The organism is Micromonospora sp. NPDC004704 (assembly GCF_053601675.1).
In genome coordinates this window covers 342,446-399,190 of sequence record NZ_JBSGCD010000004.1, presented here as the reverse complement: position 1 = coordinate 399,190, position 56,745 = coordinate 342,446, and the positions used below count along the sequence as shown (strand labels likewise).

General features: G+C 70.6%; 52 protein-coding genes (2 of these 52 only partly in view). 28 read left to right on the top strand and 24 right to left on the bottom strand.

The annotated features are described in order from the left end of the window. The 5 genes from ACWEFB_RS08130 to ACWEFB_RS08110 all read left to right on the top strand — a co-directional run. Positions 1 to 252, top strand: partial view of an ABC transporter permease gene (locus ACWEFB_RS08130; RefSeq protein ID WP_452283433.1) — the end only. 717 nt of this gene lie to the left of the window's left edge; only the last 252 of its 969 coding nucleotides appear in the window; its start codon lies beyond the left edge, outside the window; its stop codon occupies positions 250 to 252. Between the two features lie 64 nt (positions 253 to 316). Beyond that, positions 317 to 1,321 (top strand): ABC transporter substrate-binding protein, encoded by a 1,005-nt coding sequence (locus ACWEFB_RS08125; RefSeq protein ID WP_452283431.1) that lies wholly within the window; start codon positions 317 to 319, stop codon positions 1,319 to 1,321. A 7-nt stretch (positions 1,322 to 1,328) separates the two neighbouring features. Continuing rightward, positions 1,329 to 2,126, top strand: coding sequence for an ABC transporter ATP-binding protein (locus tag ACWEFB_RS08120; RefSeq protein WP_452283429.1), 798 nt, complete (start codon positions 1,329 to 1,331; stop codon positions 2,124 to 2,126). A gap of 116 nt (positions 2,127 to 2,242) precedes the next feature. Continuing rightward, positions 2,243 to 3,328 (top strand): hypothetical protein, encoded by a 1,086-nt coding sequence (locus ACWEFB_RS08115; RefSeq protein ID WP_452283427.1) that lies wholly within the window; start codon positions 2,243 to 2,245, stop codon positions 3,326 to 3,328. A 176-nt stretch (positions 3,329 to 3,504) separates the two neighbouring features. Continuing rightward, the gene (locus tag ACWEFB_RS08110) at positions 3,505 to 6,954 is read left to right on the top strand and encodes a ThuA domain-containing protein (protein ID WP_452283425.1); all 3,450 of its coding nucleotides are present in this window, start codon (positions 3,505 to 3,507) and stop codon (positions 6,952 to 6,954) included. A gap of 73 nt (positions 6,955 to 7,027) precedes the next feature. Here ACWEFB_RS08110 and ACWEFB_RS08105 read toward each other — a convergent pair whose 3' ends face one another. Next, complete coding sequence (locus tag ACWEFB_RS08105) at positions 7,028 to 7,414, bottom strand: hypothetical protein (RefSeq protein WP_452283423.1); 387 nt, start codon at positions 7,412 to 7,414, stop codon at positions 7,028 to 7,030. Then, the gene (locus ACWEFB_RS08100) at positions 7,411 to 7,671 is read right to left on the bottom strand and encodes a ribbon-helix-helix domain-containing protein (protein ID WP_326559680.1); all 261 of its coding nucleotides are present in this window, start codon (positions 7,669 to 7,671) and stop codon (positions 7,411 to 7,413) included. The genes ACWEFB_RS08105 and ACWEFB_RS08100 overlap by 4 nt, the downstream gene beginning before the upstream one ends. Before the next feature lie 270 nt (positions 7,672 to 7,941). Here ACWEFB_RS08100 and ACWEFB_RS08095 point away from each other — a divergent pair, with 270 nt between their 5' ends. Beyond that, a complete protein-coding gene (locus ACWEFB_RS08095) occupies positions 7,942 to 8,892 on the top strand; it encodes an NAD-dependent epimerase/dehydratase family protein (protein WP_452283421.1) in 951 nt (316 codons plus the stop codon). A 22-nt stretch (positions 8,893 to 8,914) separates the two neighbouring features. On the opposite strand, the gene ACWEFB_RS08090 is transcribed toward ACWEFB_RS08095, so the two are convergent. Together ACWEFB_RS08090 and ACWEFB_RS08085 are read right to left on the bottom strand one after the other, a co-directional pair. Then, complete coding sequence (locus ACWEFB_RS08090; protein ID WP_452283419.1) at positions 8,915 to 9,871, bottom strand: GNAT family N-acetyltransferase; 957 nt, start codon at positions 9,869 to 9,871, stop codon at positions 8,915 to 8,917. Continuing rightward, positions 9,868 to 10,479 (bottom strand): dihydrofolate reductase family protein, encoded by a 612-nt coding sequence (locus tag ACWEFB_RS08085; RefSeq protein WP_452283417.1) that lies wholly within the window; start codon positions 10,477 to 10,479, stop codon positions 9,868 to 9,870. Before ACWEFB_RS08085 ends, ACWEFB_RS08090 begins: the two co-directional genes overlap by 4 nt. A 131-nt stretch (positions 10,480 to 10,610) precedes the next feature. Here ACWEFB_RS08085 and ACWEFB_RS08080 point away from each other — a divergent pair, with 131 nt between their 5' ends. Genes ACWEFB_RS08080 through ACWEFB_RS08070 form a run of 3 tightly spaced genes read left to right on the top strand, consistent with a single transcriptional unit; the run spans position 10,611 to position 13,696 of the window. Beyond that, a complete protein-coding gene (locus tag ACWEFB_RS08080; protein WP_452283415.1) occupies positions 10,611 to 11,519 on the top strand; it encodes a LysR family transcriptional regulator in 909 nt (302 codons plus the stop codon). Between the two features lie 10 nt (positions 11,520 to 11,529). Next, complete coding sequence (locus ACWEFB_RS08075; protein WP_452283413.1) at positions 11,530 to 12,813, top strand: lipopolysaccharide biosynthesis protein; 1,284 nt, start codon at positions 11,530 to 11,532, stop codon at positions 12,811 to 12,813. Then, positions 12,803 to 13,696, top strand: coding sequence for a phosphotransferase family protein (locus tag ACWEFB_RS08070; protein WP_452283411.1), 894 nt, complete (start codon positions 12,803 to 12,805; stop codon positions 13,694 to 13,696). Before ACWEFB_RS08075 ends, ACWEFB_RS08070 begins: the two co-directional genes overlap by 11 nt. 17 nt (positions 13,697 to 13,713) lie before the next feature. On the opposite strand, the gene ACWEFB_RS08065 is transcribed toward ACWEFB_RS08070, so the two are convergent. Both ACWEFB_RS08065 and ACWEFB_RS08060 read right to left on the bottom strand, forming a co-directional pair. Further along, positions 13,714 to 14,094 (bottom strand): integrase, encoded by a 381-nt coding sequence (locus ACWEFB_RS08065; protein ID WP_452283409.1) that lies wholly within the window; start codon positions 14,092 to 14,094, stop codon positions 13,714 to 13,716. Between the two features lie 121 nt (positions 14,095 to 14,215). Then, a complete protein-coding gene (locus ACWEFB_RS08060) occupies positions 14,216 to 14,410 on the bottom strand; it encodes a hypothetical protein (RefSeq protein WP_452283407.1) in 195 nt (64 codons plus the stop codon). A 128-nt stretch (positions 14,411 to 14,538) separates the two neighbouring features. On the opposite strand from ACWEFB_RS08060, the gene ACWEFB_RS08055 reads away from it, so the two are divergent. Beyond that, complete coding sequence (locus ACWEFB_RS08055; RefSeq protein WP_452283405.1) at positions 14,539 to 14,949, top strand: Imm1 family immunity protein; 411 nt, start codon at positions 14,539 to 14,541, stop codon at positions 14,947 to 14,949. A gap of 2 nt (positions 14,950 to 14,951) precedes the next feature. On the opposite strand, the gene ACWEFB_RS08050 is transcribed toward ACWEFB_RS08055, so the two are convergent. From ACWEFB_RS08050 to ACWEFB_RS08035, 4 genes are all read right to left on the bottom strand, one after another. Then, complete coding sequence (locus tag ACWEFB_RS08050) at positions 14,952 to 15,137, bottom strand: hypothetical protein (RefSeq protein WP_452283403.1); 186 nt, start codon at positions 15,135 to 15,137, stop codon at positions 14,952 to 14,954. Between the two features lie 14 nt (positions 15,138 to 15,151). Next, positions 15,152 to 15,355 (bottom strand): hypothetical protein, encoded by a 204-nt coding sequence (locus tag ACWEFB_RS08045; RefSeq protein WP_326559691.1) that lies wholly within the window; start codon positions 15,353 to 15,355, stop codon positions 15,152 to 15,154. Beyond that, positions 15,352 to 15,636 (bottom strand): hypothetical protein, encoded by a 285-nt coding sequence (locus ACWEFB_RS08040; RefSeq protein WP_452283401.1) that lies wholly within the window; start codon positions 15,634 to 15,636, stop codon positions 15,352 to 15,354. The genes ACWEFB_RS08045 and ACWEFB_RS08040 overlap by 4 nt, the downstream gene beginning before the upstream one ends. A 901-nt stretch (positions 15,637 to 16,537) precedes the next feature. Next, complete coding sequence (locus ACWEFB_RS08035; RefSeq protein WP_452283399.1) at positions 16,538 to 17,722, bottom strand: helix-turn-helix domain-containing protein; 1,185 nt, start codon at positions 17,720 to 17,722, stop codon at positions 16,538 to 16,540. A gap of 956 nt (positions 17,723 to 18,678) precedes the next feature. Here ACWEFB_RS08035 and ACWEFB_RS08030 point away from each other — a divergent pair. Together ACWEFB_RS08030 and ACWEFB_RS08025 are read left to right on the top strand one after the other, a co-directional pair. Then, a complete protein-coding gene (locus ACWEFB_RS08030) occupies positions 18,679 to 18,918 on the top strand; it encodes a hypothetical protein (RefSeq protein WP_452283397.1) in 240 nt (79 codons plus the stop codon). Between the two features lie 220 nt (positions 18,919 to 19,138). After that, entirely contained in the window at positions 19,139 to 19,690 is a 552-nt protein-coding gene (locus ACWEFB_RS08025; protein ID WP_452283395.1) for a hypothetical protein, read from the top strand. Positions 19,691 to 19,806: 116 nt separating this feature from the next. On the opposite strand, the gene ACWEFB_RS08020 is transcribed toward ACWEFB_RS08025, so the two are convergent. Then, a complete protein-coding gene (locus tag ACWEFB_RS08020) occupies positions 19,807 to 20,742 on the bottom strand; it encodes a LysR family transcriptional regulator (protein WP_452283393.1) in 936 nt (311 codons plus the stop codon). A 72-nt stretch (positions 20,743 to 20,814) separates the two neighbouring features. Between ACWEFB_RS08020 and ACWEFB_RS08015 the strand changes: the two genes are divergently transcribed. From ACWEFB_RS08015 to ACWEFB_RS08000, 4 genes are all read left to right on the top strand, one after another. Beyond that, positions 20,815 to 21,501 (top strand): succinate dehydrogenase cytochrome b subunit, encoded by a 687-nt coding sequence (locus ACWEFB_RS08015; protein WP_452283391.1) that lies wholly within the window; start codon positions 20,815 to 20,817, stop codon positions 21,499 to 21,501. Between the two features lie 2 nt (positions 21,502 to 21,503). After that, entirely contained in the window at positions 21,504 to 23,441 is a 1,938-nt protein-coding gene (locus tag ACWEFB_RS08010) for a fumarate reductase/succinate dehydrogenase flavoprotein subunit (RefSeq protein WP_452283466.1), read from the top strand. Beyond that, positions 23,438 to 24,202, top strand: coding sequence for a succinate dehydrogenase/fumarate reductase iron-sulfur subunit (locus ACWEFB_RS08005; RefSeq protein ID WP_452283389.1), 765 nt, complete (start codon positions 23,438 to 23,440; stop codon positions 24,200 to 24,202). Before ACWEFB_RS08010 ends, ACWEFB_RS08005 begins: the two co-directional genes overlap by 4 nt. A gap of 155 nt (positions 24,203 to 24,357) precedes the next feature. Then, positions 24,358 to 24,909, top strand: coding sequence for a hypothetical protein (locus ACWEFB_RS08000; protein WP_452283387.1), 552 nt, complete (start codon positions 24,358 to 24,360; stop codon positions 24,907 to 24,909). Here ACWEFB_RS08000 and ACWEFB_RS07995 read toward each other — a convergent pair. Next, positions 24,876 to 27,410: a putative bifunctional diguanylate cyclase/phosphodiesterase gene (locus ACWEFB_RS07995; protein ID WP_452283385.1), complete on the bottom strand. Its 2,535-nt coding sequence runs from the start codon at positions 27,408 to 27,410 to the stop codon at positions 24,876 to 24,878. The genes ACWEFB_RS08000 and ACWEFB_RS07995 overlap by 34 nt on opposite strands. A gap of 272 nt (positions 27,411 to 27,682) precedes the next feature. On the opposite strand from ACWEFB_RS07995, the gene ACWEFB_RS07990 reads away from it, so the two are divergent. Both ACWEFB_RS07990 and ACWEFB_RS07985 read left to right on the top strand, forming a co-directional pair. Then, a complete protein-coding gene (locus ACWEFB_RS07990; RefSeq protein ID WP_452283383.1) occupies positions 27,683 to 28,690 on the top strand; it encodes a serine hydrolase in 1,008 nt (335 codons plus the stop codon). A gap of 81 nt (positions 28,691 to 28,771) precedes the next feature. Further along, positions 28,772 to 29,932: an MBL fold metallo-hydrolase gene (locus ACWEFB_RS07985; protein ID WP_452283464.1), complete on the top strand. Its 1,161-nt coding sequence runs from the start codon at positions 28,772 to 28,774 to the stop codon at positions 29,930 to 29,932. Between the two features lie 32 nt (positions 29,933 to 29,964). Here the strand turns inward: ACWEFB_RS07985 and ACWEFB_RS07980 are convergent, their stop codons facing one another. Continuing rightward, on the bottom strand, positions 29,965 to 31,506 hold the full coding sequence (locus tag ACWEFB_RS07980) for a deoxyguanosinetriphosphate triphosphohydrolase family protein (RefSeq protein ID WP_452283381.1): 1,542 nt from the start codon (positions 31,504 to 31,506) through the stop codon (positions 29,965 to 29,967). 51 nt (positions 31,507 to 31,557) lie between these two features. Beyond that, positions 31,558 to 33,060: an APC family permease gene (locus tag ACWEFB_RS07975; protein ID WP_452283379.1), complete on the bottom strand. Its 1,503-nt coding sequence runs from the start codon at positions 33,058 to 33,060 to the stop codon at positions 31,558 to 31,560. A 235-nt stretch (positions 33,061 to 33,295) separates the two neighbouring features. On the opposite strand from ACWEFB_RS07975, the gene ACWEFB_RS07970 reads away from it, so the two are divergent. The 3 genes from ACWEFB_RS07970 (at position 33,296) to ACWEFB_RS07960 (ending at position 36,956) form a co-directional block, all read left to right on the top strand. Beyond that, a complete protein-coding gene (locus ACWEFB_RS07970) occupies positions 33,296 to 33,949 on the top strand; it encodes a GOLPH3/VPS74 family protein (protein ID WP_326559705.1) in 654 nt (217 codons plus the stop codon). Between the two features lie 99 nt (positions 33,950 to 34,048). Next, the gene (locus tag ACWEFB_RS07965; RefSeq protein ID WP_452283376.1) at positions 34,049 to 36,463 is read left to right on the top strand and encodes a Tex family protein; all 2,415 of its coding nucleotides are present in this window, start codon (positions 34,049 to 34,051) and stop codon (positions 36,461 to 36,463) included. A gap of 73 nt (positions 36,464 to 36,536) precedes the next feature. Further along, positions 36,537 to 36,956 carry a hypothetical protein gene (locus tag ACWEFB_RS07960; protein ID WP_452283374.1) on the top strand — a complete coding sequence of 140 codons (420 nt, stop codon included), beginning with the start codon at positions 36,537 to 36,539 and terminating at the stop codon, positions 36,954 to 36,956. Between the two features lie 86 nt (positions 36,957 to 37,042). On the opposite strand, the gene ACWEFB_RS07955 is transcribed toward ACWEFB_RS07960, so the two are convergent. Continuing rightward, positions 37,043 to 37,246, bottom strand: a complete 204-nt coding sequence (locus ACWEFB_RS07955; protein WP_452283372.1) for a hypothetical protein — start codon at positions 37,244 to 37,246, stop codon at positions 37,043 to 37,045. Positions 37,247 to 37,795: 549 nt separating this feature from the next. Between ACWEFB_RS07955 and ACWEFB_RS07950 the strand changes: the two genes are divergently transcribed. From ACWEFB_RS07950 to wzy, 5 genes are all read left to right on the top strand, one after another. Beyond that, positions 37,796 to 38,506, top strand: a complete 711-nt coding sequence (locus tag ACWEFB_RS07950; RefSeq protein ID WP_326559709.1) for a response regulator transcription factor — start codon at positions 37,796 to 37,798, stop codon at positions 38,504 to 38,506. Continuing rightward, positions 38,503 to 40,284 carry a sensor histidine kinase gene (locus ACWEFB_RS07945; RefSeq protein WP_452283370.1) on the top strand — a complete coding sequence of 594 codons (1,782 nt, stop codon included), beginning with the start codon at positions 38,503 to 38,505 and terminating at the stop codon, positions 40,282 to 40,284. Before ACWEFB_RS07950 ends, ACWEFB_RS07945 begins: the two co-directional genes overlap by 4 nt. A gap of 108 nt (positions 40,285 to 40,392) precedes the next feature. After that, positions 40,393 to 41,166, top strand: a complete 774-nt coding sequence (locus tag ACWEFB_RS07940; RefSeq protein ID WP_452283368.1) for a class I SAM-dependent methyltransferase — start codon at positions 40,393 to 40,395, stop codon at positions 41,164 to 41,166. Then, entirely contained in the window at positions 41,163 to 42,536 is a 1,374-nt protein-coding gene (locus tag ACWEFB_RS07935; protein WP_452283366.1) for a lipopolysaccharide biosynthesis protein, read from the top strand. The genes ACWEFB_RS07940 and ACWEFB_RS07935 overlap by 4 nt, the downstream gene beginning before the upstream one ends. Continuing rightward, positions 42,527 to 43,861, top strand: a complete 1,335-nt coding sequence (gene wzy / locus ACWEFB_RS07930; protein WP_452283364.1) for an O-antigen polysaccharide polymerase Wzy — start codon at positions 42,527 to 42,529, stop codon at positions 43,859 to 43,861. The genes ACWEFB_RS07935 and wzy overlap by 10 nt, the downstream gene beginning before the upstream one ends. Here the strand turns inward: wzy and ACWEFB_RS07925 are convergent. The 8 genes from ACWEFB_RS07925 to ACWEFB_RS07890 all read right to left on the bottom strand — a co-directional run bounded on the left by ACWEFB_RS07925 (position 43,858) and on the right by ACWEFB_RS07890 (position 53,269). Then, on the bottom strand, positions 43,858 to 45,549 hold the full coding sequence (locus tag ACWEFB_RS07925) for a hypothetical protein (protein ID WP_452283362.1): 1,692 nt from the start codon (positions 45,547 to 45,549) through the stop codon (positions 43,858 to 43,860). The genes wzy and ACWEFB_RS07925 overlap by 4 nt on opposite strands. Beyond that, the gene (locus tag ACWEFB_RS07920; RefSeq protein WP_452283360.1) at positions 45,546 to 46,736 is read right to left on the bottom strand and encodes a glycosyltransferase family 4 protein; all 1,191 of its coding nucleotides are present in this window, start codon (positions 46,734 to 46,736) and stop codon (positions 45,546 to 45,548) included. The genes ACWEFB_RS07925 and ACWEFB_RS07920 overlap by 4 nt, the downstream gene beginning before the upstream one ends. Continuing rightward, complete coding sequence (locus tag ACWEFB_RS07915) at positions 46,733 to 47,935, bottom strand: glycosyltransferase (RefSeq protein WP_452283358.1); 1,203 nt, start codon at positions 47,933 to 47,935, stop codon at positions 46,733 to 46,735. Before ACWEFB_RS07915 ends, ACWEFB_RS07920 begins: the two co-directional genes overlap by 4 nt. Next, entirely contained in the window at positions 47,932 to 49,134 is a 1,203-nt protein-coding gene (locus ACWEFB_RS07910; RefSeq protein WP_452283356.1) for a glycosyltransferase family 4 protein, read from the bottom strand. The genes ACWEFB_RS07915 and ACWEFB_RS07910 overlap by 4 nt, the downstream gene beginning before the upstream one ends. Positions 49,135 to 49,209: 75 nt before the next feature. Continuing rightward, a complete protein-coding gene (locus ACWEFB_RS07905) occupies positions 49,210 to 49,848 on the bottom strand; it encodes a GNAT family N-acetyltransferase (RefSeq protein WP_326559718.1) in 639 nt (212 codons plus the stop codon). Further along, on the bottom strand, positions 49,842 to 51,017 hold the full coding sequence (locus tag ACWEFB_RS07900) for a hypothetical protein (protein WP_452283353.1): 1,176 nt from the start codon (positions 51,015 to 51,017) through the stop codon (positions 49,842 to 49,844). The genes ACWEFB_RS07905 and ACWEFB_RS07900 overlap by 7 nt, the downstream gene beginning before the upstream one ends. 3 nt (positions 51,018 to 51,020) lie before the next feature. Next, a complete protein-coding gene (locus ACWEFB_RS07895) occupies positions 51,021 to 52,076 on the bottom strand; it encodes a GNAT family N-acetyltransferase (RefSeq protein ID WP_452283351.1) in 1,056 nt (351 codons plus the stop codon). Then, positions 52,073 to 53,269: an aminotransferase class I/II-fold pyridoxal phosphate-dependent enzyme gene (locus ACWEFB_RS07890; protein ID WP_452283348.1), complete on the bottom strand. Its 1,197-nt coding sequence runs from the start codon at positions 53,267 to 53,269 to the stop codon at positions 52,073 to 52,075. Before ACWEFB_RS07890 ends, ACWEFB_RS07895 begins: the two co-directional genes overlap by 4 nt. Before the next feature lie 191 nt (positions 53,270 to 53,460). On the opposite strand from ACWEFB_RS07890, the gene ACWEFB_RS07885 reads away from it, so the two are divergent. Continuing rightward, positions 53,461 to 54,777, top strand: coding sequence for a lipopolysaccharide biosynthesis protein (locus ACWEFB_RS07885; RefSeq protein WP_452283346.1), 1,317 nt, complete (start codon positions 53,461 to 53,463; stop codon positions 54,775 to 54,777). A 199-nt stretch (positions 54,778 to 54,976) separates the two neighbouring features. After that, positions 54,977 to 56,146, top strand: a complete 1,170-nt coding sequence (locus tag ACWEFB_RS07880; protein ID WP_452283344.1) for a phosphotransferase — start codon at positions 54,977 to 54,979, stop codon at positions 56,144 to 56,146. Positions 56,147 to 56,162: 16 nt separating this feature from the next. Here ACWEFB_RS07880 and ACWEFB_RS07875 read toward each other — a convergent pair whose 3' ends face one another. After that, a protein-coding gene (locus tag ACWEFB_RS07875) for an FkbM family methyltransferase (protein WP_452283342.1) crosses the window boundary here: on the bottom strand, positions 56,163 to 56,745 show its 3' portion. The gene runs 260 nt beyond the window's last position; the window shows 583 of its 843 coding nt (coding positions 261-843); the start codon falls outside the window, past its right edge — the gene reads right to left on this strand; the stop codon is at positions 56,163 to 56,165.

Genomic DNA, 56,745 nt, shown 5'->3' with positions numbered 1-56,745 from the left:
TCCGGTCTCAAGGTGGCGGTGACGCTGGCCGTGGTCGGCGCCGTGGTCGGTGAGTTCGTCGGCGCCGACGAGGGCCTCGGGTACGTGCTGCTGCTGGCCAACGGGAACCTCGACTCGGCCCTGCTCTTCGCCGACCTGTTCCTGATGTCGCTGATCGGCATCGTGCTCTTCCTCGTTGTCGAGGTGGCCGAGGCACTGCTCATCCCCTGGCACGCCAGCCGCCGGTCCGCCGTACCGCTCACCACGTCCTGATCCCGGCCCACGGACACCACCCACCACCGCACCGTCCCGCGACCCACACAGGAGGCGCACCACCATGAGACGTCTCGCGTTCACCGCCGCCGCGTTCCTGCTGCTCGGATCGGTAGCCGCCTGCGGCGGTGCCGACGACGACCAGCCCACCACCGCCGACGGCCGAAAGCAGGTCACGCTCACCCTGAACTGGGTCCCGTACGGCGAGCACGCGCCGTTCTACTACGGGCTGAAGAACGGCTTCTACGAGGCCGAGGGGATCGAGCTGGAGATCAAGCCCGGCGGCGGGTCGGGCAAGACCATCCAGGCGGTGGCCCAGCAGCAGACCGACTTCGGCTGGGCCGACACCCCGCCGATGCTCAAGGCGATCGCCACCGGCATGAAGGTGAAGAGCGTCGGGGTGTTCCTCCAGAAGGGACCAACCTCGATCGAGTTCCTTGCTGACAAGGGGATCAGCAAGCCGGCCGACCTCAAGGGCAAGACCGTCGGCGGCACGCCGGGCGACGCCATCTACGCCACCTTCCCGGCCTGGCTCAAGGCGAACGGGCTGGCCGAGAACGACGTCAAGGTGGTCAACCTGGACGCCGCCGGCAAGGTCGCGGCGCTGGCCGAGGGTCGGGTCGACGCGATCCAGGGCTTCTTCCACGACCAGGCCCCGACGATCGAGGCGAAGACCGGCAAGAAGGTCGACTACCTGCTCTACGCCGACTGGGGCATGAACATGCTCGGCACCGGTGTGGTGGTCAACGAGGCCACCCTGAGCAAGGACCCGGAGCTGGTCAAGGCGTTCGTCCGGGCCACCCAGAAGTCCTGGGCCGAGGCGGCGAAGGACGTCCCGGCGGCCACCGACGCGATGGTGGAGGTGGCGGAGAACGAGCCGGCCAAGGACGTACTGGTCAAGCAGCTCACGCTGGCCGTACCGCTGCTGGAGCTGACCGGGGGCGCGCCCGGGGTGAACCCGCCGGCGAAGTGGACCGAGACGATCGACCTGATGACCCGGTACGCCGAACTCAAGGACGTCGGTGGGCCGGAGAAGTACTGGGACAGCAGCTACACCAGCCAGGGATGAGCCGAGGATGACCAGCGCACCGAGCACCACCGCCACCGGCACCGCGGTCGAGCTGACCGGGCTGACCGTACGGTTCCGGTCCAAGCGGTCGCAGACCACGGCGGTCGAGGACGTGACCCTGCGGGCGGAGCCCGGTGAGTTCGTCACCATCGTCGGCCCCTCCGGCTGCGGCAAGTCCACCCTGCTCAAGATCGTGGCCGGGTTGGTCCGGCCGACCAGCGGGTCGGTCTCGCTGCTCGGGCGGCCGGTCACCAAGCCGCAGCGGGACATCGGGTTCGTGTTCCAACGTGCGGCCCTGCTGGAGTGGCGCGGCGCCCGCCGCAACATCCTGCTGCAGGCCGAGATGCGCGGGCTGGACCGCAGGCAGGCCGCCCGCCGGGCCGACGAGCTGATCGAGCTGACCGGGCTCACCGGGTTCGAGGACGCCCTGCCGCACGAACTCTCCGGCGGCATGCAGCAACGGGTGGCGCTGTGCCGGGCGTTGCTGCACCAGCCCAGGGTGCTGTTGATGGACGAGCCGTTCGGTGCGCTCGACGCCCTGACCCGCGAGCAGCTCAACACCGAGCTGAACCGGATCTGGCGGGAGACCGGGACCACGATCCTGCTGGTCACCCACTCCATCGCCGAGGCGGTCTTCCTCGGCACCCGGGTCGAGGTGATGAGCCCCAGACCCGGCCGGATCGTCCGTACGCTGCCGGTCGACCTACCGGCCGAACGCAACTACGCGGCGGTGATGTCCGACCCACGGTTCGACCGGCTGTCGACCGAGATCCGGGAACTGCTGGGGGCGGGAGCCAACCACTGATCGCGCCGCTGGGCGGGCAGTCCGCCCAACTCGACCCGCCCCGGCGGTGGACCGCCGCCGCCGGGGCCTGGCTGGGGCTGGGTGCCGCCCCGGCCGCCCTCATCCTGGGCGCGGGCATGGCCGACCGGCACCACGGGGCGGTGCCCGTACTGGCGTTCGTGGGTGGGGCGGCGCTGATGGCGTTGCTGCTGTTCGGGCAGGGCGCCCTCGGGGTCCGGCCGCCCTACGGGGAGGGCGGGACGCTGACCGAGGTGGCGCCGCGTTACCTGCCGCCGGCCGGGCGGACCGTACTGAGCGTGGTGCTCGGGGTCGCCATGATCGGCTGGTTCGGCTTCAACGTCGGGTTGGGCGGGGCGTCGCTGTCCACGGTGCTCCGGCTGCCCGGACCGGTCGGTGCGCTGCTGCTCGCGGGGGCGGTGATGGCGGTGTCGTACGCCTCGCCCCGGCTGGGCAACCGGATCGCGGTGGCCACCACGCTGGCCGCCCTCGGCCTGGTCGCGGTCTGCGTGGCCCAACTGCGCCCGGCGTCCGCGCCGGTCACCCTGGCGGCCGGCGGCTGGTCCACCGCCGCCGACGTCGCCGCCATGACCGGGTACGTCTCCGTGTTCGCGCTGCGCGCCCCGGACTTCAGCCGGGGGCTGGCCAGCCGGCGTGATCTGGGCTGGTGTGTCCTGCTGCTGGTGTTGCCGGCGGTGGCGGTCGGGGTGGCCGGGGCGGGCGTGTGGCTGCGTACCGGCTCGACCGACGTGGTGGCGGTGCTGGCCGGCACCTCCGGCGTGGCCGCGTACGGCAATCTTTTTGTCACCGCCGCGGTCTTCGCACCGGCGCTGACCACGACGTACTCCGGTGCCCTGGCGTTGCGCGGCGGTTGGCCGGCGCTGTCGTCGACGGCCGGGATGCTCATCGTCGCGGTGCCCGGCGCGGTGCTCGCCGCCGCCCGGTTCGACCGGCTGCTGCTGCCCTGGCTGGCGGTGCTCGCCGCGACGCTGCCACCGCTGATCGTGCCGATGGCCACCGAGGCGTGGCGGCGGCGACGGGGGCGCCCGCCGAGGACGGTGCCGGTCTGGACCTGGCTACCGGCGGGCCTGGTCGCGACCGGGCTGACCGCCGCCGGGCTGACGATCGCGGCGGTCACCGGGTTGGCGATCGCGGCCCTGGCCACCGCCGTGCACGTGGGCGCCGGCCGACCCCGAAGGCCATGATCGATTACCGCAATGCCAGAAAGGGCTTTCCCGTTTCTTTGCCGGTCCGTGAAAACGTCCGGACCCAACGCCCGACCTTCACACATTGACCATTTCGGATTGGTTACGTACGCTTGATCCGTCGGCGGCAGGAAAGCGCTTTCCATTTATCCGTCCCTATTACCGGGAGCGCCTGCATGAGACGCTTACGATCCATCCCGATCGCCCTGCTCGCGATCACGGCCCTCGTCCTGACCATTGCCCCGGCTCCCGCATCGGCAGCGGCCCGGTTCCGGGTACTGGTCTTCTCGAAGACCACGAACTTCTACCACGACTCGATCCCGGCCGGTGTCGCCGCGATCCAGCAACTCGGTCTCACCCACGACTTCGAGGTCGAGGCGACCACCGACGCGGCCGCGTTCACCGACGCCAACCTGGCCCGGTTCGACGCCCTGGTCTTCAACAACACCAACTCCACCCCGGAGGCCGGTAACCTGCTCAACGCCGCCCAGCGGACCGCCTTCCAGAACTTCGTCCGGCAGGGCGGCGGCTGGGTCGGGCTGCACGCGGCGACCGCGAGCGAGCGCGACTGGACCTGGTACGAGGGCCTGGTCGGCACCATCTTCGACTACCACCCGGACTTCAGCTCCACCGGTGGCGTCTTCCCCGGTCGGATCAAGGTGCTGGACAAGGCGCACCCCTCCACCGCGTCCCTACCGGAACTCTGGGAACGCAGCGAGGAATGGTACAACTGGCGGACCAACCCGACCGGCAAGGTGCACACCCTCGCCCAGATCAAGGTCCGCGACGGGATCAACGGGTTGGACGAAGGCGTCGACCACGCCTATTCCTGGTGCCAGAACTATGACGGCGGTCGATCCTGGTACACCGCCGGCGGGCACACCTCGTCGTCGTTCAGCGAGCCGCACTTCCTCAATCACCTGCGCGGCGGCATCGAATGGGCGGCCGGTGCGGTGCCCGGCGACTGTGGCGCCACCAAGGCCAGCAACTTCCAGCGGGTGCCCCTGGTCAGCGCCGATCTGGCCGACCCGTTCGAACTGGCCGTGGCTGCGGACCGGCGGGTGTTCTACATCCAGCGCACCGGCGCGGTGAAGGTGATCAACCAGAGCACGCTCGGCGTCACCACCCTGGTCGACTTCGCCTACACCCCGGCGCAGACCAGCCAGTCCGACGGGTTGATCGGGATGACCCTGGACAACAACTTCGCCACCAACAACTGGATCTACCTGCTCTGGTCGGACAAGACGCTCAACCAGCTCAACCTGTCCAGGTTCACGGTCACCGGCAACTCGATCGCCCTGACCAGCGAGAAACGGCTGCTCGTCATCCCCACGTACCGGGGTGAGGGGCGGGCGAACTCGCACATGGGCGGCTCGCTGACCATGGACCGCCAGGGCAACCTGTACGCGGCCACCGGCGACAACACCGACCCGTTCGACTCCAGCGGCTTCACCCCGATCGACGAGCGCAGCGGGCGCCGGGCCTGGGACGCGCAGGCCACCGCCGGTAACACCAACGACCTGCGGGGCAAGATCCTGCGGATCAAGCCGCAGGCCGACGGTACGTACACCGTGCCGGCCGGCAACCTGTTCGCGCCCGGGACCGCCCGTACCCGGTCCGAGATCTACGCGATGGGCATGCGCAACCCGTTCCGGATCACCGTCGATCCGATCACGAACGCGGTGCTGGTCGCCGACTACGGCCCGGACGCGACGGCGGCGAACCCGAACCGGGGCCCCGAGGGCACGGTCGAGTTCAATCGGATCACCTCCGCCGGCAACTACGGCTGGCCGTACTGCGTCGGCAACAACATCCCGTTCAACGACTACAACTTCGCCACCTCGACCTCGGGGGCGAAGTTCAACTGCTCCGCGTTGGTCAACAACTCGCCGAACAACACCGGCCTGACCAACCTGCCGGCCGCCCGCTCGGCGCTGGTCTGGTACGCGTACTCGGCGTCGGCGCAGTTCCCGGAGGTCGGCACCGGTGGCGGTGGACCGATGGGCGGCCCGTCGTACGACTTCGACCCGGCCAACACCCGCACCACCAAGTTCCCGCAGTACTACGAGGGCAAGTGGATCGTCTACGAGCTGACCCGCAAGTGGTTCAAGACGCTCTCCACGCACACCACCGCGCAGACGTTCAGCAACTCCCGGTTCGGTCCGACCGCCGTCGGCGACCTCCAGTCGATCAACGGCGTACTCGGTGACTTCTCCTGGATCCAGCCCTTCGACGCCGAGTTCGGGCCGGACGGTTCGCTCTATGTGATCGACTTCGGGGCCGGTACCGGCAGCGGCCGGGGCGGCACCAACGAGGGCGCCGGCATCTACCGGATCGACTACGTGGCCAGCGGCCGACCGCCGGTGGCGAAGGCGAGCGTCAACCGGGACAGCGGCCCGGCCCCGCTGACCGTCAACTTCTCCAGCTCGGGTTCGGCGTCGGGCGACGGAAACCCGATCAGCTACGCCTGGGACTTCGACGGCAACGGCAGCACCGACTCCACCGCCGCCAACCCGACGTACACGTACACCAACCGGGGCAAGTTCACGGCCAGGCTGACGGTCACCGGCACGGCCGGCACCACCGCGGTGGCCACCACCGAGGTCACGGTCGGCAACACCCGACCGGTGGTCACCCTGAGCGTGCCGAACGGCGGCTTCTTCGAGTTCGGGGACCGGGTGCCGTACACCGTGACGGTCACCGACCCGGAGGAGGGCACGATCGACTGCTCGCGGGTGATCGTGCAGACCCAGCTCGGGCACGACTCGCACGCCCACCCGCTGGACAACTACACCGGTTGCTCCGGGGTGGCGGTCACCGACAGCAGCGCCGGTGACGGGCACGGTCCGGGCCAGAACCTGTTCACCCTGCTCACCGCCCAGTACACCGACGGCGGCGCGACCGGCGGGGTGCCGGCACTGGTCGGCTCGACCCTGGTCGAGTTGCAGGTGAAGCCCAAGGAGGCCGAGCACTTCGACGGCGCCCACGCCGGCATCCAGGTGCTCGACCGGGCGACCGCAAGGGCCGGCAAGCGCCTCGGCGACATCGACCACAACGAGTGGGTCAGCTACGGTCCGGTGAACCTCCAGGGAATCAGCTCGGTGACCGTCGGGGCCAGCTCCGGCAGCACCGGCGGAAACATCGAGTTCCGGTCCGGTTCACCGACCGGGCAGCTGCTCGGCACGGCCACCATCCCCAGCACCGGCGGTTGGGACAACGTCATCTCCCCCACCGTCAACCTGACCAACCCCGGCGGGACCATCAACCTCTACGCCGTCTTCGTCAACCCGGCCCAGGTCGGCGGCACGCCGGACCTGATGTCCGTGGACTGGTTGCGGTTCAACGGGGCCGGCGTCAAACAGGAGAGCGGTACGACGGTGAGCGTCGCCGCCACCCCCACCTCGGGGACGGCACCTCGGACGGTCGCGTTCACCGGTAACGTCGTTGTCGCCCCCGGTCGGACCATCACCGACTATGCCTGGGACTTCGGCAACAACGCCGCGGTGGTCCACACCGCCAACGCCAGTCACACCTTCACCCGCAAGGGCAGCTACACCGCCCGGTTCACCGTGACCGACAGCAGCGGCGCCACCACATCGGCGCAGGTTGTCATCACCGTCACCTGACGCACTCCGGTCGTGACGCCGGATCGGCACGGGGCAACCCGTCGAGATCCGGCGTCACGACCGCTGACGGTGATCAGATGGGGATGACGGGGAGCTGATCGACGTCGTCCCCGTACGCCTTCGGTTCCGCCGTGAGGACGTAGGCGGTGTGTGCGGCGGCGTCGGCCATGGCGGCGGCGAGGTCGACGCGTCCGAGGATGCGGGTCCATTCGACGAGGACGCGCCACTCGTCGTCAGGGGTGGTGGTGACAACCGCACAGACATGTTGGCTGAGCAGCAGCAGTCGCGGTGTCTGGTCGTCATCGGCGAGCCGGCTGGCCTCGGCCAGGCACACGGCGGGGATGGCGAACCGTCCGCGTTCGTCGACCACCTCGGCGATCGTTTCGCCGACCGCGATCGAGGTACGGGCGTAGGCGAGGATGGCCGAGGTGTCCAACACCAGTCGGATTGCCCGGGTCACGACGTTGTCCGGCCTACCTTGCGCACCTTGTCCCATCCAGCGGCGGTCATCCTGCCTCGGGCGCTCTCAAGTCGCTCCCGGGCCTCACGGCGGCCCTCCTCGGTGAGGTGGAAGCCGTGTGTTGCCAGCAGGCTGGTCGTCTGCTCACGATCCATCCGCTCCCGGACAGCCTCGGCCACGAAGGCGGAGGCGTTCTGCTCTGCTTCGAGGCGCGCTGCGACATCGTCCGGAAGGCTTACCGTCACACGCTGGGTCATACTCGAAGCGTACCTTGTTCATACCCTGGCTGAACAGGGAAAACGGTCCCCGATGCGCCGCGAGCCGTCGGCCTCCCTTGATCGTCAGACGCCCAGTGGCCCGACACGGGGAAGCCGCGCTGCCGTGCATCTGATCATCGTGGCGGGGTCGACGAGTAGCAGCCCATCGACCCTCCTGCCGGGTGCGCGGGGTGGAGGGAGCCGTGATTTTCGCTCGCTTCGCGTGACCGAGGCTTGACAAACAGTCGGGTTGAGAGTGGACGATCAAGCGTGAGAATTCTTGTGGTGGGTGGAAGTGGCCTGATCGGTGCCCATGTCGTGGACGTGCTGCGCGAGCGGGGCCACGCTGTGACAACGGTGGCGCGTACCGCCCGTCCGGGTGTTGACCACCTACTCGATCTTGAGTCCGCCTCGATCGACGACCTGCGACCGCTGCTCGCCGGACACGACGGTGTCGTGTACGCCACCCGCTCGGACGAGCAGCGGCCGTTGCCCAAGCCGATTCATCCGGCATTCCGTCGGGACATCGTCGAGCCCGTGGTACGCCTGTTCACCGCGGCCCGCCTCGAAGGTCTCAGCCGTGGCGTGATCATGGGCTCGTACTACACCTACTTCGATCGGCTGCACCCGCAGTGGCGCCTCGCGGACCGCCACACGTACGTCCGATGCCGCCTGGAGCAGGCCCTGGAGGGACGAGCCGCCGCCGGACCGGACCTGCCGGTTGCCGTACTCGAACTGCCCTTCATCTTCGGTCGGGCCGGCGACCGGCTGCCGAACTGGGCCGGTCCGCTCGACCGTTGGGCAAAGTCCCGTTCGCCGCTGGTCGCTCCCGTCGGCGGGAGTGCGGCGGCGTCGGCGCGCAGCGTGGCCGAGATCGCGGTCGACGCCCTGGAGCAGGCCAGCGGTGCGGACATTCCGGTCGCCGACGAGAACCTCACCTGGAACGACATGATCGCGCGGATCGCCGAAGCGGTCGGTCGACCCCGCCGGGTCGGTCGCCTGCCCGCCGGAGCCGTACGGGCGTTCCTGCGATTCGGCGGCCGGTTGCAGGCCCTCGGCGGCAAGGAATCGGGCATCAACCCCAGCTACTTCGGCGACCTGCTGACCACCGAGCTGTTCATCGAGCCGACGACCGGCCGGTCGCTGGATCCGGCGCTGCGCGAGACCTTCACCGATCCGGCATCGACCACGCAGCATGTTCAGGTGCCGCCGCCGGCGTGATGGCGTACTTGACGTGGCCGACTCAGCGCCAGGCCAAGTTGATGGCGCGCTCGAAGTTGACGTAGCCCGCGCGGGCGAAGGCGTTTGCCATGGGGGTGTTGCCCAGGTCGGTGGCGGCGCGGATGCGCGGAACGTTCTCGCCCGCCAGGATGCGGGTGCCTTCGGCGAGGACGCCGTGGACATAGCCGTGGCCGCGGTGTTCCGGAACCACCCCGAGATAGGCGATCACCGGGTGGTAGGCGTTGCGGGCCGGGATGACGAACCCAACCGGCTCGCCGTCCTCACCCAGCGTGGCGATGCGCCACCACCCTCGGGGGCTGGAGTAGGTCGCGAGTTCCTGCTCGTAGTGCTTGACAGCGGTCTCGTGGGCGGACATCCGCGCCAGGTCCGTGCGGCTGTGCGCATCCAGGGTGCCGTCCAGAGCGCGGGTCATCAGCGCGATGAGCTGGCCGGGCTCGCCGACCGGGCGGAAGGCCAGGCGTTGGTCGGGCGCGGGCAGCGCCGTGCCGGGGCGCCATTCGAGGCGCAGTCGTTCGACTGTCAGGCTGGCGCCGTGGTTCTCCAAGGCGGCCATCCGGGATCGCACCGCCCGGTACGCGGCCGGGTCCTCGCGCCAGTCCGCCGGGATGTAGCGGCCATATTCGGGCGGGACAGCGCCGGGCGGTACGACCTGGGCCGCCGCCGTCGCGTAGAGCGCGCTCGCCACCCCGGTCAGGTCCTCGCCGTCGTCGTCGATGTCGAGGATGTCCAGCAGCAGCGGGGTAGGGTCGCCGGCGCGCCCCCACCAGGCGACCCTGGCCAGCAGGCGTTCACCGCGCAGGGCCATCCACATCCACTCGGGTCGGCGGCGGTGTTCGGCGAGGTCGTCGGCGAGCTCGTGGTTGATGGTGTACGGCAGACGGTTGAACAAAGCGATCTCGTCCGGCCCGTGGATGGGGCGGATCGTCACGTCGCCGATGGTTGCGCCGCCGATGGTCATGCTTGCTCCGGTCCGGCCTGCTTGCGGGCGTAGGTGAGGAAGAGCGCGCCGCTGTCCAGCACGGTGTGGTCGGTCAGCTGCCATGTGCGCGGCACGAAGACGGCCTCGCGGCCGAACAGTGGGACGCCGGCACCGACGGTCAACGGGGCGAGCTTCACGATCAGCTGATCGATCTCGGAATACAGGGCGCCGGCCAGGGCACCGCCGCCGATCACCCAGATGTCCTTGCCCTTGTGCCGCTTCAGCTCCCGTACGGTCGCGATCGGATCCCCGGAGATGATCTCGACGGCCGGGTCCGGACTCGGGGCAAGCGTGCGTGAGAACACCAGGTGGCGCAGGTGAGGGTAGGCGTCGGTCACACCTGCCTTCAGTCCCACCTCGTAGGAGTGACGCCCCTCCAGGACGGTGTCGAAGCGGGCGCCCTCGGCGACGATGCCGAACGCCTCCCGGGCCGGGCCGGGCAGCGTCTCCGGGTACTCGGCGAGGAGGTGGTGCAGGTAGTCGTCCGGGATCGGCCAGAATCCGCCGGGGCCGGTGGGGTCCGCGCCGTCGGGACCGGCGATGAAGCCGTCCACGGTGGCAGCGATGTAGTACACGAGCTTACGCACGAACTTCTCCTCGCCTGGGTGCCGGGCGGTGTTCCCCGACGCCCACCAGCCTGGGCGCACGTGTCCCGGTCTACAAGGTCACCATTGGTACCGTGCCATAACAAATCGCTAATCCACGGAACGGGGCGGCAGTGGAACTTCGGGACATCGAGATCTTCCTGACGCTGGCCGAGGAGCTGCACTTCACCCGAACCGCCGAACGGCTCCACGTAACTCAGGCTCGGGTCAGTCAGGCGATCAAGAAGCAGGAACGCCGCGTCGGTGCCGCCCTGTTCGAGCGCAACAACCGCCACGTGACGCTGACACCGATCGGTCGACAGCTCTTCGACGACCTCCGGCCCATGTACCGGGGCCTGCACCAGGGCATGGAACGGGCCAGACTCGCCGCCCGCGGCAAGACCGGCGTGCTGGGGGTGGGCTCCATCGCCGTCAACCTTCATGACTTCCGCTCACTGTTCGACGCGTTCGCGCAGGAGCACCCCGCATGCGAGGTACAGCTACGACATGTCGACTTCGGCGACCCCTTCGGCCGGCTGCGAGCCGGGGAGATCGACATGCAGATCGTCTGGCTCCCCGTCAAGGAACCCGATCTCACCGTGGGGCCGGTGATCTACACCGAACCCATCATGCTGGCCGTCGCGGCGACCCACGCCCTGGCCGGCCGCGAATCGATCTCGTACGACGATTTGGCAGACCAGACTGTCATGGCAGGGGCCCGACCCGACTACTGGCGGGAGGTCCTGGTACCACTCAGAACCCCCAGCGGGCATCTGATCAGGATCGGCCCGTCCGTCTCCAACTTCCAGGAGATGATCCCGATCCTCGTCACCGGGGAAGCCGTCTCACCCGTGCACGCCCACGCCGCCCGCTACTACTCCCGGCCAGACATCGCCTATGTGCCCATCCGCGATGCCCCGCCGGCCCGATGGGCACTCATCTGGCGCGCCGGCGCCGAGACCGAGCTCATCCGAGCGTTCGCCCGCACCGCACACCACCTCAACCTCGTCGACCGGTCATCCCCCGGGATCGGCGCTGCGTAGAGTACGGATCGTGCGAACCACGGCCGGCGTGGCGGTACACGACGCCGACGCCAACACCATTCGCCCCACGGAACCGGAGCGCGGCTACCGGGCACTGGCCCGGAACTCGGCGATCGCGGCCGGGGCCGTCATCGCCAACGGACTGCTGAGTGCGGCGATCCTGGCGCTGTGCGCGGCGTTCGGGCAGACGGACGAGATCGCCGCCTACACGGTGATGACGTCGGCCCTGTCGTTCGTACTCATCGTCGCCAGTGGCGGATCGGCCCTGCTGTACCTCAACGGGACCGAGGAGCAGCGAACCCTCGTACGCAGCCAGTGGACGCTGGTGGTCGTACCCGGCATGCTGCTCGGCGCGGTGGTGATCGCCGAGTTCTACGCCCGCCGGGGCTACAGCACGACCGCGCTGGCGGCCGCGGGCGTGGTGACGCTCGGCAACGGCCTCGCCCAGCTCCAGATCGCCGACTTCAGTCGACGGATGCGGTTCCTGGCCACCGCCGTGCTGATGTCCGGCAGCAAGGCGGCGTCGCTGGTCATGGTGCTGTTCGGAGCACCGCTCACCATCGCGCTCGCCACCGCCGGGCTGGCGCAGCTCGTCGTCGGGGAGCTGATCCTCGGCAGAAACGGTTCGCTGCGGCTCGCGCGGTTCCGGGAAATCTCGCTGCGACGTGCCTTCGCGGGATACCGCTCCAGCCGGCATCTCTTCGGCTTCTCCCTCGGCGACCTGTACGTGACACGGCTCGCCACGCTCGTACTGTCGCTGGTCGCGACGCCCGCGGTGATGGGCAGCTACGGGGCGCTCGTCACCGCCTATCAGGCCATCGGTGGCGTCGTACAGTCGGCGTTGCAGGTGCCGATGGTGGCGCGGACCCGCAGCCGGCTGGGTCTCGACGACTCGACGCATCCGGCGCATTTCTCGGTGATGGTCGCACTGGTCTGCGCGATCCCGATGGCGGTGGGCGTCGCGGTGCTCGCGCCCTGGCTCACCGGCACGGTGCTCTCCCTGCCGCATTCGGAGGCTGCCGGCTGGCTGGCCCTGTTCATGCTGGCGCTGCCGTTCATGGCTGTCAGCCGGGCACTGATGTTCGACTGGATCGGGGACGGCGACTACGGCCGGGCGACGATGGCCATGGGCGTACTCGTGGTGCTGTTGACCGTCGCCGTCGCGCTCGGCGTACCCCGGTTCGGCCCGCTCGGCGCGGCCGCCGCCACGGCGGCGGCGGAGGTGTCCGCCCTCGTCGTGATTCTGCTGCTCGCCCGCCGCTTCAGGGGCCTGGGACCGCGCGATGTCGGCTGATTTCACGGCGATGGTGCTCGACAGGTTCGGTGTCGTCGGCCAGGCGTCTGCGGCGCGGATCGAGTCCCGGTCCGGCGCAGGGGTCGGTGCCGTACGCACGCCCGACGGGCAGAACGCCTACCTAAAGGTCACTCCCGCTTCCCTGGGGCGGCGGGCACTGGCAGCAGCTCGGCGGGAACTTGCCTTCTACCGGTACGTGGCACCGGTCGCGCCGTTGCGCACGCCGAGGCTTCTCGATTCGATAGATATCGAGGCCGGCGTGGCTGTGCTCCTTGAGGCGGCCGGCGAGACCCGGGCGGTTGCGTCATGGACTGACGGCATGTGGGCGAATCTTGGTCGGGAGCTTGCCGCCCTGCACAGCATGCCGCTACCGGAGGGCGCGAGTTGGAACCGCCCTGACGCGTTGCACGAGGCCCTGACCGATCCGGATCTGGACGGGATCCACGCGTTCTGGGCCGACGTGCTTCCGCAGCTTGCCGACCTCGTCGCCCGACGCGTCGAACTCGAAGAGCACATGGAAGCACTGCCGCCGGTCTTCGTCCACGGCGACTGCCACACCGACAACATCGTGCACTCCGCCGACTCGCGGGTGTTCTGCGACTGGCAGGCGGCCGGCATCGGACGGGCCGTATCCGACCTGGCCTTCCTCAACGTCCGTGCCACACCCGCCGGGGTGACCGTCCCCCGCGCCCTGATCGACACCTACTTGGACCATCGGCCGTACGAGCGCCACACGTTGCAGCGTGCACTGTTGGCCGAGGAACTCGCGATCCTCGTCTTCCTGTGGCCGCCCTTCGCCGCATTCAACAGCCCGGCGGGAATCAATCGGATCCGCCGGAGAGCGCGCGAGCTAGCCGAGCAGTGGTTCGAAACACTGGCCTGAGAAACCGACGCTGCCCGTCAGGCTCGTTGACGAGCCTCGTAGGCGCGGATCACCTGGGCAGTGGGGTCGGCACTTTCCGGCGTACGCAAACGGTCTGTCAGCAGGAAGCCAGGCAAGGAGAAACCGGCGGCATGCTCGCGCTCGGAGAGTAGGAACGTCCCGCCCCGCAGCTCTGGCTGCCAGCCGTGTTCCAGCCCGTAGCTGATGATCGTCCGTAGGTCGGCGGATGTGGGATAGGAGCCGTCTGTCGCACACATGCTCCACGGTGAGGGCCAGGCGTCCGACAGCAGATCCGCGTCGAGTGCCCGGCTGGTCTTGCCGGCGCCCCAGACTCGAACGCGGATGCACCGGTGGCAGTCACCTGCACCCCGCACGTGATGGATCTTCGCGCGCCACACAAAATTCCGCGCCCCGACTCGTATCCTCCGCAGCCGATTCCGCATGTGAGTCACCCCTCGACGGATCTTGCCCGCTTCCCCGCGCCCCCGCCAACGTATTTGCTGGCGGCGCCGCGACGGATCACTGCGCGGGTGCGACCCAGTACGTCTGCTTGTGGCCACGCCGCTCCATCAGCTCGGCCAGCGCGTCGGCATCCGCACGGGACTCCCGTCGCGCAACCTCGAAGCGGTTCCCGTTGTCGTCCTGGCGCCAGACCACCCACGGCCCTTCCGAAAGCGTCGCCGCAACGTCGTCCTGCTCCTGATCTCCTGACACCACACCTCAATCTTTCACCGGAGCTTCAACCACCGCAGGCCGGCGGGCGAAGCCCCACCGCCAGCGGGACATGATGACGGACAGGTACGGCACTGGCGGACCTACGTCGGCAACGGAAAGGCAATCGCATGAACCTCACGTGGGCCTACGACCGAGGCGACTACCGCGACAGCCACGAGACCGCCGTGACCGACCCCCGCGAGTTGGAGAAGGTCCTCCACGACATTCAGGAGCAACGGGAGCCCGTCGTCGTCACCATCTATGCGGACGCGCCGGTCGACCCGGACGACCTACCGCCCGGCCTACAGATCGGCCTCGGGCACGCCGAGCACGCCTTCGCCGTGCACATCACCGAAGACGGCGGCTACCTCGCCGACCCCCAGGTCAGCCCACCTCCCCGCCCAATCTCCTTCGACGTGGCAGGCGTACCGACGGAGGTCCCGCCGGAGCACCTGACGCTACGGCCCGACAGCGCCGTGTCCGCCGCCCTGAACTTTCTCGCGAGCAACGGCCAGAGCGCCGGGTTCCGTGCCGTCTGACGCTACGGGGGAACCGAGTCCCTGGCTCGAACCGCGATCGCCCAGGACAGTTGGGGGCAGCCTGTTGGGGTGCACTGGCGGCAGGTGCCGGGCTGCCAGGTGTTGCCGCCGGGTTGGTGTTGCTGCCAGGTCAGGTCGGCAGACGTACGGATGACTTCGGGGTTGATCGGCTCCAGGTTCCGAGTCATCGCGGCGGCTCCGGCTAGATCGGGTGTACGCGGTCGTGGGAGCCGTCCGGCTGGACGATCGTGAAGCGCCCCTCGGGTGCCAGGTCGGTCATGAGCGCGGCCAGCCGCAGCGCGAAGTTGATCGCATCGGTGCGGTTGGTGTGAATCGCAGCGAGTTTGGTCAGTGCGGCTTCGGCCGCCGGAGTCAGGTTGACCGTGACCTTGGTAAGTCCGCTCATCGCGTACGCCCTGCCGGAACCCAGCCGATGAAGCGCTCGTAGAGAACGCGGGGGTCGGGTGGTGGTCCGATGGCCGGGTCGATCGTGTAGAGGTCATCGAGCGCTTCGACGAACTGTGAAGCGAGAAACAGGGTCAGGTTGATCGTCTTGTCGCGGTACCCGTTGGTCAGGTCGAGTCGGGCATCGGCGCACGGCCACGGGTAGGCGTCGACCCGGCATATCCAGAGCGGACGCAGCGGCAGATGCAGTGCGGCGGACGGCTTTGCCGCACTCCCCCTCATCCTTCGACCGTCCCGAGTTCGGTCATCGACGGTCACCGCCTGGGCGGCGTACCCGATAACCGATCTGCTGGCCGTAGGTGAGCAACGGCCCGGAGTGCATGGTCGGCGCCGCCGCCCACCCCGGAGCCGGCACCGCGCTACGCCCACACGCGGCCGGCACCGGCACACCCCGCCGCACCGCCCACGGCCACAGGCGACACCACCAACGGCGGAACCTTCCCGTCGGGCGGGTCCGGACAGGCTGCGCGGCACGAGGCCCGTCGGCGCGATGCCGCGGCCGAAGCCGCCCCACGTCCGACTCGGCGTGATTCCGACGTACGCCGTAAAGCCCGCTCACGACCGCTCCTCCTGCTCGGCGGCCAGCATCTCCGGATCAGCCAGACGACTCCGTGCACCCCGAAGCCGCCCACAGTCACCCAGCTCGATGCAGTAATCACACAACCTGCCACCCTCATGCGCGGCGACAACATTGCGCGCCTGCCGCATCAACGCAGGCCACAACGACCGACTAAAGGTGAGACGGATCGGGGTCGACTCGCTCATACCGACCGCCAGTGCGACCCACGGTTCTCCGGCCACCTCACCCGGGTACCGGCCCGCTCGACGGCAACCGGCTCGTCACCCCGTACGGGCTGTGCCTCGGCATCGTCCGGCACGGCCGCCCTCAGGTAACCACCGGACCGACCCCCGTATTGGGTCGCCGGCCCCACCCGATCCGGCTCGCCAGCAGCCCGCACAAACCAACGCCATCGCATCGCGTAATCCCCCTTCGGAATGAGGGACGCGACGATCGATCAGGCTCAAGCGGGAAGGCTGTCGATCGCCGCGTCCGTCACCGAAGGTATGGCGACGATCACTGATGGACAGTCACGCGGCGGGGAACTACCCCGCTGTGGGGTAGTTAGGCGACGCCGATCCGTTCGGCCAGCGGGCGAAGTTCTGGCCTGGTCGTAGGTGTTTCGCGTACGAGGAGTTCTCGCACCAACGCCCGCATGACCAGGTTCAGGTGTGACTCCTCCGGGATCGCCTGGTCCGCCCGCACCAACATGTGCACGGAGGCCAGATCATCGCGCTGGGTCGCGTACCCACGAGCCAGGTGTATGTAGTGCGAGTGCTGACGCTCCCGGCTGGGCGACCGGGTCACGTCGACCCGCTCAGCGATCCGCAGTGCCTCCGCTGGCCGCGACAGTTCCAGCGCGACCGCCCCTCGGTGCACACCGACGTTGATTGGCCCGAAGTAGAGGTGGTGCCACAGCGTCTCGCCGGTCGTGACGGCGGTCCGCTCCGCGAAATCAAGCGCCGCCTCGGCCCGGCGGTCACTACCCAACCGCGCTTCCTGCACCGAAAGCATGAGGTGCAATGCCCCGAGCAGGGCAATCCGCTCCTCATCCTGATCATCGGCCTTCGCCAGGTCAGCGGCAGCATCACGGCAGAGCGCCCCGGACTCCTCCGCATGTCCAGCGGCCGACAGGACGTTGGCCATGTGCCAGGCGGCGGCAGCCCGGTACATCGGATCGTCAGCGTCACCGGCCGCCGCGAGCGCCCGGTCAGCCCCGAGCAACGACACATCCAGAGCACCGATGCGCTTCCCGAACGCCCGCACCAGCATCATCAAGTCAGCGGTCGCCCGCTGCGCCTCCCGACGCTGCTCCCCGTCGACCGCCGCGACGGTCGCGCGAGCCTGGGTGATCAGCTCCGGCAGCACCGAGCCCGTACGCGAATACCGATCCCCCGAGTCGTACCAGGCGTTCCAACCCCACTCGATCGCCCGCCGCAGCCCATCCAGATCAGGCGGACCGTCAAGCCTCGGCGCGTACGCGTGCAGCGCGGCACGCACGGGCGCAACAGTTTCGTGTTCGGCCTGCTCATCGGGGAGGCTGCCCACCGGCAGACCGGTCAGCCGGTAGAGGTCGCGGACCTTGAGGATCCGCGCGATCTCGATCCAGTCACCCAACGAGGTAACCGACCGCTCCCCCGACTCCCACTTACGCCAGGCAGACACCGTCACACCCTTGAGCTGGGCGGCCACCTCCTGGGTCAAGCCGGCTCGCTGGCGATAGAGCTTTATCCGCTGGCCCGGCGTCATACCAACGTCGCTTCCGAGGTCCATGGGATCTCCGCCTCCCGCACGCGGTCGTCTGCCTTGACGGTACTCGCGCCACCCTCGCCCAACGCGGACGGCACCCACAGTGAATCGTTACGAACGTGGCATCGGAAGCGAGGAGCCGGCACATCCTCACTTGCTATCGGCAAGCTCTCCGCGCAGCAGGCTTTCCATACCCGCTGGACTTCGAGTTGATCCCCAGGAACGGTCAGCCCCTCTACCTCATCTTCGGCACAGGAAATCCCCTTGGTGTGAAGAAGATGAAGGACAGTCTCTCGGGCCCCTAACAACGGCACCGGCGTCAAACAGGCGAGCGGTACGACGGTGAGCATCACCGCCGCCCCCACCAGCGGGACGGCACCCCGGGCGGTCATGTTTACGAGCGGTCGCCGCACCCGGCCGCACCCTCACCAACCAATCGTGGGACTTCGACTACAAGGCCGCAGTCGTACACACCGCCAGCGCCAGTCACACCTTCACCCGGCACGGCGCGTACACCGCCCGCCTGACCGGTTACCGACTCCAGCGGCGCCACCACGTCGGCGCAGGTGGTCATCACCGTCACCTGATCCCGCAAGGTCACCGGCACCGCCCAGTTGTAGAGAAAGAGTGGCTATCCATGGCGAGATAGCCACTCTTTCTCTACAACTGTGAGCTAGGGGCGATTCTTCCAGGGGGTGTGACGGCTACTAAGATCTGCCCACTTGGGGCGGGTCATCGTATGCCGATATTTCCGGTAACCAGCCGAGGCTGATCTGGCCGGATGGGCCGATGACGTCAGCAACGCCGCGCAAGGCAGCGCCAGACGTGGGAGTTTGTCGCCGAACGTCCAAGGCCGTCTAACCGAAAGACGATGGTATCGACATCGATGGGAGGCATATCTATATGGGTGCCCTCAGCGGCCCGTTGAGGCGGGGCGACGCGCGAAGGAGCGACAGTTGCCGGATCGACCGTATCGGAACCACAGCAACAAGACACTTCGCGAGATCAGGGCAGTCACGCAGGCATATCGCGACAACACATACAAGCTCTTCGCGGAGGAACGGCGGCACGCGCCCGGCTCGGAGAGCATGCAGACGTTGTCCAAGTCATACGATCACCTGACCAACACGCTGATTCAAATTGAAGCAGAGTTCGATGCTCGCCGCACCGAACGGCGCACGAAGCGGCCGATTTAGGGCCACGCACCACACTTGGCGATCGTTTCTCACCCGCGACTCCAGGGGGTTTCCGCAATGCGCTGCTCGGCATGCAAGGGTTCGACCGCTTGTGAGACATGCAGTGGCTCCGGCTGGAGAGCCGAGGGCACGTCGAATCAAAACAAGTGCTCGGCGTGTAATGGCTCCGGGACGTGCAGGCTGTGCCAGGGCTCGGGGCAAGAGCCGCCTAATGGGTGAGATGTCCACCCCCGCAGCGGCTACAGCGCTCGTGATCGTCATCGCTCTCGGGATCCTTGCAATCACACAGATTGCGACCCGCAGGCCGCAGAAACTTGCGACATCGGGTACCCCGGCGCCACCGACGGGCGATCGAGACTCACGAAACGCTCGATGCCATGCGGAGATTGATCGCCTGGTCGAGACTTTTCTGCATGACGGCCGGCGGGTGCAACCGCAGCACCTGCCGGCACGGATCAAGGCATCATTTCCGCCGCCCGCGCACCGGGAGTGGCGGCATCTGAACATCAATTCCCGCACTGGCTGGATCTATCGAGACTTGACGCCGACGTTCGTCCTCGCCATCGGCAACGACCGGGACTGGGCTTTCGTAGGCACGTACTTTTATCGGAGCGCAGGCAAGGAGCAACCGGAAAGCTGGCCGGTTTCCAAAAGTCAGGGCTTCCAAGACATTAACGACTACGAACTTGGGCACGTTGCTGGCGGGTACGTGAATCCAGAACAGGTGGTGCAGTGCTTCCGCGACGCCATTCGGGCATTCTCGAAGGAATGACCCGACCGCCCGGATGGCTGAACCGCCCGAGGTCGCAGCCCGGGCTTCGCCGACCCGGTCACGCGCCGCGGCGTCACAGATCCATGACACATCGTGATCGGCTGCGGCCGGTGCGACTACAGCGGCTCGACGCCCGGTGGTAGTGCGCCCTGTTCGGCGGCCGTACGCACGTAGTTGAGCAGGATTCCGCGCAGCGCCCGCGCAGCATGCGTCGGTACGGCCTCCCGGCGTCGGGCCAGTGCGATGGTCCGGCGTACGCCGGGAGGGGCGAGTTGGGTGACCCGGATCCGGGGCCGTCGGGCGACCACGATCCCCGGCACCAGAGCCACCCCGAGTCCCGCCTCGACGAAGCTGAGCACGGCGTCCATCTCGCCCCCGTCCACGGCCAGGGTCGGTTCGAAGCCGGCGTCCCGGCACGCCTGGAGGGTGACGTCGCGCAGGTCGTAGCCCTCGCGGAACATGACCAACGGCTGGTCGCGCAGGTCCTGTAGGCGCAGGGTGCCCATCGGGGTGGCCGCCGGCAGCGGGTCGAGGGAGGCGACGACCAGGCTCTCCCGCAGGATCGGTTCGACCCGCAGGGCGGGATCGGGTCCGGGTGCCGGCTGGATGATCAGTGCCAGGTCGAGTTCGCCGCGCAGCAGGTCGCGTACCAGGTCCTGGGAGCCGCCCTCCTGGACCGACAGGTCGACGCCCGGGTGGTTGTCGCGGAACCGGCGCAGGATCTGCGGCGCCAGCGAGGTGACCAGGCTCGGCGTCGCGCCGAGCCGGACCCGACCCCGGCGTACGCCGACCAGCTCCTGTACCTCGCGGCCGGCGGTCTCGACGTCGGCCAGGATTCGCTTCGCCAGGGGCAGTAGCACCTCGCCGGCGGCGGTGAGAGTGATGTTTCCCCTAATCCGGTCGAACAGCGGGGCACCCAGATCAACTTCGAGGGCGTGAATTTGCTTACTCAACGAGGGTTGGCTGATGCCGACATTGTCGGCCGCATGGGTGAAATGCCGGGTTTCGGCGACCGCTACGAAGGACCGTAACTGGTGTAGCTGCACCTGCATAGCCTACCGCTATCGACACTGCGCCCTTGATGCATTGGACGACTAATCACAGCTCCTCCTAGCGTCGTTCAGGTGGCAGTAGAGACGCGTTCGCCGGTCCGTTCGTCGGTCGGCAAGAAGGCAGTGATGGCGGTGACGGGCATCCTCCTGGTGCTCTTCCTCATCGCGCACATGCTCGGCAACCTCAAGATCTTCTTCGGCGCGTCCTCGTTCGACCACTACGCGCACTGGTTGCGGACGATCGGTACGCCCCTGCTGCCCGAGGTCTGGTACCTCTGGCTCCAGCGCGGCGCCCTGACGATCGCCCTGGTGCTGCACATCTGGGCGGCGACCTCGCTCGCCATCGCGGCCCGCAAGGCCCGCCCGGTCCGGTACGCCCACCGCAAGCCCGTACAGGCCAGTTACGCGGCCCGGACGATGCGCTGGGGCGGGGTGCTGATCCTGCTGTTCGTGATCTACCACCTGCTCGATTTGACCACCGGCACGGTCAACCCGATCGGCGACCCGCGCCGGCCGTACGCGAACGTGGTGGCCGACTTCGCCCCGGAACGCTGGTACGTGACGCTGTTCTACACCCTGGCCATCGTCGCGCTCGGCTTCCACCTGCGGCACGGCCTGTTCAGCGCGTTCCGCAGCCTCGGTCAGCAGTCGCCCCGGGGCGAGCGCCGGGCCCGTGCCATCGCCCTCGTCTTCGCCGTCGGGCTCTGCGGCGGCTACCTGCTGGTCCCCTTCGCCGTACTAGCCGGATGGGTGTCATGACCATGGAGATGTTCAGCCTCGGCGAGCCGATCGCCGATCAGAAGGCACCGGAAGGGCCGATCGAGACCCGCTGGGAGCGGCGCCGGTTCGACGCCAAGCTGGTCAACCCGGCCAACCGCCGCAAGCTGACCGTGCTGGTGGTCGGCACCGGGCTGGCCGGTGGTTCGGCCGCCGCCACCCTGGCCGAGCAGGGCTACCGGGTGAAGTCCTACTGCTACCAGGACAGCCCGCGCCGGGCGCACTCGATCGCCGCCCAGGGCGGTATCAACGCAGCGAAGAACTACCGCAACGACGGGGACTCCGTACACCGGTTGTTCTACGACACGGTCAAGGGCGGCGACTTCCGCGCCCGCGAGTCGAACGTGCACCGGCTCGCCGAGGTCTCGGTGAACATCATCGACCAGGCGGTCGCCCAGGGGGTGCCGTTCGCCCGCGAGTACGGCGGACTGCTCGACACCCGCTCGTTCGGCGGCGCGCAGGTGCAACGGACCTTCTACGCCCGGGGCCAGACGGGCCAGCAGCTCCTGCTCGGGGCGTACCAGGCGTTGGAGCGGCAGATCGCGCTCGGCCGGGTCGAGATGCACACCCGGCACGAGATGCTGGAGCTGATCGTGGTCGACGACCGGGCTCGGGGCATCGTGGTCCGCGACCTGGTCACCGGCGAGATAACCACCGAGTACGCCGACGCCGTGGTGCTCGCCTCCGGCGGGTACGGCAACGTCTTCTACCTCTCCACCAACGCCAAGGGCTGCAACGTCACCGCCACCTGGCGGGCGCACCGCAAGGGCGCGTACTTCGGCAATCCCTGCTACACGCAGATCCACCCGACCTGCATCCCGGTCTCCGGCGACCACCAGTCGAAGCTGACCCTGATGAGCGAGTCGCTGCGCAACGACGGCCGGGTCTGGGTGCCGAAGCAGGCCCGCGACGACCGCAACCCGGCCGACATCCCGGACGACGAGCGGGACTACTTCCTGGAGCGGATGTACCCGGCCTTCGGCAACCTGGTTCCCCGTGACATCGCCTCCCGCGCGGCGAAGAACGTCTGCGACTCGGGGCACGGCGTCGGCCCGACCGGGCTCGGTGTCTACCTCGACTTCGCCGACGCGATCAACCGGCTCGGCCGGCACACCGTCGAGGAGCGGTACGGCAACCTCTTCGAGATGTACGAGCGGATCACCGGCGAGGACCCGTACCGGGTGCCGATGCGGATCTACCCGGCGGTGCACTACACGATGGGCGGGCTCTGGGTCGACTACGACCTCCAGGCCACCATCCCCGGCCTGTTCGTCATCGGTGAGGCGAACTTCTCCGACCACGGCGCCAACCGGCTCGGCGCCTCGGCGCTGATGCAGGGCCTGGCCGACGGCTACTTCGTGCTGCCGAACACGATCGCCAACTACCTGTCCGCCGGACCGTTCGGCCCGATCGACGACAACCATCCCGAGGTGGTCGCCGCCCGCGCCGACGTCGAGGACCGGCTGGCCCGGCTGCTGGCGGTCAACGGTGACCGTACGGTCGACTCGTTCCACCGCGAGCTGGGTCAGATCATGTGGGAGCACTGCGGGATGGAACGCAGTGACGCGGGGCTGCGCAAGGCGATCGAGCAGATCCGGGCCCTGCGGGAGCAGTACTGGCGCCGGGTCAAGGTGTCCGGTGACGCCGACGGCATCAACCAGTCGCTGGAGAAGGCCGGTCGGGTCGCCGACTTCTTCGAGTTGGCCGAGCTGATGTGCATCGACGCGCTGCACCGTACCGAGTCCTGCGGCGGGCACTTCCGGGCCGAGAGCCAGACCCCGGAGGGTGAGGCGCAGCGCGACGACGACCACTTCAGCTACGTCGCGGCGTGGGAGTTCACCGGCGCCGACCGCCCGCCGGTCCTGCACAAGGAAGACCTGAACTTCGAGTACGTCCACCCCAGCCAGCGGAGTTACAAGTGAATCTGACCCTACGCATCTGGCGGCAGTCCGGTCCGACCGACCGTGGCCGGATGGTCTCCTACCAGGTCGCCGACGTCTCCCCCGACATGTCGTTCCTGGAGATGCTCGACGTGCTCAACGAGCGGCTGATCCTCGACGGGGACGACCCGGTGGCCTTCGACCACGACTGCCGGGAGGGGATCTGCGGCGCCTGCGGCATGGTGGTCAACGGCGTACCGCACGGGCCGGAGCGGGCGACCACCATCTGCCAGCTCCACATGCGGCACTTCTCCGACGGGCAGACGATCGACATCGAACCGTGGCGGGCGCGGGCCTTCCCGGTGATGAAGGACCTGATGGTGAACCGGAGCGCGTTCGACCGGATCATCGCCGCCGGTGGTTACATCTCGGTGCCGACGGGCAGCGCGCCGGACGCGCACGCCCAACCGGTGCCGAAGGTGGACGCGGACGCGGCGTTCGAGTCGGCCGCCTGCATCGGCTGCGGTGCCTGCGTCGCGGCCTGCCCGAACGGTTCGTCGATGCTGTTCACCGCCGCGAAGGTGACCCACCTGAGCATGCTGCCGCAGGGGCAGCCGGAGCGGGCCGGCCGGGTGCTCGACATGGTCGCCCAGCAGGACGCGGAGGGCTTCGGCGGGTGCACCAACATGGGCGAGTGCACCGCCGTCTGTCCGAAGGTGATCCCGCTGTCCACCATCGGGCGGCTGAACCGCGACTTCCTCAAGGCCGCCAGCACCCGCGGCGGCGCGCCGGGCACGGACTAGCTCTCCGCGTACGCCGGACCCGGGCCGACCCGTCGGCGGGCGGCCGGGCCCGGTGCACGCCGGGACGGTGCGGGAGCGTTCGACGGGCTGGTCAGGACTCGGTACGCTGACCCGCGGATCAGGCGCGATCATGAGGTGACGGCGGGGGCGACGACATGCTCATCACGGCGGACCAGGTGGTACCCGAACATCTCGCCGAGGCGACCTGGCAGCTCTACAACAACGCGTTCGAGGAGTTGCGGGCCGCCGCCGTACAGCGGCACGTGATGTTCCGTGACGAGTTCGACGCGGTGCTCGCCGACCCCCGGGTGACGAAGTACCTCGGGCTCGACCCGGATCGGCCGGACGACGTACTGGCGTTGGCCACGTTCACCAACGACCTGGACGCCGTACCGCTGATCTCGCCGGACTACTTCGCGCGCCGCTGGCCGGAGCTCTACGCCGAACAGCGGATCTGGTACATCGGCTTCTTCGCGATCGACCCGGGGGTCCGTGGCGACGGGGCGTTCGAGCTGGTGATCGAGCGGATGTGGGAGCGGGTGCTGGCCAGCGGGGGCATCGCCGCCCTGGACATCTGCCGGCGCAACAACGACATCGGGCTGCCGAAGGCGATCCACCAGACCCTGGACCACCTCACCACCGGGGTCCGGACCACCCCGCTCGACGAGCAGGTCTACTGGCTGTTCGAGCCGCCCGAGTCGGCCTGACCGGCTTCCGGCCCGTCGTTGACGCGGGACCCGTCCGGACCGACCGCCACCCCGGAACCGTCCGGTGCGAGGGCCAGGCCGGCACCGTCCGGGCCGACGGCCAGGGCGGACCAGCGTTCGGCGAAGGGGTGCGGGCGTACCGGGCCGCCCCAGAGCCGGCCCTGGCCGAGTACCACCCCGAGGGTCTCCAGCACCCCGCGCTGGGTCGGGGTCTCGACCCCCTCGGCGACCACGGTCAGCCGGAGCGCGCTGCTCATCGCGACCACCGCTCGGACGATCTCCTCGTCCTCCGGGTTGCCGCCGAGGCCGGCGACGAACGCCCGGTCGACCTTCACCCCGGTCACCGGGTGCCGGCGCAGGTAGCCCAGCGCGGAGTAGCCGGTGCCGAAGTCGTCGACCACGATCCGTACGCCCATCCGGCGCAGTTCGAAGAGGACCTGGGCGGTGCCGGCGGACGGGTCGACCATCACCGACTCGGTGATCTCCAGAACCACCACCCCGGTCGGTACGTCGTGCCGCAGCAGCGACTCGGCGATGCTGTCCGGCAGACCGGGGTCGCGCAGTTGCCGGGGCGAGACGTTGACCGAGATCCAGAACTCGTCGTCCACCACACCGTCGGCCCGCCAGTCGGCGAGTTGCCGCAGCGCCTCGTCCAGCACCCACCGCCCGATGGCGGCGATCAGTCCGGTGTCCTCGGCGATGGAGATGAAGTCCAGCGGTGACACCGCGCCGCGTACCGGGTGGTCCCACCGGAGCAGCGCCTCCGCGCCGACGAGGCGCCCGCCGCGCAGTTCGACGATCGGCTGGTAGACCAGGTGGAGCTGCTCCTTGGCCAGGGCGTGCCGGAGCGCGAACTCGATCTCGACCCGGTCGCGTACCCGGTCGCGCATGGAGGTGTCGAACAGGGCCCACTTGCCCGGCCCCTCGGCCTTCGCGTGGTACATCGCGATGTCCGCGTCGCGCATCAACGACTCGGCGGTCACCGGTGCCGCATCGTGCTGCTCGGCCGCCGCCGCCGTGGGCAGGCCGCCCCATCCGCCGGTGCTGCCGGTGGTTGCGTCCGGGTCGTACGCCAGCCCGTCCGGGGTGTGCTCGCCGGTCGTCGCGAGGACCGTGGTGCCGACCATGCCAACCGACGTGCTGACCACCACCTCGATCCCGCCGACCTGCAACGGTGCGGCGAACGAGCCGAGGATCCGTTCGGCGAGCGCGACCGCCTCGTCGCGGGTGCCGCTGAGCACGACCACGAACTCGTCCCCACCGACCCGGGCGACGATCGCCGCCGCCGGCACCAGCGCCCGCAGCCGCTTGCCGACCTCGACGATGAGCTGGTCGCCGGTGTCGTGGCCCCACGAGTCGTTGACCATCTTGAAGCCGTCGAGGTCGAGGAAGTACACCCAGATCCCGGTCGGTACGGCCGCCGCCCGGCGCAGCAGCCGGGCCACCTCGCGTGACAGGGCCCGCCGGTTCGGCAGCCCGGTCAGCGGATCGTGGGTGGCGTGGTGCTCGTAGCGGCGTTGGGCAGTGGCGTATCCCTGCACCGCCGACACCGCGCGGACCAGCAGCAACGCCACCATGGTCGCCCCGGCGAACGCGGGAACCAGCCGTTCGACCGACGTCGGCCGGTCGAGTACGGCGATCAGCACGAACGGCGCGGCCAGCGCCGGGCAGATCAGCAGCAGCCTCGGCCAGGACCAGGCCTGCACCGGCAGCGGCATGGCCCGGCCCAGGAACACCACCGAGGGGTGCAGTGCGGCGGCACCGACCATCGCGAAGCCGAGCAGGAACGGCAGGTCCAGGATCGGTGCACCGGACAGGGTGCCGTACAGCCCGACGATCGCGTACGCCAGATCGCCGAGGAGCAGCGACGACATCATGGCGACCAGCAGCCAGTAACTCGGCCGGCGGGCGGCGGTGGTGAAGGCGAGGTTGACCAGGAGCAGGAGCAGCACCACGTCGAAGACCGGGTACGTGCCGGCGAGCGCCGAGACCATCACCGGTCGGCCCTGGATCGACGCCGCCGGTACGGCGAGCAGCAGCAGCGATACGCAGGCCGCGCCGAGGCAGACGATGAGACCGTCGATGACGGCGTGCCGTTCCAGCCCTCCCCTGGCCCGGAGCAGCCCGCCCACGCCGAGGATCATCAACAGGTAGCCGGGCACAGTGAACGCGTCGGCGGCCAGGGCGGACAGTCCGCTCCGGTCCGCGGCCCAGGGTCGGACCAACGCCCCGACCAGGAACAACGAGCTGGCCGCACTGAGCAGGTACCAGGGGTGGCGGGGCACGGCGCGGTGCCACCAGGGCCCGATCACCAGGACGACGGCCGTACCGACGCCCACCGCGCCGAACAGGGCCGCGCCGAGTCGGTCGGAGAGGTTGGCGGCGTACAGCAGGGCGACGGCGACCCCGGCGGCGAGGAACGCCACCGAGCCGGACGCGGAGGCCCGGTCGACCGGGGTCGAGCGTCGCATCGAGATCGCCCCCAGCGAACCTTCCGTCATCTGACCGACCAGCAGGCGCACCACGCTACCAACCGGATCATCCGACGTGCTGTGGATGATCGACTGGACTTGGTGGGCCGATCGGATGAGTAACGCACTGCCTGTGCGATCACGCACGACAACTACCCCGAACGCCGGGCGCGGAATCCCGTTCCGCGCCCGGCGGGGCGATCTAGGGACAACGGAGCGATTTGGGGTGGTCTATGGTGTCCGGGTCGAGCCCACGGGGGGTTCGTAACGGCTCCGAACGGAGAACTAACTTGTCCACCACGGTGAATCGCAGGACCGCACTGGGTTTCGGCACGGCGGCAACGGCAGGGCTGGTGTTCGGCACCGGCAGCGGCGCCTCGGCCGCGAACACGTCCGACCGGGGTGCGGCCACGGACGCCCTCGGACCGGCCGAGCGCCGGGTCGGAAAGATCTACTACCGGGCCTCGACCGAGGCGGGCGGTACCTGGCGGGCCCGGATCAGCGTGACCGCCCCTGACGGCAGTGCCCTGCCGGCGGTGGAGCAGGGCGCCGACGACACGGTCGAGGCGTACAGCGTGAACAAGGTGGCGGTGGCCGTCGCGGTCCTGGACAAGGTCGACCGGGGCCTGCTGCAACTGAACCAGACCGTCGAGGTGAGCGCCGCGATCGTGATCCCCGACGGTGACGGCATCTTCCGGCTCGACGGCGCGTACCCGAGCACGGTGACGATCGGGCACGCGCTCGCCGCCCTGCTCACCGTCTCGGACGACACCTCGGTACGGCTCTGCGGCCTGGTCTGCCCGGCACTGGAGATCAATCAGATCCTGGTCGCCAAGGGCTTCCCGAACACCCAGGTCGAGCCGGTCGCCAACCCCAACCGCTTCTTCCTCGGCACCACCACGCCCCGGGAGACCCACGACCTGCTCCGGGCCCTGGTCGCGGGCACCCTGCTCTCCCCCGCCTCCACCGCGTTCCTGCTGGCCGCGCTCCGGTCGCCGATCGCGTACCCGGACGGCATCCGGCACGACATGTCCTCCGCCGAGCGGGAGCGGGTGGCGACCAAGGCCGGCTGGTTCAACGGTGGCCGCAACGAGGCCGGCATCATGTTCGGCACCGACGGCTCGCCCCGGCTGACCTACGCGATCTTCGCCGACGGCCAGGCCGACCCGGACAACTTCGGCCCGACCCACCCGGCCACCCACGCCCGTGCGGTGATGGGTCGGCGGTTCCTGGAGACGGTCACCGAGCCGGGGGCCGCCGCGGCCACGTCCCGCGCCCGGTCGACGTACCGGCCGAGCAACGGCGGCTGACAAATCCGCGCCCGATCCGGGGGCCGACCACCGGTCGGTTCCCGGACCGGGGAGGATGGGCGGATGGGTAGGGCGAAGATCATGGGCGAACCGGGACGGGGCCACGCCGACCGGTCAGGGGCGCGCCGCCGTCGGCGCCGCCGTGCCGGGGGTCTGCTCGCCCTGGCCGCCGTCGCCGCCGCGGCCTGGGCCGTCCGGGACATCCCGGTCGCGATGGGTGCCCGCGCCGCCGGTGACCGGGCAGCCAGGCTGCGGTCCTCCCCGCAGTACGAGGGCGACAGCTTCCGCAACCAGGCCAGCACCCGGACCATGGTTGCCGAATCCGGGCGCAACGTCCTGCTCCAGTTCCTCTTCGGCGGGCAGCGACGCAAGCCGGCCGACCCGGTCCCGCTGGTCGACCCCGGCACGACCGACCCGGCCACGGCGCCCGCCGACGAACTGGCCGTCATCTGGTACGGACACGCCTCGGTCCTGGTCGAGATCGAGGGCCGACGGGTGCTTATCGATCCGATGTGGAGCGAACGGTGCTCCCCTTCGCGCCTGGTCGGGCCGCAGCGGCTGCACCCGCCACCGGTGCCGCTGGAGCAGCTCCCCACGGTCGACGCGATCCTGATCTCGCACGACCACTACGACCACCTGGACCTGGCCACCGTACGGGTGTTGCTGCGGACCCAGTCGGCGCCGTTCCTGGTCCCGCTCGGCGTCGGCGCCCACCTGGCCCGGTGGGGTGTGCCGGAGTCGCGGATCGTGGAGCTGGACTGGACCGAGAACGTCACGGTCGCCGGCCTGCGGTTCACCGCGACCGCCGCGCAGCACTTCTCCGGGCGCGGCTTCACCCGCAACCGCACCCTCTGGGGCTCCTGGGTCATCAGCGGGGAGACCCGGCGGGTGTTCTACTCCGGCGACTCCGGCTACTTCTCCGGGTACGCCGGGATCGGCCGGGAGCACGGCCCGTTCGACGTCACGCTGATCCAGGTCGGTGCGTACGCGCCCGCCTGGCCGGAGATCCACATGTTCCCGGAGGAGGCGGTCACCGCCCACCTGGACCTGCGCGGGAAGCTGCTGGTCCCGGTCCACTGGGCGACGTTCAACCTCGCCGTGCACCCGTGGGCCGATCCGGTCGACCGGCTGTGGCGGGAGGCGAAGGCCCGCGACGTACGGCTGGCCGTGCCCCGACCCGGTGAGCGGGTCGTGGTCGACCTGCCGCCACCGGTCGACGGCTGGTGGCAGGACATCGTCTGATCCGTGAGCGGGTCCGGCCCCGGTGAACGGGGTCAGAGCACGAACGCGTCGGTCCAGAGCTGACCGGAGCGGCCGGAGAGGGCGTCGAGCAACGCGACCGCCTGGCTGTCGGTCAGCGAGGCGACGAAGTCGATGATCGCCCGTCCGCGCGCCTTACCGGCCCGGCCCGGCGTACGCGGGTGCAGCTCCGCCTCGGCGAGGTCGATCAGGTCGTGCAGCCTGCGCGGTAGCCGGGCCTCCTCACGGGGGTCGAGGATCCAGTCGAGCAGGGCCTGGACCAGGGTGTCCAGCAGCCGGGCCTGTCCCCGCTGGTGCAGGGCCAGGTCGGGCCGGGCGAGCACGAACTGGTGGTGGACGAACTTGAGCACCTGCACCTCGTGCCACTGCACCGGGGCGAGCAGGACGTGCCCTGCCCGTACCGGCGGGTCGGGAACGACGGTGATGGCGTCCACCAGCCGGCGGGTCCACCGGGCGGAGAAGCCCGACACTCCCTGCTCGGCCTCGATCGAGCCGTCGAAGGGTGCGGCCAGCAGCCCGTCGACCAGTTCCAGGCGTACGTGTTCGACTGCGGCGGCGAACGCCTCGTCGTCGCTGATCCAGGCGTCCTTGCGGTGCAGTTGCCGGCGCAGCCGCTCGATCGGGGCGCCCTGCCGGCGCAGCCCGTGTTCGAGGGCCGCGTCGGTCATCGACCGGTACCGGTCGATGTCGCGCTGCCAAGCGAGCAGTTCGGCCGCGACGGCGCCCTGGCGCAGCACCCCGACCCGGTGGAAGTCCTCCACGTCGTGGATGGCGTACGCGATGTCGTCGGCGGTATCCATGATCGACGCCTCGACGGTCTGCTGCCAGTCGGCGATCCGCCCGGCGAACGGCGCCCGAGCCTGCCGCAGGTCCTCCACCTCCGTGCTGTACGCGCCGAACTTCGCCGACCCGCTGTCCGGCTCGTCCGGCGGCGCGGTCGCCCCGCGCGGCGGCGGGTCGAACTGCCGGGGGTGCGGGTCGGGGTAACCGGACCTGGTCCACGGGTACTTCAGGATGGCGGCCCGGACCGCGGCGGTCAGGTCCAGACCGATGGTCGCCATGCCACGGATCTCGGTGCTGGTGACGATCCGGTACGACTGGGCGTTGCCCTCGAACCCGTCCGGCAGCCCGAGCCGCTGCCGGGCGATCCGGTCGAGCACCTGCTCACCGAGGTGCCCGAACGGCGGGTGCCCGAGGTCGTGGGCGAGCGCCGCGGCCTCGACCACGTCCGGGTCGCAGCCGCCGAGGGAGTCCAGCAGGTCGCGGTAGCGCTTGTCGGCGGTCAGCCGCTCCGCCACCGCCCGCCCCACCTGGGCGACCTTCAGGCTGTGCGTCAACCGGTTGTGTACGAGCAGCCCGGAGCCGCCCGGGGAGATCACCTGGGTGACGCCGCCGAGCCGGGCGAAGAAGGGTGAGCTGACGATCCGGTCCCGGTCGGCCCGGAACGGGCTCCCGGCGAGGTCGCCGAGGGCACCGGCACTGCCGCCGAAGAGGCGTCTGGCCCGGGGATCGACCTTCGCCGCGTTCAGCGCCTCGTTCGCCGCCGAAGACTCCATGATCAGACGCTAGCCCAGCCGGACCCGGCAGGTGTGCGCAGCCCCGATCGATCACGCCTTGGCCTCGGCCCTCGGCACGGCACCGGCGGGTGGCGACGCCGGGACGGGTTCACGGGTCCCGCCCCCGATGCCGGCGTAGACCTCCGGTTGCATCGACCTGAGGGCGACCCCCCGGAGCAGGCCGAGCAGGACGGCGAGCACGGGCAGGGCCGGCAGCAGGGCACGCAGGTAGGCGGGGGTGCCGGGGGCGAGCAACGTACCGAAGTCGGCCAGCAGGACGACCAGGACCACGCTGAGTCCCATGGTGGCGAGGGTGGGCGCGATCAGCCGCTGCCAGCGCGACTCGACGGTGACCGTACGGCCGTTGAAGAACCCGACCACGGCCACCGAGGTCAGCGTCAGCAGGACCAGTACGCCGACCGCGCCGACCCCGCTGAGCCAGGTGAACAGGTCGGTCAGCGGGTCCCGACCGGCAGCGGCGAAGCCGAGCAGCACCGCGAGCGCCAGCCCGGTCTGGACCAGTGAGCCGGCAACGGGTGCGCCGGTGCGTACGCCGACCCGGCCCAGCCCGGCCGGCAGCACCCGTTCGAATCCGAGCAGGTAGAACTGGCGGGCGACGGTGTTGTGCCCGGCGAGCAGCGCGGCCAGTACCGCGGTGGCGAGCAGGGCCTGGGCGGTGACCGCCAGCGCCACCCCGCCGTGCCGGGCGAGGACGTCGGCGACCAGTCCGGGACCGGCGACGGCGGCCACGGTCGCGGTGTTGTCCGGACCGGTCGCCACGGTCAGCGCCCAGGCGCAGAGCGCGTAGCAGCCGCCGATGCCGGCGATGGCGAGGTACGTGGCGCGGGCGACGGTCCGGCCCGGATCCCTGACCTGCGTACGGTGGGCCGGGCCCGATTCCACTCCGACGAAGGCGGCGACGGCGAGGGCGAGCACGGCACCGAGTCCGGCCACCGGAAGGTTCGCCGGGTCGAGCCCGGTGGTGGTGACCGAGGCGCCGGCCGGATTGTCGAGCGCGAGGGCCACCAGGACGGTCAGGACGAGCAGTTCCAGGACCAGCAACCCCAGCAGGACGGTCCCGGAGAGATCCAACTGACGCAGCCCGAGCAACCCGACCACCGCCCAGGCGAGCAGAGCCCAGATCCACCAGTCGAGTTCGACGGCGAATTCGTCGCTGGCGAACTCGCCGAGAATCGCGCCGATCAGTCCGTAGAGGCTGATCTGGATCGCGTTGTACGCGATCAATGCGACGAACGCGGCGCCGACCGCCCCGACCCGTCCGAGCCCATTCGCGATGTACGAGTGCGACGATCCGGGGTTCGGCACGTACCGGCCCATCGCGGCGTAACCGACGGCGAAGACGCCCAGGACGACGGTCAGCACCAGAAAGCAGAACGCGGCGCCGACGTTGCCGCTGACGGCGTACAGGATGGGGATGGTCCCACCGACCGCGGTCAGCGGCCCGGCGGTCGCGGCGACGAAGAGGGCGAGCCGTCCGGTGCCGAGTCGACCGGGGTGCAGTGGGATACCGGGGGCGGGCGGCTCGGTTGGCATCGTGGATCGCTCCTGGCCGGTCGAAACATTGTCGATCGACAATCAGGAGAGGTTATGGCCGTTTCCGGCGGGCGACAAGTTCGTACGGAGATCCGACAGTTTCGCCCCCGTCGAGTCCATTGCCCGACGCAACGCCGAGAACGGGTTGAGCGCCGTGATTCCTTGCCGTAGCGTCCTGCATCAACACGCGGAGCAATCGAAGCGTCACGACGGTACCGGGCGGGGCCGGAGAGCCATGAACAACTTCCTGGGCGATACCGAACGACTCGCCGATGAGCTGTTCCTCATCGGACACGACGACTACAACGGCCGCCCACTGGCCGCCGCCAACCTGCTCGACCCGGCCCTGGCCGGTGCGATCCTCGCCGAACTGGCCCTCGCCGGCCGGATCACCATCACCCGTGGCGAGGTCTTCGTCGCCGACAACCGGGCCTGGCAGGACCCCGTCGCGGACCGGGCACTGGGCGAGATCGTCCGGCACGGCGACGGGTACGACGCCCGCGGTTGGCTGGAGTTCATCCGCCCCCAGGTCCACGAGCAGGTCGGACTCCGGCTGGTCAGCGCGGGTGCGCTGCGGCGGGAGAGCCGGCGCGGGCTGAGCCTGCGGATGAAGGTGCGCTGGCCCGGCCGCGACCCGAACCGGGTGGCCGCACCCCGGGTCCGGCTCGCCGCCGTCCTCGAACGCTCGGACCAACCCCTGGACATCCGCAACGCGACGCTCGCCGCGCTGGTCCGGTCCGGAGGCATGATCGGCGTACTCGGCCTGCCCGAGCATGCCGTGGCGCAGCGCATCTCGGCCGCCCGCCGGCTGCTGCCCCCCGCCCTGGCCGACCTGCTGAACGCGGTCGACGCGACGGTGGCCGCCGCCACCCTCACCCCCCGCCGCTGAGGACCGCCTCTCTCGGGCGCCGGCCGGGCGGCGCGACGCGGACGGGTGGCGGACGGCAGAATGCGTACGTAACCCACCCGGAAAAGGCGGACCAGGATCGTGACGACGTCTGTTCATCAGCGGATCGCCGAGGAGCTCGGCGTACGCGAGCGGCAGGTAACGGCCGCCGTCGAGTTGCTCGACGGCGGGGCCACCGTGCCCTTCATCGCCCGTTACCGCAAGGAAGTCACCGGCATGCTCGACGACGCGCAGTTGCGCACCCTCGAGGAGCGGCTGCGCTACCTGCGGGAGTTGGAGGAGCGGCGGGCGGCGATCCTGGAGTCCATCCGGAGTCAGGGCAAGCTGGACGCCGCCCTCGAGGCGCAGATCATGGCGGCCGACTCGAAGGCCCGGCTGGAGGACATCTACCTGCCGTACAAGCCGAAGCGGCGGACGAAGGCGCAGATCGCCCGGGAGGCGGGGCTGGAGCCGCTGGCCGAGCAGCTCCTCGCCGACCCGACGCTCGATCCGCGTACGGCCGCGACCGCTTTCGTCGACGCCGACAAGGGTGTGGCGGATCCGACGGCGGCGCTCGACGGGGCGCGGGCGATCCTGGTCGAGCGGTTCGCCGAGGACGCGGACCTGATCGGGTCGCTGCGCGAGCAGATGTGGTCGCGGGGCCGGCTCGCCGCCCGGGTACGCGACGGCCAGCAGGACGCCGGGGCGAAGTTCTCCGACTACTTCGACTTCAGCGAGCCGTACACCCGGCTCGCCTCGCACCGGGTGCTGGCGATGTTCCGGGGTGAGAAGGAGGGCGTACTCGACCTCACCATGGAGCCCGAGGAGGCGCCCGAGGCGGAGTCCGGCCCGGTCGGACCGACCCGGTACGAGGCGGAGATCGGGGCCCGGTTCGACATCTACGACCGGGGACGGCCCGCCGACCGTTGGCTGACCGACACGGTCCGCTGGGCGTGGCGTACCCGGATCCTGATCCACCTCGGCGCGGACCTGCGGATGCGCCTGTGGCAGGCGGCCGAGGACGAGTCCGTACGCGTCTTCGCGATGAACCTGCGCGACCTGCTGCTCGCCGCCCCGGCCGGCAGCCGGACCACGATGGGCCTGGACCCCGGCCTGCGTACGGGCGTGAAGGTGGCGGTGGTCGACGCGACCGGCAAGGTGCTGGCGACCGACACCATCTACCCGCACGAGCCGCGCCGGCAGTGGGACCAGTCGATCGACACGCTGTCCCGGCTGGCCCGGACCCACTCGGTCGACCTGATCGCGATCGGCAACGGCACCGCCTCGCGGGAGACCGACAAGCTCGCCGGTGACCTGATCCGGCTGCACCCGGACCTGAACCTGACCAAGGTGGTGGTCTCGGAGGCCGGCGCCTCGGTCTACTCCGCGTCGGCGTACGCCTCCCAGGAACTGCCCGGCATGGACGTGTCGCTGCGCGGGGCGGTCTCCATCGCCCGCCGGCTCCAGGATCCGCTGGCGGAGTTGGTGAAGATCGAGCCGCGCTCGATCGGGGTCGGCCAGTACCAGCACGACCTCTCCGAGGCGAAGCTCTCCCGCTCGCTGGACGCGGTGGTCGAGGACTGCGTGAACGGCGTCGGGGTGGACGTGAACACCGCCTCCGCACCCCTGCTCACCCGGGTCTCCGGGATCGGGGCCGGCCTGGCGGAGAACATCGTCATGCACCGGGACACCCACGGCCCGTTCCGTACCCGCCGGGCGTTGAAGGAGGTCCCCCGGTTGGGGCCGAAGGCGTTCGAGCAGTGCGCGGGCTTCCTGCGCATTCCGGGCGGGGAGGACCCGCTGGACGCCTCCGCCGTGCACCCGGAGTCGTACCCGGTGGTCCGGCGCATCCTCGCCTCCACCGGAACCGACCTCGGCTCGCTGATCGGCAAGAGCACGCTGCTGCGGGCACTCAGGCCGACGGACTTCGTCGACGACACCTTCGGCCTGCCGACCGTCACCGACATCATCGGCGAGCTGGAGAAGCCGGGACGTGACCCGCGCCCGGCGTTCCGTACCGCGACCTTCGCCGACGGCGTCGAAAAGATCGGCGACCTGACGCCCGGCATGCTACTGGAGGGTGTGGTCACCAACGTCGCCGCGTTCGGGGCGTTTGTCGACGTCGGGGTGCACCAGGACGGGCTGGTGCACGTGTCGGCGATGTCGAACACGTTCGTGAAGGACCCCCGGGACGTGGTCAAGTCCGGTGACGTGGTCCGGGTGAAGGTGCTCGACGTGGACGTACCGCGCAAGCGGATCTCGCTGACGCTGCGGCTGGAGGACGAGGCGACACCGGGCGCTCCGCGTACCGGTGGCGGTGGTGAACGCCGCGACCGCCCGGCGGGCGGCGGCGAGCGCCGGGACCGGGGCGGCGCCGACCGGGGTGGGCAGCGCGGCGGCGGTGGCCAGCCCCGGCAGGGGCGCGGTTCGTCGCCGGCTCCCGCTGCCGGTGGGGCGATGGCCGACGCGCTGCGCCGCGCCGGACTCGACAAGGGGCTCGGCAAGTCGGGCCGCTGACACCCACCGCCCGTCGCGACGATCCCTCGTCGCGGCGGGCGGTCTCTTTCACCCCCGGCGGTACGGTCTGCTGATGGTCGACGACGAGGCTGCCGCCTGGCGGGAGCAGCACCGCCACGCGGTCGAGGTACGTGCCGAGGCGGAACGGGTGCGCCGGGCGGCGGAGACCGGGCAGGCGCGGGAACTGGTGGCCGAGTTCGTCCGCGAGGCGCGGCGGCGTGGCCTGCCGGTGCGCCCCCTCACCGCCGTCGCCCCGACCGGTGCCCGCTACCGCACCGGCCTGACCGGCTGGTACGTCGACGTGAACCTGACCCGCGCGGTCACCAACGACGGCGGGTTCTACCTGTTGAGCGTGCCGACGAGTCTGCGGGCCCGGTTGACCGGGGTGACAATCGAGCCACGGGAGCCGAAGCTGATCGTCGGCGAGGGCGGGCGCGACGGTGAGTCGATGCCGCTGCGCCAACTCCTCGACCGCCGCCTCGACGCCGGGTAGGGCGGGGCGGGCTGTGGCGGGTAAGTGCCCCCATAGGGACAGTTGGTCGCCACAGCCCGGGCGATCGGATGTCCGCTTGACCGGTGTCATCGGGCGTTGCGTTCTGCTGCGGCGTGCCACCAGGCGGGCGGGGTGGGGCCGGTGACGAGCGAGGTCGGCTGGTCGGGGTGCAGGCCGAGACGGCGGAGAGCGGCGGCCTGGACGCGTACGCCGTACCAGCCGTGCCAGTGACCGTAGGGGCCGATACCGCAGGTCAGATCCCAGCGGATGTCGCTCGGTTCCAGGGGCATCCAGTCGATGCCCCGGTCACGCAGTCAAGCGCGTACGGCCGCCTGCGGCTGTGCACAGCCGGGCGTGTTCTCGTACGCCGCAATGATGATCCAGTCCCCCACACCGCTCATCATCCCCCACGGGGCGAACAAGCCAGCGCCAGCGTGAAGAGTTCGGCTCGCTCCAGCCGGCCGGACTCCCCCTGATCATGAAGACCCCCTCAGATGAGGGGCGGGGGCGGTGGGGTGGGAGGGTGGGAAAGGGCGGGGCGGGGTGCTGCTTCGGCGCGGCGGACCGCGAGGGTTACCCTGATCCGGCGCCGGGCCTCCCGGCGCCAACGCGCATCGTGGCTGGTCAGGTGGCCGATGGCCGCGCTGCCGTGTAGCTGACGTACCGACATGCGGGCTACCGTAGGTGGCCGGGTGTGAAGAACCGATCAAGAAGCGGTTGCCTCACCGTGCGTCGAAGCGGACGTCCGGTGCCATATGGGTTCCGCACCCTGTCTTCACGATTACTTAACGGGTCACCGGTTGAATCCGTACGACCGTTACCCGTCAGGATGGGGAGTCATGGGCGCGCGGATCCTGGTTGCCGAGGACGATCGTAAGCAGGCGAACCTCGTACGGATCTACCTCGAACGCGAGGGACACAGCGTCCTGCTGGTCGGCGACGGCCGGGCCGCACTCGACCAGGTACGGATCCGCCGGCCGGACCTGGTGGTGCTCGACGTGATGATGCCGGTCGTCGACGGGCTGGACGTGTGCCGGGTGCTGCGGGCCGAGTCCGATCTGCCGATCCTGCTGCTGACCGCCCGTACCACCGAGGACGACATCCTGCTCGGCCTCGATCTGGGCGCCGACGACTACCTGACCAAGCCGTACAGCCCGCGTGAGTTGGCGGCGCGCGTACGGGCGCTGCTGCGCCGGGCCGGTGTGGTCAGCGCGGGCGGGCAGGCGGTGCTGCGGGTCGGCGACCTGGAGATCGACGCCGGGCGGTTCGAGGTACGGATCGAGGGCCGGCCGATCACCCTGACCGCCAAGGAGTTCGGGATCCTGGAGGTGCTGGCCAGCGAGCCGGGTCGAGCGTTCACCCGGGCCCAGATCATCGACCGGGCGTTCGGGTTCGACCACTACGTCCTCGAACGCACGGTTGACGTACACGTGATGAACCTGCGCCGCAAGATCGAGGCTGACGCCACCGAACCCCGGTACGTCCAGACCGTCTTCGGCCGTGGCTACCGGCTCTCCGACCTCGGTGTTCCGGCGACGGCCACGCCGTGAATTTCCGGTTCCGGGTGCTGGGGCTGGTCATGCTCGTCGCGCTCAGTGCCACCGCCGCGACCGCCTGGCTGACCCTCCGGCAGGCCCGGCAGCAGCTCAGCGCCACGGCCAACGCGGACGAGGCCCAGGTCGACATGATCAGCTCCGAGCTCAAGGCGTACGCCAGCCGGCAGGGCACCTGGGAGGGCGTACCCACGCTGGTCCAGCGGTTGCACCAGGACACCGGTCAGCGGATCCGCCTGGAGACGGATTTCGTGGTGCTGGTGGACTCCGACACCCAGGACAACCCCGACAGGGCCACCCGGCCCCTCGGCCCGCTCACCGCCGTGGTCAACCCGCGACCGACCCTGTCACTGAAGAACGTGCCCACCGCGAGCCTGGCCTCCAGCACCGTCAAGGCGATCGGGAACTACCGCTCCGGGGTGCTCTTCGCGGCCTGTCTGACCCGGGAGGGGATGGCGGTGACCAGCACGCCCGGCCCGCTCGGGGTGCCCGTGTTCGAGGCCGGTCCGAACAGTCCACAGCCGGAGCCGGAGTTGGTGAACAACTGCCGGGTGGGCACCGCCGAGGCGGGCCGGGACATCGCCACCGACATCGCCAGGGCCGGTGACTGTGGCGCCCCGATGGCCGACCTGCTGCCACTCGTCCACGGCGAGTCGGCCGCGGAGACCGGGCGCCCCGCGACACCGACGAAGCCGCCGCAGGGATCGACCGACGGCGACACCGGGACCACCGAGGACCAGGTGAGCTGCCTGACGCAGGTCTTCGACCTGCAGATCAACGACGTGGCACCGCAGCCGGTACGGCTGTATCTCGGTGCGGGGAGCGACCCCGGAGCGGCGTTGACGAGTGGCCCGATGCTCGCCGGGGTGGCCGGGGTCGCCGGGGTCGCCATCCTCTGCACCGCTCTGCTGAGCCACCGGGTGCTCCGCCCGATCGGCCGGCTCACCGCCGCCGCGCAGCGGCTCGGTCGGGGCGACCTCGGGGGCAGGGTGCCGGTGGAGGGCCGGGACGAGCTGGCCGAGCTGGGCCGCTCGTTCAACCAGATGGCCGACTCGTTGCAGCGCGGCGAGGAACGGCAGCGCCGGTTGGTGGCCGACGTCGCACACGAGCTGCGCAGCCCGCTGGCGAACCTGCGCGGTTATCTGGAGGCACTCAAGGACGGGGTGATCACCCCGGATCCGGAGCTGTTCGCCTCGTTGCACGAGGAGGCGGTGCTCCAGCAGCGGATCGTCGACGATCTCCAGGAACTGGCCCTGGCCGAGGCGGGCACGCTCGCGTACCACAGGGTGTATGTCGACCTGGCCGAGTTGCTGGAGACCTGCCGTACGGCGCACCTGGCGCTGGCCGAGGCGGCCGGGATCACGCTGCGGGTGGTCGCCGAACCGGTCCTCGTCTACGCCGACCCCGACCGGTTGCGCCAGGTGGTGGGCAATCTGATCACCAACGCCCTGCGGGCCACCCCCGTCGGCGGCAACGTCACCCTGCACTGCGCCCGGACCGGTACGGCGACCGCGCTGGTACGGGTCGCCGACGACGGTTCCGGGATCGCCCCGGACGCGCTCCCGCACGTGTTCGACCGGTTCTGGCGGGCGGACTCGGCCCGTGGGCGCGGCACCGGCGGCAGCGGACTCGGGCTCGCCATCACCCGGCAGATCGTCACCGACCACGGCGGCACCATCGAGGTCACCAGCGAACTCGGCGCCGGTACGACCTTCCGGATCGTCCTGCCCTCCCCACTCGTCCCCGATGACCGAAAAGGATCCGTCCCTCGCTAATGGGTGGTAAAACACTTTGTAGCGATTTAGTCCGCTTTCGAGCGGCTGAGTAGTCGGAACACGGATCCGAACATCCGGGCCGGGGCGACCCCCGGAAGGGGGACGGCGATGAAGAGTTCGACGGATCTGACCAGCACCGAGTCCTGGGACCAGTTGTGGACGCAACCCAGGTCGAGCGGGGTGGCGAGCCGGGTCAAACAGCGGCTCAAGGCCACCCGGACCTGGCACCAGTTGCTGGCCGACCTGCTCGACAGCACCGGCCGCGACGGCCCGGTCGACGTGCTCGAACTGGGCTGCGCCCCCGGCAGCATGCTGCTCCAACTGCACCAACTGCGGCCGATGCACACCTACCACGGGATCGACTTCGCGCCCGAGGGCCTGAGCACCGCGCGGCGGCTCCTGCACTCGGCCGGCGTACCGGCGAAGCTGCAACTCGGCGACGTCCGTACGGCCGAACTGCCGCCGGTCGACCTCGTCCTCTCCTTCGGTCTGGTCGAGCACTTCGAGGAGCCCGGCGAGATCATGGCGCACCACCGGCGGTTCCTCCGCCCCGGCGGGGTAGCCGCGGTGACGGTGCCCAACTACGCCCACCCCGCACTGGTCGCGCTCCTGCGGCGGTTCAGCCCGGAGACCCTGGCCACCCACAATCTGCGGGTGATGTCGGAGGACTCGCTGCGTACGGCGTTCGCGGCGGCCGGTCTGGTCGATATCGTGACCGGGGTGAGCGGCGGACCGACGATGCCGAACTCCCGCGTCCGGCCGGACCTGTCCGGCAGCTCGTACCGGCTCGCCGCCCGGACCTGGAACGCCTGTAGCGGACTGCTGCCGGACGGCTGGCCGTGGTCGGCGAACATCTGGGCCACCGGCGTACAGCCCGGATGATCCTCGACGGCCCCGCGGCCAGTACCGCGACTCCCACCAGCACCGCGACCGCCACCGGCCGTCCCGGTACGGTCGCCGGGCGCTCCGGTGGTCTGCGTCGCAGTCGCCATGCCGTCGCCGGGCAGATCAGCTGGAGCCTGCTGGGCATCCTGGTCGCCTCCCTGGCGCAGTGGGTGGTGATCGTCGTCCTGGCCAGGTACGGCAACCCGGCCATGGTCGGCCAGTACGCACTCGGCCTGGCCGTGGCGGCACCGGTCCTCCTGGTCGCCAGCCTCGCCCTGCGGACCGTCCAGGTGACCGACGCGCGCTCGCGTTTCGGCTTCGACGACTACCTGCGGCTGCGCGTCCTCGGCATGGTCGCCGCCACCGTCGTGATCGCGGTCATCGCCGCCTTCGTCGGCTCGGGCGGTGCCGTGGTGGTGGTGGTGCTGGTCGGCGTCGCCAAGGCGTTGGACGGCGTCGGTGACATCTACCTCGGCCTCTTCCAGCGGCACGGACGGATGCGCAGCATCAGCCTCTCGATGATCCTGAACGGGGTCGCCACGGTGCTCGCCGTGACGACGCTGCTCCTGCTCACCGGCAGTGTGGCGTGGGCGGTGCTGGGGTCGGTCGCCGGATCCGCGCTCGGCGCGATCGGATACTGCGTGGTCACCGCGCGCCCGCTGCGCCGGCACGCCGTCCCGGTGCCGGACGATGACAGCCGGGGAGCGGACGGCGACGCCCGGCGAGGGGCGGTCGGGCGGCTGGCGAGCCTGGCGGCGCTCGCCCTCCCCCTCGGCATCGCCTCCGGCCTCGCCTCGTTCACCATCAACCTGCCGCGCTACCTGGTCGGCCACGAACTGGGCACGGCCGCGCTGGGCATCTTCGCCGCGATCGGGTACGTCGTACTCGCCGCCAACGCGATCTTCGCGGCGGTCGCCCAGACCATGCTGCCCCGGATGTCCAATCTGTACGCCGACGGCCAGGTCACCGCGCTCACCCGACTCGTCAACCGACTCGTCCTGGCCACGCTGGGCATCGGCGGACTCGCCGTCGGTGTGGCCGCGATGCTCGGGCGACCCGCCCTCGACGCGGTCTACGGCGCCGAGTACGCACGACACGCGTCGGTCCTGACCCTGCTCACCGTGGTCGCCGCGCTCAGCGGGGCGGTCTTCGTCGTGGGCACCGCCCTGTCGGCGCTGCACCGGTACGGCAACCAGTTCACCGCGAGCGTCGCCACCCTGCTGCTGACCGTGGTCGCCGCGTACGTGCTGATTCCCCGCTACGGGCTCGACGGTGCCGCCTGGACGGTGGTGCTGACGGTGGCCGGTGACGGAACGCTCAAGGCGCTGATGCTGCGCCGTGCCCTGAAAGGACGGCCGTGGACCTGAACAGCACCACGGTGATCTGGGCCTGTGTCGCGGGAGCCGTCGCGGTTCCCGTACTGCTGCTGCTGCGCTCCGGGCGTCGGGACGTGCTGCCGTACCTGGCCGGCTACTTCGCGTTCTTCGGGCTCGGCCCGGCGCTGAACCACGTGCTGGGGCGGGAGATCTACCCGGGAATCGCGATCGACAAGATCGGCGCGGCGTCGTTCGGCCTGTTGCTCGCCTTCCTCGCCATGCTCGTGGTGGGGGTCGTCGTTCCGGTCCGCCGGGGCGCGCTGGACCGGACCCGGATCGACCAACCCGAGCACCGTCTCCCGCTGCTCGTGCCGTTCCTGCTCGCGCTGGCGCTCTACGCGCTGACGATCATGGCCCTGCACGGTCCGGCGATGCTCTCCGGCAACAAGCTGGACCGGATCACCCTCGCCGGTCCCTGGCACTACGACTACCTGCTCTTGCAGACCATGGCCTGTTCGCTCTACTTCGCCGCCCGGTCGACCCGGCTCGGCACCATCGCGTACGCGGTGAACGTCGCCTGCTACGTCGGCTACTGCCTGGCCACCAACGAGCGGGACTTCCTGTTCGCGCTGTTCAGCGTCCTGCTGCACGTCCAACTGTTCCGTCGGCGCGCCATGTCGCTGCGGCTGGCCCTGATCGGTGTCGCCGGTGTCGTCCTCGCCACCTTCCTGGCCAGCATCCGCAGCCCCGGTGTCGGGATCGGCACCACCCGGGCCCTGAACGAGGGGACGGTGATGTTCCCGGACACGTACGTGATGAGCCTGGTGCCGCACCAGTTGCCGTTCGCGCACGGTGGAACGTACTGGGACGCGGTGCAGGGTGTCCTGCCCATCGGTCCCCAGTACGCGCTGGCGCAGTGGCTGGTCGACTCGTACGCCCCCGGTTCGCCCGGTGGCTACGGCTTCTCGCTCACCGCGGAGGCGTACCTGAACTTCGGCCTGGTCGGCATCCCCCTCGTCTTCGCCGCGCTGACCGCCGTGCAGCGCTTCCTCGTCAACCGGGCGGTACGCGGTGGCTTCTACACGTACGCCAGCGTCCTGTTCACGGTCACCTGGATGTACAACTTCCGGGGCGAGAGCTTCGCGCTGGTGAAGACCCTGCTGTACGGGGCCGTCCTCTACGGGATCCTGCACCTGTCCGGCAAGGTGCTGCGGACGTACGGACGCGACCGGAAGACGTCGGCGCCCGTCGCCGGATCGGCGGCCGGGATCGGCGCCCGCCCCGGCAGGATCGGTGCCGCCGCGGGCAGGGTCGGGGTGAATCGGCCCGCCGCCGTGCTCGCCCGGACGAGAGGGGTACCCGGGGGTGTGTCCTAGTGGAGCACCCGCAGGTCGGCCCTGGCGTGTGCCGCCCGACCGGAACTCCGCTTCGGTCCGCCGGAGTCCCGCCTCGGCACCGCGAAGGCGAGCAGCACCACCACCGCCAGCGGCACGAACCGGCCGAGCAGGAACACCACGATGTTGTCCAGGTCGCTGCTGAGCACCAGCACGGTCGCGACGCCGAGCGACGGCGCGAGCAGTTTCGGCACCAGGTCCGGTTGGTCCCGGGCGCGCCGGTAGAGCCGCCGGGACCAGCGGACCAGCAGGGCGAGCGGGACGAACGACACCACCGCACCGGCCGGGCCGAAGTTGAGCATCGCCTCGCCGGCGATGCCGTAGATCCGGGTGGCCCACTGACCGTTGTCCCGGTCGTAGCTGCCCGGCCCGAGCAGTACCTCGGTGCCGATGACGAGCTTGGTCGTCGGGCGTTCCGGCAGCAGCCAACCCGGCACCATCAGGGTGGCCGCCCCGAGGTACGTGACGCCGTACCCCAGGTCGCCCTCGCCGTGCCGCTTGCGTTCGAGCAGTACCGCCTGCATGTCGGCTCGGGCGAGGTCGTTGAGGAGCACTTTCGGCAGGTCACGCCCTGTTTCCGAGGAGATCTCCCCGATGCTGCGGTCACCGCGTACGACGTCGACGACCTCGACCCCGGCGCTCTTGTAGAGGCCGTAGACGTACATGAACACGACGAAGATCAGGCCACAGACCAGCAGCGCCCTGCGCGAGATGGTGAAGACGATCAGGTGGACCAGGATCAGGGCGAGCAACATCGGCCAGACGGTGTTGCTCCGGCTGCCCCGCAGGCCACCGACCATGAACTGGACCAGGGCCAGGCCGATCAGCAGCCACACCACCAGGGAACGGCGGCGGGCCAGCACCTCCCGCCACCGGACGAGGACCAGGGCGAATCCGATCAGCGGGAAGGACTCGGCGAGCATCAGCAGCCAGCCCATCCCGCTGAGCGCGTCACGACCCTGGGTCATCACGGCGAGGAATCCGCTCAGGCCGCCGAACACCACGATCTCGAACCCGAACGCCAGCACGCCGGCCGCCACGGCCAGCGACCCGATCAGGTAGAACCGGGACACGTTGAGCTGGGGACCCCAGGCCGTGTGCCGTCCCCGGACCGGAAGGGACAGCAGCCACCGGTAGATCAGCAGCCCGACCAGGTTGAGGATCGCCATCGCACCGAGCGCGTCGCGCCACTCGGTCGGCGGGTTGACGAACAGTCCCCAGTGGTCGAGCGTCACGTGCAGGATCGGGGCGAGGTAGAAGAAGTGCAGCCCGAGCAGGCCGAGCAGGGACTGCGGGTCGAAGATGTCGAGCCGGCGACGGACGCAGGCGACCACGTCCAGGGCGATCAGCACACCGCAGCCGGTGACCGGCACGACGAACCAGTGCTGCATCCGGTCGTCGAGGATCACCAGCACCAGGCTGACCGCGCACACCAGCCCGCCGGCGAGCGCCCAGGTCACGGTGTCCGGGCCGGTTCGGCCCGACCGTCGGCCCCGGCCCGTGGGACGGCTCCGGCCCGCCCACCCGGTCCGGTCCGCCGAGGGTGGGGCGTCGACGGTACGGGTCGACTCCGCCGCATCGAACGTGTCGCCGCCCTCCCCCGCGCCGTCGCCGTCGCTTTCGGAGGTGTCGTCGCTCTGCCCGGTCGGGCCGATCCGCGCGGACCTCATCGGCGGCCGACCGTCCAGAGCGTCCGCCACTGGGTGACGGCGTTGGCCAGCAGGAACGGGGATGAGTGCAGGCTCCGGCGGATCTCCTCCCGGGCGACCGGGCCGAGCTGGATCTGGGCCACCGTCGCGTCCGCCCACCTGTACGGGCCGTCGGCGAGCGGCAGCAGCGCGAGTCCGCGTACGCGGGGTTCGACCTCGCGCAGGCACGGCAGGTCGGTGGCGACCACCGGAACCCCGGCGGCCAGCGCCTCCAGCACCACGCCCGGCAGCCCCTCCCGCCGCGAGGGCAGCAGCAGCACGTCGGTCGCGGCGAGCACCGAGGCGATCTCGTCGGTCTCACCGGCGAGCACGACCAGGGGATCGTCGACGATCTCCGGGTACGCCCGGATCAGGTCGTCGGGGCCGCCCGGACCGACGACGAACAGCCGGGCGTCGGGCCACCGGGCGCGTACGGCCCGGTGCACCTCGATCAGGAAGGGTCGGTTCTTCTCCGGTGCCGAGCGCCCCAGGTACGCCAGCACCGGCACGTCCGTCGGCAACTGCCAGCGGGCTCGGGCCGCCGCCCGTTCCCAGCCCCGTACCCGGGCCGGGTCGACGCTGTTGTAGAGCACCCGGTAGCGGTCGTCCCCGGTCGGCGGGCCGGCGAGGGCGAGTGCCGCCGTGGTCACACCCAGCACGTCGGTGGCGACCCGACGCAACAGCCGGCGCAGCAGGGCGCGCCGGAGCCGGCGGTAACGGGTGTCCGCCCGGCCGTCGCCCTCGCTCCAGAACCTGGCGATCCGTACCGGCACCCCGGCGAGGCGGGCCACCAGCAGGATCACCGCGCTGGTGAGGCTGACGTGGGAGACGACCACGTCGGGGCGGATCAGCCGCAGGCACCGCCACAGCCTCGGCCCGAACGTGCGCAGCGGGATGACCGGGCACTGGGTCACCTCGGCTCCGGCGGCCCGGAAGTCGGCGGCCAGGGTGCCTTCGCGCCCGTTGAGCGTGATGAAGGTCTGTTGTACGTCGTCCGGGGGGATCGCGCGGCAGATGTCCAGCGACACCGTTTCCGCCCCGCCCCGGTCCAGCCAGCCGATCACGTGCGCCACCCGTACGGTCGGGTCGGCCACGGTCGGGCGTGGACGCTGCCGCTGCCGGATCGGTTCGCCGCCGCGCCGGGTCTGCTCCGCTCGGGACCTCGTCACGCGCGACCACCCACCGGTGTCCGGCTCGCGGTCGCGTCCCGTACGCCCCGGTAGAAGAGGTCCCGGCGGGGGCGCAGCGAGGCGTGCGAGTAGTCCCGGGCCCGGTTCAGGTTGCGGGCCGAGGCGGCGCTGAGCCGTCCGGGCTGGGTGAGGAAACGACGGATCGCCTCGGCGAGGGCGGCCGGGTCGTCGGGGGGCACCAGGTCGACGTCGGCGAGCAGTTCGGGGATGCCGCCGACGGTGGAGCCGACCGCCGGCAGGCCCCGCGCCATCGCCTCGATCAATGCCCGGGGCAGCCCCTCGGTACGCGACGGCACGACCACCAGGTCCGCCGCGTCGAGGTGGGCGCGGACCGCCGCACCGGCCGGTACGGTCCCGACGAAGGTGACCCGGTCGGCCACCCCCAGTCGCGTGGCGAGCTGTTCCAGGCGTGGCCGGAACCGCCCGTCGCCGAGGTGTACCAGGCGGGGGGCGACGCCGGTGCCGGTGAGCCGGGCGAGCGCCTCGATCACCGTGTCGATGCCCTTGTAGAGCTGGTCCAGCGAGCCGATCGAGATCAGGGTCCCCGGATCCGGCGGCTGTTCGACCTGCCGGGGGGCGGACACGAACGCGTCCTCGGGCAGGTCCACGCTGGAGTACGCGGTGCTGACCGCACCGGGCCGGCTCGGGTACCGGGACTGGAGGTGGCGCTCGGTGACGTACGCGACCGCGCCGGCGGACCGGCACAGGTGGCGCAACCGGGTGGTCCCCCACTGGCGCAGGAACGGCCGCAGCGGGTGGTCCACCACACCGGGGGCGAACACGTCGTACGGGTCACCGACGACCTCGATCGCGTACGGCAGCCGCTGCCGCTCCCGCCACCCGGCCAGGATCGAACCGGTCGGCGACGGTACGCGCAGGATCACCGCGTCGGTGGGCTGGGCGGCGGCGCGGACCGCCTCCCGGATCGACCGCCACCGGGACAGGTACTGGCGGGGGCCGACGTAGTGCGGGACCGGCCAGAGTTCGACCCCCGGACCGTCGACCCGGTGTGCGTCGGCGGGTGGTTCCTCGACGTGCCGGAGCCGGGCCACCACCCGTACGGTGTCGAACGCCGCGAGGTAGCGGCTGAAGAACGGGTACGCGGGACCGTCCGGGGTCCAGACCGAGCCGTCCGGCGTACGCGAGAACCGGGTCTCGGTCGTCACCACCACTCTCATCGCGACCGCACCCCGTTCGCGGTCCGCTCCACGATGTCCGCGATCATCTCGGCCGCCGGTCGGTGGTCGAAGGACTTGACCATCCGTTCGCGGGCGGCGTCGCCCCGACGGGTGAGCACCCCGGCGTCGAACTCCCGGTACGCGGCCCCCAGCGCCGCCTCCAGCGGACCGGCCCGCCCCGCCGGGACCACCCACCCGCTGGACTCGTCGACCACCTCGGGCAGCCCACCGGCGTCGCTGACGATGCTCGGCAGGCTCATCGCGCCCGCCTCGACCGGTGCGCCGTGCCCCTCCGACAGGGACGGGCTGACGCTCAGGTCGGACGCGTTGTAGTACGGCCGTACCTCGGTCACCGACTCGATCCAGGTGATGCTCGGGTCGGCGTCGGTTCCGAACCGGTGGACCAGTTCCCGGCGGTGCGTCTCCCCGGTGGCGGAGAACCCGCCCCCGATCAGCAGCAGGTGGGCGCGGGGGTGCCGGGCCTGGAACGCCTGCCACGCGGGGAGCAGGATGTCGTGGCCCTTGATCCCCCGCCCGTGGTACGTCAGCCGCTTGGGTGCGTACACGTAGGCGACCATGACCACGACGAAGGCGTTCTCGGCGATGCCCAGCTCGGCCCGGATCTTGGCCCGCAGTTCGGCGGCGGTCGGCCCCTGCTCGGCGACGAAACGCTCCCGGCTGAAGTGGCCTGTGTCGATGCCGGGGGTGGTCGATGGTCGGCGCTCCGGCGGGGCGCCGAGGGCGCCGTACTGGCGGGAGGTGTAGTCGGTGCCGCAGATGATGACGTCGTCCGCGCGCCAGAGCCAGCGTTCGACCGTACGGATGAGCCGGGATTCGAGGAACAGCGGGCCGACGACCACGTGCACCCGGCCCAGCCGGAGCCCGACCGAGGTGAACCGGGCCGCGAGGGCGGACGCGTACAGGTGGTACTTGAGGATGTCGAGGCGCAGGTCGCGCAGCAGCCGGCGCAGGCGCCACAGCCCGCGCAGGGTCGCCAGGTTGGGCCGGAAGCGGAAGTCGAACGGCGACTCGACCACCTCGAAACCGCGCCGGAGCAGCTCCGCCGGCAGCGGCCCGGTGCCCGGCGGCAGCACCACCATCACCTGGTGGCCACGGCGGCGCAGTTCCTCCACCTGAGGCAGGAGCCATCGGCCGCTCTGCCGGTGTTTGTACAGGATGGCTATGCGCAGTCCTGCCACTGTCGGTCCTCTCCGGAACGAGGGTCGGAAACGGGGACGGGGTGGAGGGTCGGGGGCGGGTGGACGGTCGGGCGGTCAGGTACGGGCGGCCGGGTCGAGGTGTCGGGCCGGTTTGGTGGGGCTCGGTTGGGACGGCAGTGGCGGGGTCGGGCCGCAGGCCCGGTCGACGTACTCCGGGGCGTCCGGGAGGGCGTCGAACTCCGGCCGGAGGATCGCCACCCGGGTCAGGTCGTGCCAGCGGCCCCGGCGGAAGACCGCCTCGCGGTCGCGCCCCTCGACCTGCCAACCGCACCGCCGGACGTACGCGCCGAAGCTGGCGGCGTTGAAGTCGAGAATGGTGCTGTGCAGCCGGCGCAGCCCGACGTCGTAGAAGCTCCAGGCCATCGTCAGCATGATCGAGTCGCTGCCGGCGCCCTTCGGTGTCGCACCGGGCATCAGCTTGACCGCGGTGAGCGCGGACCGGTTGTGCCAGTCGATCTCCCACAGCCCGGTCAGGCCGACCGGTCCGCCGGTGGCCAGGTCGACCACGGTGAGCCGGCGGTTGCGGGGGTCGTGCGAGGCGCCCTGGAACCAGTCCCGTTGGGCGTCGCGCGCCACCGGCCAGTCCCAGCCCACCACGTTGCCCCGGACCTGCGGCGCGTTGGCCAGGTCGGTGAGGAAGTCGAGGTCGTCGGCCTGCATCGGGCGCAGGCCGACCAGTCGGCCGGTCAGCATGGTTCTCCTCTTCCCCCGCCGCTCGGGACGCCGTCGCCGCTGGTACGGATCGGGTTCGCCGCGGTTGTCGGGTGGATCTCGCGTACCAGTTCCGCCACCTGGGCCAGGTCGGAGCCGGTGCACCGGTAGTCGGTGTGCAGGAAGAGCATCCGGCGGGAGAAGCTGACCCGGTCGTCCATGGTCAACTCGACCGGTGCCCGGTGGTCGGGCGCGGGGTCGGGGCCGAGCCGCCAGAGCACCGCCGGGTACACCCGACGGTCGATCAGCGCATGCCGGACCGCCTCGCGTCGCCGGTGCGAGTCGAACTCCAGCACCACCCCGAGGGTGTGCGCGCGGGCACGCAACCCGGACAGCCCGGACAGTCCGGCGGCGAGCAGGGCGGCGTTCTCGATCCGGCGGCGGCGGAGTCGGTCGGTCGGCAGCACCCGCAGCATCTGGCGGGAGAACTCCGAGATGCCGCTGACCCCGCTGTCCCGGAACAGGTCCTCGCCGGCCGCGTACCGGGCCAGGTACTGCTGCTTGTCCACCGGACCGCCGCTCAGGTAGGCCGCCTTGAGGTACATGGCGGACAGGACCCGGTCGACCAGGCCGAGGTGGCGGGCGGTCGGCGGGCCGGCGGGCGGGACCGGGCGGCCGGTGTCCGACCAGAGCGCCCCGCCGTCGGGCAGCGGCAGCGTCTTGCGCAGGGAGGCGAAGACGTAGTCGGCGCGTACCGAGGCGAGCCAGGGGGCGCGGGGGTCGTGGGTGGCGTCGACGACCAGGGTCGCCCCGGACGTCGCCGGCACCACCGGTGGCGCTCCGAAGTACGACACCGCCACCACCGCGTCGGTCGGCGCGGCGACCGGGGGCACCCCACCGGTCGGCCCGACCGGATAGCGCCGGACCGGCAGTACGTCGGCCACCTCGTCCACCACGTCGGCGCAGTAGTACGCGGGCAGGTGCAGCGCGGTCCAGCCGTACTCGCGCCGGCCGAACTCGACCAGGGCGCGCAGTGCCTGGCGGCCGGAGCCGAACAGTTCGCCGTACTGGGGGGCGGCGGGCGGCGGGTCGGGGTGTCCGGGCGTACGGGTCCAGTCCGGCTCGGCCGGCAGGTGCAGCGGGAAGCTGGAACCGACCTCCCAGCGGCGGCCGAGCAGGGCGGGACCGTGTTCGCGGCGATCGTCGGCCATCGGTCAGCCCCGACCCAACCGGTAGCCGGGGAAGTAACCCGACCGGCGCAGCTCGTCGACATCGCGGCCGAGCGTACGGGCGTGCTCGGTGAGCAGGCCCGCGTAGCGCCGCTCGTCCAGCACCACCGCACCGGTCCAGAACTGGGTACGTCGACCGCCGAAGGAGCGTTTGAACTGGAACAGCCCGTCGTCGGGGCGTACCCCACCGCCGAGGTGGACCAGGGCGCAGCCGTTCTCCGCAGCCCATTCCAGGATGGTCCAGAGCAGCAGGTTGTTGGCGCCGTCGCGGACGGTACGCGGGTCGGAGCCGGCGAGGTGGTAGTGCGCCCGGTCGCGGTGGCGCAGGACGAGGGCGGAGGCGACCACGGCTCCGCCGGGTTCGCGTACCTCGGCGATCAGCAGTGCCTTGCCGAGGCCGTCGACCAGTTTGCGGTAGTACTCCTGGGCGAAGAGGTATCCGGGGGCGCTGCCGACCCGGAGCATCGTCTGCTCGTACAGCCGGCGGAAGGGTGAGCCGGCAACCACGTCGTCGGGTTCGGCGGCCCGGATGGTGCCGCCGAGGCCGGCGTTGCGGGCCTTGCGGATCGCGGTACGCGACCGGCCCTCCATCCCGGCCCAGATCGCGGTGCTGCCCTGGTTGACCGGGACGGTGATGGTGTCCGCGCGGCGGGTCAGCTCGATCACCCCGAGCCGCTGTACGGCGACGACCGAGGCGAGGTCCAGCGGGGAGAACCGGAGGAACAGGGTGACCATTCCGGTGTCCCGCCAGTGGTCGAGCGCCGCGCGCCAGAACCCGGCGAGTTCGATCGACGCGCAGTCGGTTTCGACGTGGATCCCCGAGTAGCCGTACGGGCTGACCGCGTCGGAGGTGGTGGCGTCGAGCCGGCGGACCACGTACGGAAGCAGGATCCGGTCCCCCCGGTGGGCGAGTTCCCAGGTGCCGGGCTCGGTGCCGGCCGCGGCCCGGCCGTAGCCGGCGGTGAAGTAGACGTCCGGGCAGTCCGCCCCGAGCAGGGGTCCGGCGGTGTCGGCGTCGACCACCGCCAGGTCCGTGTTCACCGGTCGGCCAGGAACTGCTCGATGGCGTGGAAGACCCTGCCTGTCTGGGTCTCGTCCAGCGCGGACCCGCTGGGCAGGGTGAGCCCGTCCTCGAAGAGGCGCTGGGCGGCACCGGTGAGGACCGCGCGGGCCTGGCCGAAGATCGGTTGCAGGTGCATGGGTTTCCACACCGGCCGGCTCTCGATGTCCTGGGCGGCGAGGTGGGCGCCGAGTTGCCCGGCCCGCCACCCGGCCCGGTCGGGATCGACGACGATGGTGGTGAGCCAACAGTTCGCGCCGCGTGCGCCGGCACCGTCGGCGGCGATCCGGACCCCGGCCGGGATGCCGTCGCCGCCGGGTCCGCTCTCGTCACCCTCACCGAGCAGTCGTACGCCGGGCACGGCGGCGAACAGTTTCGCGTACCGTTCCCGCAGTTCTCGGCGGCGGGCGAGCATCTCGTCCAACCGGCTGAGCTGGGCCCGGCCGAGGGCGGCGAGCAGGTTGCTGAGCCGGTAGTTGTAGCCGATGTCCTGGTGCTCGTAGTGCGGGACGGGTTGCCGGGCCTGGGTGGCCAGGTGACGGCTGCGGGCGATGATCCCGGCGTCGTCGGAGACGAGCATCCCGCCACCCGAGGTAGTAATGATCTTGTTCCCGTTGAAGGAGAACGCGGTGACCCGGCCGAACGACCCGGCCGCCCGGCCCCGGTACGTGGCCCCCAGCGACTCGGCCGCGTCCACCAGCACCGGGACCCGGGCGGCGGCACAGACGGGCAGGAGTTCGTCGTAGTCGGCGCAGGCGCCGAACATGTCCACCGGCACCACCGCGGCAACCCGCCGACCCTCGGCACGCAGCCGGTGCAGCAGGTCGGCCAGCAGGTCGACGTCGATGTTGCCGGTGGCCGGTTCGCAGTCGACGAAGACCGGTTCCGCGCCGGTGTAGACCACCGCGTTGGCGGTGGCGACGAAGGTCAGCGTGGGCACGACCACCACCTGTCCCGGACCGGCACCCAGGGCGAGCAGGGCGAGGTGCAGGGCGGCGGTGCCGGAGCTGACCGCGACCGCGTACGCGGCACCGACCCGCTCGGCGACCTCGCGTTCGAACGCGTCCACCTCGGGGCCGACCGGCGCCACCCAGCCGGAGCGCAACGCCCGGACCAGGTACGACTCTTCGAGCGGCCCGACATCGGGCGGGGACAGGTACACCCGGCCGGTCATCGTGCTGGCGTCGGGTCGGGGACGGCGCGACGCCGCCCGGAGTTGCCAGGACGAAGCTTCACGGGCACGGCCTCCGACCCCAAACGCGCTCAAAGTATCCAAAGGGTTTGTATCAGTTCGAGCCCCGTACAAGGGTGCGTTTTGGCTATTCTGGTCAGATTCACTGATCTGCCCGGACAAGGCGGTACAGCATGGAGAACGCGGGAACGGGCACGCAGGTCGCGGGTCAACGCCGGCGATCTCCGGTGGCCTTCCTGACCGGGTCCAGCCTCGCCCAGTCGGCCAGCTACGCGCTCAGTGCCGTACTGGCCAGTACCCTGCTCGGACCACACCAGCGCGGGCTGATGGTGCTGGGCATCACCACCGGCAGCATCGCCGGGCTGCTCTCCGGCCTGGGTACGGGTTCGGCCCTGCGCTCCCGCCTGCCCGCCGTGACCGGTACGCCCGCCGCCCAGCGCCTGCTCGCCTCGTACACCTGGTGGTCGGTGGTCTCCGCGGTCACCGGGGGCGGGCTCGCCGTACTGCTGTCGATCCTCTCCGGACCGCTGATCGACCCCGGCCTGGCCGAGCCGCCGTTCCTGGTCGCCGTACTGGTGATCACGATCGGGTACGTGGCACTGACCCAGTTCCCCGACGTCTGGTACGCCGCCGGCCGGTTCCGCGCCGGCAGCGCCTGGGCGGCGGCGGTCGCCGCCGGTGGCCTGGTCGGTGTCCTGCTCGGAGCGCTGCTCGACCGGAGCGCCTGGATCCTGCTGCTGGCCCAGGGGCTCGGCATGGTGACGGTCGCGGTGGTCCAGTGCGCCCGGCTGCGGATGGTCGGCCTGGTCCCGCTGGACTCCCCCGACCGCCGAGAAATGATCGATATGCTCCGGCACGGTTTCCGGGCGCTCGGCCTGACCATGGGGCTCGCCCTGGCCCTGCGCGCCGACCGGTACGTGCTGGGCGCGGTGGCGGGCGCCGCCACGGTCGGCATCTACTCCGTCGCGGCCACCCTGAGCGAGGGCCCCCGGGTGGTGCCCGCCGCCCTCGGACAGCTCGTCAACCGCGAGGTGGCACTCGGGGGTGGACTGTCCCGGGTGGCCCGCGCCCGGCGGACGGCCCTGCTGGCGGCGGCGCTGATCGGCCTGGTGGTGGCGGTCGGCGGCTGGTTCCTGATCGTCCCGGTGTTCGGGGAGGCGTTCGCCGACGCCCGCCCGCTGCTGCTGGTCCTGCTGGTCGCCGAGGTCGCCTTCGCGCCGTTCGCGGTGGCGAGCCGCGCCCTGCTCGGGGGCGGGTGGATGACGACCGCCGGGCTGCTCGGCGCGGCGGGCAGTGTGGTGGCGCTGATCCTGTTCGCACTGGCCATCCCCCTCTGGGGCGCGTACGGCGCGGCGATCGCCTGCATCCTCACGTACGCCGGACTGTCGGTGGCCTCGTGGCGGCTGCTGCGCCGCCGGCTCGGCCGCAACGTGGCACCCCGTCCACGCGAGACGGTCTCACCTCCCATCCGGATCGGGCGATCCACGTAACGCGTGGTCGGTCATCCCTGGTCACGAATTGCTTTCGGCTGTCCGACGAGGCTCGGTACCACCTTTCTGCCGGCCATCCGATCAGGCATACTCCGCATAGAAAAGAGTCAATTGGAGGGGTCGGGGGCGCAGGCGAGGAGACCGGTGGTTGAACACGGATGTGCGTGCCAGTGACCCGGCACCATCGATGGTCGGAAGAATGGCGCGGTACGGCGGCCACGTGCTCCGGGAACAACTCGTCCGGCACCGGGCCACCGGACCGACGGACATACCCGTACGGACGGGCGAGGTAACCCGGGAGTGGCTGACCGCCGTACTCTGCACCGGAATTCCGGATGCGGCGGTGCAGGCGTACGCGGTGGCCGACGTGAGCAGTGGCACCTCGACCCGGTGGCGCGCCACGGTCAGTTACAACGACGCGGGTCGGGACGCCGCCCTGCCGACGGAACTGTTCGCCAAGACCACCCGGAGCTGGACCCAGCGCCTGTTGTTGGGGCTGGCCGACGTGCTCACCGGCGAACCGGGCTTCTACCGGCATCTGCGCCCCCACCTGGAGATCGAGGCCCCGTACGGGTACCACGGGGCGGTCGACCCCGCATCGGGCCGCTCGATCGTGTTGATCGAGGACGTCGCCACCACCCGGCAGGCCACCTTCCGTACGCCGCAGACGCCGATCTCCCGTGCCGAGCTGGAGGACCTGCTCGCCGGCATGGCCACCTGGCACGGGCGGCACTGGGACGATCCCGGGTTGGCCCGGCACCCGTTCCTGCACCAGACGCCGCGTACGTTCGTCGGCAACCTCGCCCGGTTCGCCCAGCTCCGCAGGCGCGGGCGGGTCGGCGTCCAGCGGGCCAGGACGGTGATCCCCGACCCCGTCGTGGCCCGCTACGAAGACCTCTATCTGGCCCTGTGGCGGTCGCTGGAGCTGACCACCGAGGGGCCGCTGACGCTGCTGCACGGCGACCCGCACATCGGCAACGTCTACCGGACCGGCGACGGACGGATGGGGTTCGCCGACTGGCAGGTGGTCATGCGCGGTAGCTGGGCGTACGACGTGGCGTACACGATCGTGACCGGGTTGAGCGTCGACGACCGCCGCAGGTGGGAACGTGACCTGCTCGGCTTCTACCTGGGCCGGCTGGGCGCGGCCGGCGGCACCGCACCCGACTTCGACGACGCCTGGCTGGCCTACCGACAGCAGACCCTCTGGCCGTACTTCGGTTGGCTGCTCTCCACCGGGCGCAGCGCCATCCAGCCGAGGTTCCAAGCCGCCTCGACCAATTTCGGAATGCTCGAACGCACCTCGAACGCCATCCTGGACCTCGACGCCCTCGGCGCGGTCAGGAGCGCGGCACCACGGCAGCGGTGAGACGAGCCGGTCGGGGTTACCGGCGGGAGGCGTACACGTAGTAGCGGACCCACGGCCGGGGATCCTCGGGACGGGTACGGACGCTGTAGCCGGCGGCCCGCAGCAGGTCGATGACCGGGGCGAAGGTCCGTTGCCAGGCCCGGTCCGTCCCGTCGGCGTACGGGGGTTCGGACAGGAAGTCGTGGCAGGAGACGACGAGGTTCTCCACGATCGCGAACTGCTGGAAGGACTTCTCCAGCACCGACAGTTCGGCGCCCTCGATGTTCATCTTGAGCAGGTCGATCCGGTCCACCCCGAGCGAGGCGACGATCTCGTCGAGGGTACGCCCGGCGACCTCGATCCCACCGGTGGCGTCGCCGGTCAGCCCGTTGCGGATGTGGTCGACCCGGTCGTCGCCGAGGTGGACCGGGCCGGGGTCGCCGACGACGGCACACTCCAGAGCGGTCACGTTGGACAGCCCGTTCAGTTCGACCGTACGGCGCAGGCAGGCGAAGGTCCGGGGGTGCGCCTCGATGCTCACCACCCGCCCGGCGAGCCCGACCAGGCGGGACAGGAGCCGTACCTCGCTGCCCACACCGGCGCCGATGTCGAAAACGGTG

What these genes read in the sequence shown, in the direction of transcription:
- ACWEFB_RS07885 (WP_452283346.1), top strand. Translation starts at nt 53,461, where the DNA reads ATGGAGAACGCGGGAACGGGCACGCAGGTCGCGGGTCAACGCCGGCGA.
- ACWEFB_RS07900 (WP_452283353.1), bottom strand. Translation starts at nt 51,017, where the DNA reads ATGGCCGACGATCGCCGCGAACACGGTCCCGCCCTGCTCGGCCGCCGC.
- ACWEFB_RS08100 (WP_326559680.1), bottom strand. Translation starts at nt 7,671, where the DNA reads ATGACCCAGCGTGTGACGGTAAGCCTTCCGGACGATGTCGCAGCGCGC.
- ACWEFB_RS08035 (WP_452283399.1), bottom strand. Translation starts at nt 17,722, where the DNA reads ATGACGCCGGGCCAGCGGATAAAGCTCTATCGCCAGCGAGCCGGCTTG.
- ACWEFB_RS08055 (WP_452283405.1), top strand. Translation starts at nt 14,539, where the DNA reads ATGAACCTCACGTGGGCCTACGACCGAGGCGACTACCGCGACAGCCAC.
- ACWEFB_RS08120 (WP_452283429.1), top strand. Translation starts at nt 1,329, where the DNA reads ATGACCAGCGCACCGAGCACCACCGCCACCGGCACCGCGGTCGAGCTG.
- ACWEFB_RS08115 (WP_452283427.1), top strand. Translation starts at nt 2,243, where the DNA reads ATGGCCGACCGGCACCACGGGGCGGTGCCCGTACTGGCGTTCGTGGGT.
- ACWEFB_RS07995 (WP_452283385.1), bottom strand. Translation starts at nt 27,410, where the DNA reads ATGACGGAAGGTTCGCTGGGGGCGATCTCGATGCGACGCTCGACCCCG.
- ACWEFB_RS08110 (WP_452283425.1), top strand. Translation starts at nt 3,505, where the DNA reads ATGAGACGCTTACGATCCATCCCGATCGCCCTGCTCGCGATCACGGCC.
- ACWEFB_RS07950 (WP_326559709.1), top strand. Translation starts at nt 37,796, where the DNA reads ATGGGCGCGCGGATCCTGGTTGCCGAGGACGATCGTAAGCAGGCGAAC.
- ACWEFB_RS08125 (WP_452283431.1), top strand. Translation starts at nt 317, where the DNA reads ATGAGACGTCTCGCGTTCACCGCCGCCGCGTTCCTGCTGCTCGGATCG.
- ACWEFB_RS07975 (WP_452283379.1), bottom strand. Translation starts at nt 33,060, where the DNA reads ATGCCAACCGAGCCGCCCGCCCCCGGTATCCCACTGCACCCCGGTCGA.
- ACWEFB_RS08010 (WP_452283466.1), top strand. Translation starts at nt 21,504, where the DNA reads ATGGAGATGTTCAGCCTCGGCGAGCCGATCGCCGATCAGAAGGCACCG.
- ACWEFB_RS07960 (WP_452283374.1), top strand. Translation starts at nt 36,537, where the DNA reads ATGGTCGACGACGAGGCTGCCGCCTGGCGGGAGCAGCACCGCCACGCG.
- ACWEFB_RS07940 (WP_452283368.1), top strand. Translation starts at nt 40,393, where the DNA reads ATGAAGAGTTCGACGGATCTGACCAGCACCGAGTCCTGGGACCAGTTG.
- ACWEFB_RS07905 (WP_326559718.1), bottom strand. Translation starts at nt 49,848, where the DNA reads ATGCTGACCGGCCGACTGGTCGGCCTGCGCCCGATGCAGGCCGACGAC.
- ACWEFB_RS08070 (WP_452283411.1), top strand. Translation starts at nt 12,803, where the DNA reads ATGTCGGCTGATTTCACGGCGATGGTGCTCGACAGGTTCGGTGTCGTC.
- ACWEFB_RS07880 (WP_452283344.1), top strand. Translation starts at nt 54,977, where the DNA reads ATGGCGCGGTACGGCGGCCACGTGCTCCGGGAACAACTCGTCCGGCAC.
- ACWEFB_RS08020 (WP_452283393.1), bottom strand. Translation starts at nt 20,742, where the DNA reads ATGCAGGTGCAGCTACACCAGTTACGGTCCTTCGTAGCGGTCGCCGAA.
- ACWEFB_RS07915 (WP_452283358.1), bottom strand. Translation starts at nt 47,935, where the DNA reads ATGAGAGTGGTGGTGACGACCGAGACCCGGTTCTCGCGTACGCCGGAC.
- ACWEFB_RS07970 (WP_326559705.1), top strand. Translation starts at nt 33,296, where the DNA reads ATGAACAACTTCCTGGGCGATACCGAACGACTCGCCGATGAGCTGTTC.
- ACWEFB_RS07985 (WP_452283464.1), top strand. Translation starts at nt 28,772, where the DNA reads ATGGGCGAACCGGGACGGGGCCACGCCGACCGGTCAGGGGCGCGCCGC.
- ACWEFB_RS08050 (WP_452283403.1), bottom strand. Translation starts at nt 15,137, where the DNA reads ATGACTCGGAACCTGGAGCCGATCAACCCCGAAGTCATCCGTACGTCT.
- ACWEFB_RS07935 (WP_452283366.1), top strand. Translation starts at nt 41,163, where the DNA reads ATGATCCTCGACGGCCCCGCGGCCAGTACCGCGACTCCCACCAGCACC.
- ACWEFB_RS08040 (WP_452283401.1), bottom strand. Translation starts at nt 15,636, where the DNA reads ATGAGGGGGAGTGCGGCAAAGCCGTCCGCCGCACTGCATCTGCCGCTG.
- ACWEFB_RS08025 (WP_452283395.1), top strand. Translation starts at nt 19,139, where the DNA reads ATGTCCACCCCCGCAGCGGCTACAGCGCTCGTGATCGTCATCGCTCTC.
- ACWEFB_RS08045 (WP_326559691.1), bottom strand. Translation starts at nt 15,355, where the DNA reads ATGAGCGGACTTACCAAGGTCACGGTCAACCTGACTCCGGCGGCCGAA.
- ACWEFB_RS07925 (WP_452283362.1), bottom strand. Translation starts at nt 45,549, where the DNA reads ATGAGGTCCGCGCGGATCGGCCCGACCGGGCAGAGCGACGACACCTCC.
- ACWEFB_RS08090 (WP_452283419.1), bottom strand. Translation starts at nt 9,871, where the DNA reads ATGACCATCGGCGGCGCAACCATCGGCGACGTGACGATCCGCCCCATC.
- ACWEFB_RS07890 (WP_452283348.1), bottom strand. Translation starts at nt 53,269, where the DNA reads ATGACCGGCCGGGTGTACCTGTCCCCGCCCGATGTCGGGCCGCTCGAA.
- ACWEFB_RS08000 (WP_452283387.1), top strand. Translation starts at nt 24,358, where the DNA reads ATGCTCATCACGGCGGACCAGGTGGTACCCGAACATCTCGCCGAGGCG.
- ACWEFB_RS07980 (WP_452283381.1), bottom strand. Translation starts at nt 31,506, where the DNA reads ATGGAGTCTTCGGCGGCGAACGAGGCGCTGAACGCGGCGAAGGTCGAT.
- ACWEFB_RS07955 (WP_452283372.1), bottom strand. Translation starts at nt 37,246, where the DNA reads ATGCCCCTGGAACCGAGCGACATCCGCTGGGATCTGACCTGCGGTATC.